Below are 56,952 nucleotides of genomic sequence, written 5' to 3' on the forward strand. Positions count from 1 at the left end.
GCCTATCTTTCACTCGGCCGCTTCTTCCAGATGCCCGTGCGGGGCCGCCTGCATCGCGCTGATCCCCAGCATCGCCAGCAGCGCCGCATCCTTGTCATCGCCGGAATTGGGCGCAGTCAGCAGCTTGTCGCCGGTGAAGATGCTGTTAGCGCCCGCCATGAAGGACAGGGCCTGACCCGACTTGCTCATGCTCTCACGCCCGGCGGACAGGCGCACCATCGCCATCGGCATGGTGATGCGCGCCACGGCGACCGTGCGCACGAACTCGATCTCGTCGATCTCCGCCATCGGCGTGCCGGCCAGCATGTCGCCCAGCACCGTGCCCTTCACCGGGACGAGCTGGTTGATCGGCACGCTCTCCGGGTGCGGCATGCTGGCCAGCGCGTGGAGGAAGCCGACACGGTCCGCCCGCTCCTCACCCATGCCGACGATGCCGCCGCAGCACACGTTGATCCCCGCCGAACGGACATTCTCCAGCGTCTCGATCCGGTCCGCAAAGGTCCGGGTCGTAATGACGTTGGCGTAATTCTCCGGCGATGTGTCGATGTTGTGGTTATAATAGTCGAGGCCCGCGTCGGCCAGTTGCTTCGCCTGCCCCTCGGTCAACATGCCCAGCGTCATGCAGGTCTCCAGACCCATCTGCCGCACGCCCTGCACCATCTCGATGAGGGCGGGCATGTCCCGTTCCTTGGGGTTGCGCCATGCCGCGCCCATGCAAAAACGGCCCGACCCATGGTCCTTCGCCTGCGCCGCCGATTGCAGCACGGCCTGCACGTCCATCAGCTTGGTCGCCTTGACGCCGCTGTCCGCATCCTTGGACTGGCTGCAATAGCCGCAATCCTCCGCGCAACCGCCGGTCTTGATCGACAACAAAGTCGAAAGCTGCACCTCGTTGCGCGGATGGTTGGCGCGGTGGATCGTCTGCGCCTCATAGAGCAAATCCATGAACGGCAGGTCGAACAACGCCGCGATCTCCTCGCGCGTCCAGTCGGTCCGCGGTGTCGTCTGATACTGGCCCATGGTCACTCCGCAGCCTCCGAAAGCTCGCCCGCGGGCGGCATGTTGTGGCCCAGCAGGCGCAGAACGTCCGCCGCGCACTCCACGACGTTGGAGCCGGGACCATAAATGCCCTGAACCCCTGCCTCGCGCAGATAGTCATAGTCCTGCGGCGGGATGACGCCGCCCGCGATCACCTTGATGTCGCTACGCCCCTGTTCGCGCAGCAGGCGGATCAGTTCGGGGATCAGCGTCTTGTGACCGGCGGCGAGGCTCGATGCGCCCACCACGTCCACGCCGCTTTCCAGCGCGACGACCACCGTCTCCTCCGGCGTCTGGAACAGCGGGCCGGACACGATCTCGAAACCCATGTCGCCGAACGCCGACGCGATGATGTTCGCGCCGCGATCATGGCCGTCCTGGCCCATCTTGGCGATCATGATCTTCGGCTTGCGGCCCAGGCGCCGCTCCACGGCGGACACGCCGTCCAGCACCTGCCGCCAGCGGCTGTCGCCTTCATAGGGCGCGCCGTACACGCCCTTCACCGGGGTCGGCGTGGTGCCGTACCGGTCGAAGCTCTCCTCCATCGCGGCGGAAATCTCGCCCAGCGTCGCACGGGCGCGGGCGCACTCAACCGCCAGCGCCAGCAGGTTGTTCTCCAGGCTCGCCGGGGCCGCCGCACCATCGCGCAGGGCCTGCAACGCGGCCTCGCACTTCGCGCTGTCCCGCTCCGCCTTGGTCTTGTTGATCCGCGCGATCTGCCCCTCGCGCACCTTGGCGTTGTCGACTTCGAGGGTTTCGAGGAAATCCTCGGTCGCGAGGCGATATTTGTTCACGCCCACGATCACGTCGTCGGCCCGGTCCACCCGCGCCTGACGCGCCGCCGCCGCCGTTTCGATCATCGCCTTGGGCCATCCCGCCGCCACGGCCTTCGCCATGCCACCTTCGGACTGCACCCGGTCGATGATCTCCTGCGCCTGATCGACCAGTTGCTGGGTCAGCGCCTCGATATAATAGCTGCCGCCCAGCGGATCGACGACCTTCGTCATCCCGGTTTCTTCCTGGATGATGATCTGCGTGTTGCGCGCGATGCGGGCGGAGAAATCCGTCGGCAAAGCAATGGCTTCGTCCAGCGCGTTCGTATGAAGGCTCTGCGTGCCGCCCAGCATGGCGGCCATCGCCTCCACCGTGGTGCGGATGACATTGTTGTACGGATCCTGCTCGGTCAGCGACACGCCGCTGGTCTGGCAATGGGTCCGCAGCATCTTGGACCGCTCGTCCTGCGCGCCCAGCGTCGTCATCGCCCGGTGCCACAGCACGCGCGCGGCGCGCAGCTTGGCGATTTCCATGAAGAAATTCATGCCGATGGCGAAGAAGAAGCTCAGACGGCCTGCAAACTTGTCGATGTCCAGCCCTGAAGCGACACCATATTTCACATATTCCATGCCGTCCGCGATGGTGAAGGCCAGCTCCTGCACCTGCGTCGCGCCGGCCTCCTGCATATGATAGCCGGAGATGGAGATGCTGTTGAACTTGGGCATCTCGCGCGAGGTATAGCCGAAGATGTCGGAGATGATCCGCATACTCGGTTCCGGCGGGTAGATGTAGGTGTTGCGGACCATGAACTCCTTGAGGATGTCGTTCTGAATGGTCCCATCGAGCAATTTGCGATCGACGCCCTGCTCCTCCCCCGTCACGATGAAGAAGGCGAGGATCGGGATGACCGCGCCGTTCATCGTCATGGACACCGACATCTTGTCGAGCGGGATGCCGTCGAACAGGATTTTCATGTCTTCGAGGGTGTCGATGGCCACACCCGCCTTGCCCACGTCGCCGGTGACGCGCGGATGGTCGCTGTCATAGCCGCGATGGGTGGCGAGGTCGAAGGCGACAGACAGGCCCTTCTGCCCCGCGGCAAGGTTACGCTTGTAGAAAGCGTTGGATTCCTCGGCGGTGGAGAAACCGGCGTACTGGCGGATCGTCCAGGGACGGCCCGCATACATGGACGCGCGCACGCCGCGCGTGAACGGCGCAAACCCCGGCAGGCCCGGCTCGACCGTCACGTCCTCGGCTGTGTAGAGCGGCTTGACGGCGATGCCTTCCGGCGTCTGCCAGGTCAGGTCACGGCCCTTCACTTCCTTGTCGGCGGCGGCGGCCCACTGGTCGAGTGTCGGGCCGTTGTTCGTGCTGTCGGTCATAGTCGTATCCCGTTCCCGTTCGGGTGAAGCCGTCAAATCCCGCTGCCCCCCTCCAGAACGGGCGGCAGCGGGCCAAAAATCTGTCAGTGCGCCTCTTTCGGCGTCTCCATGATCTCGGTCAGTTGCCCGCCCATGTCCTTGGGGTGGACGAAGAAGATCAGCGTGCCATGCGCGCCGATGCGCGGTTCGCCCAGCACCCGCTTGCCCTGCCCCTCGAACCACGCCTTGGCCGCCAATATGTCCGGCACCTCATAACAAATATGGTGCTGGCCGCCGAGCGGGTTGTTGGCGATCCACTTGCCCACCGCGCTGTCCGGCGTCGTCGCCTGCAACAGCTCGATCTGCGTGCCCGCGGTGCCATTCTCGCCCGGTGTGTTGACGAAGGCGACGCGCACCTGCTGGCTCTCCAGCACGAACGGCTCGGTAATGTCCGTCGCGCCCATCACATCGCGGTAAAAGGCGATGGAGGCGTCGAGGTCGGGCGTCGCGACGCCGATGTGATTCAAACGGCCGAGTTTCATTGTACAGGTTCCACTGTCACCGGAAAATTGACGGAATTGGCGATATAACACAGGTCATGCGCGTCATGGTGGAGCCGCTCGACCAGCGTCGGGTCGGCGTCGCCCGCAAAGGCGATGCGGGGGTGCAGCACCGCCCGCACCATCGCGACCCGCCCGTCCTCCCGCTTGTCCAGGTGGCCCGACGCGCTGTCCTCATAGGACAGCACATCCAGCCCGTTCTGGGACGCCAGATGGAGGAAGGACATCATATGACAACTGGCGAGAGCCGCGACGAGAGCCTCCTCCGGGTCCACCGCCGCCGCATCGGAATAGGGCAAGGGCACGACCAGAGGCGAGGAGGACGCCGCCACCTCCGCCCCGCCATCGAAGCGCCAGCGGTGCGCGCGGCTGTAACGGCGGGTGGCAAACGCCACATCGCCGCTCGCCCGCCACTCCACCGTCGCTTCGTGGACATGGTGCATCAGACGTTCTCGATCACCAGCGCGATCCCCTGACCGCCGCCGATGCACATCGTAATCAGGGCATATTTGCCGCCGATCCGCTTCAGTTCGTACACCGCCTTGATCGTCATGATGACGCCGGTGGCGCCGACCGGATGGCCCAGCGACACGCCGCTGCCATTGGGGTTCACCTTGTCGGGATCGAAACCCAGCACCTTGGCCACCGCCGCCGCCTGCGCCGCGAACGCCTCATTGCTCTCGATCACGTCGATCTGGTCGAGCGACAGGCCTGCTCGCTCCAGCGCGATCGGCGCGGCCTTGATCGGCCCCTCGCCCATATATTCCGGTTCCACGCCCGCATGACCCCAGGCGACGATCTTCGCCAGCGGCTTCAGGCCGCGCTTCTCCACTTCCGCGCCAGTGGCGAGGAGGACGGAAGCCGCCGCATCGTTGATGCCCGACGCATTGCCCGCCGTGACCGAACCGTCCTTCTTGAAGGCCGGCTTCATCGCGCCCAGCGTCTCCGCCGTGGTCTCGGCGCGGACATGCTCGTCCGTGTCGAAAATCGTCACGCCCTTGCGCGTCTTGATCTCGATGGGGAGGATCTGCTCCTTGAAGCGCCCCTCCGCAATCGCGCGCGCCGCGCGCTGGTGGCTCGTCGCGGCCAGCCCGTCCATGTCGGCGCGGCTGATGCCGTGGCGCTCCGCCACATTCTCCGCCGTGATGCCCATGTGGAAGCCGCCGATGGCGTCCGACAGGCCGTGCGTCAGCGCGTCTTCCTGGCTGTTGTCGCCCATCTTCCGGCCCCAGCGCACGCCATGGTCGTGATAGGGGACGTTGGACATGCTTTCCGCGCCGCCCGCGACGGTGATGCCCGCCTCGCCCAGCCGCATCATCTGCGCGGCGGAGACGATGGCCTGCACGCCCGACCCGCACAGCCGGTTCAGCGTCAGCGCGGGCACCGCCGCCGGAATACCGGACTGGAGCGCGATGACCTTGGACAGCATATTGTCGCGCGCGCTGGTCTGCATGACCTGCCCGATCACGACATGGCCGACATCCTCCGGCGCCACATTGGCGCGCCTGAGCGCCTCCGTCGTCACCAGCGCACCCAGTTCCGAAGGCTTGAACCCCTTCAGCGTGCCACCGAAATCACCGACCGCCGTGCGGACACCGCTGACGATATAGACATCCTGTAGTTCAGACATGGGGGTTCCTTTCGCCTTACAGCGGGATGTTGTCGTGCTTCTTCCACGGATTTTCCAGCGACTTGTTCCGCAGCTTGCGCAGGCCCAACGCGATGCGCTTGCGGGTCGAGTGCGGCTGGATCACCTCGTCGATGAAGCCCTTGCTCGCCGCCACGAAGGGGTTGGCGAAACGGTCTTCATATTCCTTCGTCTTTTCAGCGATTTCTTCCGGGGTCTTGCCACGGAAGATGATCTCGACCGCGCCCTTGGCACCCATCACCGCGATTTCGGCGGTGGGCCATGCGAAGTTCAAATCGCCGCGCAGATGCTTGGAGGACATGACGTCATAGGCGCCGCCATAGGCCTTGCGCGTGATGATCGTAATCTTGGGCACCGTCGCCTCGGCATAGGCGAACAGCAGTTTCGCGCCATGCTTGATGATGCCGCTATGCTCCTGGCCCACGCCGGGCAGGAAGCCGGGCACGTCCACGAACGTCACCAGCGGGATGTCGAACGCATCGCAAAAGCGCACGAACCGGCCCGCCTTCTTGGACGAATTGATGTCCAGCACGCCCGCCATCGCCAGTGGCTGGTTGGCGACGATGCCGACGGTCCTGCCCTCGACCCGGCCGAAACCGACGATGATGTTGGGCGCGTGCGCGGGCTGCACCTCGAAGAAATCGCCTTCGTCCAGCACCTTCTTGATGACTTCATGCATGTCATAGGGCTGGTTGGCGTTGGCCGGGATCACGAAGTCGAGGCTGTTCTCGATCCGGTCCCAGGCGTCCACGGTCGGGCGCGTCGGCACCGGCTCACGGTTGGATGCGGGCAGATAGTCCACGAAGTCGCGGACGGAGAGCAGCGCCTCCAGGTCGTTCTCGAACGCGATGTCGGCCACGCCGGACTTGGTCGTGTGCGTGATCGCGCCGCCCAGTTCCTCCTGCGTGACGATCTCGTTCGTCACCGTCTTCACCACGTCCGGGCCGGTCACGAACATGAAGCTCGAATCCTTCACCATGAAGATGAAGTCGGTCATCGCGGGGGAATAGACCGCGCCGCCCGCGCACGGGCCCATGATGACGCTGATCTGCGGGATCACGCCGGATGCGTTGACGTTGCGCTGGAAAATCTCGGCGTAACCGGCGAGCGATGCGACGCCCTCCTGGATGCGCGCGCCGCCGGAATCGTTCAGGCCGATGAACGGTGCGCCGACCTTCATCGCCATGTCCATGACCTTGCAGATCTTCATCGCGTGCCGCTCCGACACCGCGCCGCCGAACACCGTGAAATCCTGGCTGAACAGGAAGACGAGGCGGCCGTTGATCGTGCCCGATCCGGTGACGACGCCGTCGCCGGGGATGTGATTCTCGTTCATGCCGAAATCGACGCAATTATGCTCGACATACATGTCGACCTCTTCGAAACTGCCCTCGTCGAGCAGGACTTCGATGCGTTCGCGGGCGGTCAGGCGGCCCTTGGCATGTTGGTTGTCGATGCGCCGCTGTCCACCGCCCAAACGGGCAGCGTCGCGCTTGGCTTCGAGCTTTTCGAGAATGGCGAGCTTGGACATGCGGATTATCGTTCCTGTTGTGAATAGCTCCGGATGAGGCGCACTCTCAGGCTTTGGGCTCAAGCGCAACTGTGAATTTGCGGAATTGCAAATTGCAAATTTGCAAACTAGGGGCCACACATATGTTTTGGTTGGTTATGTTGTTAAGGCGGAAGGAAACAGCTTGGCGCGCGGCACCCGCCTCTTCGTCGGTCCGAAGGTCCGGCAACTCCGGCTTGAACAGCGGCTGGATCAGGCCGGCATGGCCCGATTGCTGGGCATTTCGGTCAGCTATCTCTCCCAGCTTGAAAATGACGACCGCCCCCTGACCGCGAAGGTCAAGGCCGCCCTCGCCCGCGCCTTCCCGCTCGACTGGTCCAGCTTCGACGAGCGGCAGGAGGAGCAGTTACTGGGCGCCTTCAACTGGGCAATGGCCAGCCCCGCCGTCGGCTCTCCCCCCGCCGACCCGGAACGGACGGAGCGGCTGCTGCTCCACTATCCCGATTTCGCCGCCCGCTATGTCGACCTCCACCACGCCTGGCGGCAGGCGCAGGACCGCATCGCGATGATGGAGGAGGCGCTGGCCAGCGACGCCGCCCCCGCCGCCCGCATGCCGTGGGAACTGGTGCGCGACTGGTTTCACGAGGCAGGCAATTATATCCACGCCCTCGATTGCCGGGCGGAGGATCTGGCGGAGGAACTGGGCCTCACCGGCCCGGACGCCGAAACCCGCCTGATCGCAGCCCTTGCCGACCGCCACGGCTGCGCGACCGATCTCGTGGAGGCGTCCGGCGACATGCAGCGTGCCTTTGATCCCCACGCCAATCGCCTGCGCATCAACGCCGCCCAGCCACCGCAAACCCGCGCCTTCCTGCTCGCGGTGCAACTCATGCGGCTGGAGGCAGGCGACATGCTCGCCGAACTGGTGGCCGGCGCCCGGACCGGAGACCGGGGCACAGATGCTCTTCTCCATATCGGCCTTGCCAACTATGGCGCGGGCGCGCTCCTCATGCCTTATCGCCGCTTCCGGGATACAGCGCGCGAACTGCGCCATGACATCGATCCGCTGGCCCGCGCCTTCGGGGTCAGCTTCGAACAAGCCTGCCATCGCCTCTCCACCCTGCAACGGCCGGGCGCGCGGGGGATCCCCTTCTTCTTCTGCCGCGTCGACATGGCGGGCAATATCACCAAGCGGCACAGCGCCACCCGCTTGCAATTCGCCCGTTTCGGCGGAGCCTGTCCGCTCTGGGTGGTGCATGAGGCTGTGGCGATCCCCGACCGTATCCAGGTGCAGCTTGGCGAGACACCCGATGGCGTGCGCTATGTTTCCATGGCGCGCGGGCTGGTGAAACCTTCGGGCAGCTATGCCCGCGCCCCGCGTCGCTACGCCGTGGTGCTGGGCTGCGAGATAGAGCATGCGGCCAACTTCATCTATGCCGATGGCCTGCGGCTGGCAGACGAGGCGGCTGCGACTCCCATAGGCACCAGTTGCCGCCTGTGCCCTCGACAGGGCTGCGACCAGCGTGCCTTCCCCCCCATCGACCGCCCGATCCGCGTAGACCCGGACCATCGCCATGTCGTGCCCTATTCGGTGGAATGACCCTAACCTCTTAGAGGGACGAGCCAAGGGTGGGTAGCGGCCCTCCGTACCCCGATGCGCTCACCCCTGCACCTCCCCCACACGTCATCCCGGCAAAAGCTGGGATCTGTCGCAGCGAAGCACCACCTGCTGAGGAATATCCCAGTCTTCGCCGGGATGACGAGAAATGAGGCGAGTTAGCCCCTATTTCATCAACACCAGTTCCTCCGCCATGCTGGGATGCAGCGCGACTGTATCGTCGAAATCCGCCTTGGTCAGGCCCGCCTTCACCGCAATGGCGGCGGCCTGCAAAATTTCCGGCGCATCCGGCCCGATCATGTGGATGCCCACGACCTGCCCCGTCTCGCCATGGCAGACCAGCTTGTAGAGGCTGCGCTCGTTGCGTCCCGCCAGCACATTCTTCATCGCGCGGAAATCGGATGAATAGACCTTGATCGTGCCCAGCTTGTTGCGCGCCTCCGCCTCGGTCAGGCCGACGGAGGCAATCGGCGGCTGCGAGAAGACCGCGCTCGGCACGCAGCTGTAATCGACCGTGCGCGGCGTGTTGCCGAACACCGTATCCGCAAAGGCCTGCCCCTCGCGGATCGCCACCGGGGTCAACTGGATACGGTCGGTCACATCGCCCACCGCATAGACGCTCTCGACATTGGTGCGGTTCTGCTCATCCACCTTGATTGCGCCCTGATCGTTCAACTCGATCCCAGCGTTCTCCAACCCCAGTCCGGCGATATGCGGCTTGCGGCCCATGGCGAACAATATCTGGTCGCAGTCGATGGGGTCGCCCGGCCCCTTCAGATGCGCGCGCAGGCTGCCATCCTCCAGTTTCTCGATCCGCTCGAACGGAGCGTTGAAGCGGAAGATGATGCCCTTACCCATGGAGATTTGCAGGAGCCGATCGCGTAACTGCTCATCATAGCCCCGCAGGATCGTGTCCGAGCGGTTGACGATCGTCACCTGGCTGCCAAACTCATGGAAAATACCTGCAAACTCATTGGCGATATAGCCGCCCCCCGCGATCAGGATGCGGCGCGGCAACTTGTCCAGATGGAACACCTCGTTGGAGGTGATGCCATGCTCCGCCCCCTCAATGTCCGGCAACACCGGCCATGCACCCGTTGCGATCAATATCCTGCCCGCCGTCACCACCTTGCCGCTGGCCAGCCGCACAGCGTTCGGCCCCTCGATGATGGCGCGTTCGTGGAAGATCGTGACCTTATTCTTGTCCAGTGTCTCGGTATAGAGGCCGTTCAGCCGATCGACCTCGCCCAGCACGCTGTCACGCAGGCGCGGCCAGTCGAACGAACATTCCGGCACATTCCAGCCAAACCGGCGGGCATCATGCAGATCCTCCGCGAAATGCGCGCCATAGACGAGCAGTTTCTTGGGCACGCAGCCGCGAATGACGCAGGTGCCACCAACACGATATTCCTCCGCGACCGCCACCCGCGCGCCATAGGCTGCGGATACGCGCGACGCCCTTACGCCACCGGACCCGGCACCGATCACAAACAGGTCGAAATCAAACTCGCTCATCGCCGATCCTCTGGGCCATCATGCTGGTGGCGCATATGGCGTGCGCCCCCCACCCCGCGCAACCGGCTTTTCCCGCTCAGACTGATCGACGGCCTGCGTCATCAGGACAGCATGGGAACCGGACGCCGCCCATTCCCGTTTCAGGCCATCATTCCCCAATCAGGGGATGATCCCGTACGCATCCCATTGTAAACGCCATTCCTGGCAAGGACAGAATCATGTCACTAGGACGACATTTGTGCGACAGGTGCGCGGTAGCGAATATTGTTACATGAAGGCATTGCCATAGCTTGACCGCGACATTCATCCTATCCGTCCCCGCAACTCCCGTAGGCCGCCGTTGTGCGAACCGGCTTTCTTCCCGACAAAAGGCAGGTCATTGAGCGTTTCATCTCTCGCATTGGCGATATTCCTGACGGGCGCTCAGGCGGCACCCAACGCTGTTCCCGCCACCACCCCTGATACGACATCGCCAGCTCCGGTTGCTCCGGCGCTGCCCGCCGATGCCTTTGCCGCAGGCTCCACTACGGTCGGAGGCGATGGGCAACAGCCGCCTGCCGACAGTGCGCAGGCCGCATCGAGCGACAAACCCGACCTGTCCGACAACGACAGCATCGTCGTCACCGCCCGTCGCAAGCGATTGGCCACACCGACCGATCCGCTCGTCGGCGTCAACGCCGCGTCCTTCGAAGCCATCCAGGCCGTGGACAAGCTGGTCGTCGGCCCGACCGCCAAAAGCTATGAAAAGATCGTGCCGAAGCCGGTCCGCAACGGCTTGCGCAACGTCCTCATCAATCTGGCCGAACCGATTGTTTTCGTGAACTTCCTGCTCCAATTCAAACCGGGCAAGGCGTTCGAGACGGTCGGCCGCTTCGCGATCAACAGCACCGTCGGCGTCGCGGGCCTGTTCGATATGGCCAAGCGCAAGCCATTCCACCTACCCTATCGCCAGAACGGCTTTGCCAACACCTTTGGCTATCATGGCATCGGCAACGGACCGTTCCTGTTCGTGCCCATCCTTGGCCCGACGACGGCCCGCGATCTGGTCGGCCGCATCCTCGACCTCAGCCTCATCCCCGCCGTCGCGGGCAAGCCCTTCAACGATCCGCTCTATGGTCTGGGCACCGGCACGGTGAAAGCCATGAACGACCGCGTCGAGTTCGACGAGCAGATCGAGGTCGCACGCGACAGCGACGATCCCTACACGGCGACGCGCGAATTTTATCTCAAGCGCCGCCGCGCCGAAATCAACGCGCTGCATAGCCCCGAATATCGCCGCCGCAAGGGCATCCCCGATCCGGTCCTGCCGCGCATCGCCCCCCATGTCCCCAATGGAGCGGTACCGGGCAGCCCGGCAGCAACGCCTACGACCTCCATACCCAACAGCACAGGGATGGTCCCAGCCGCACCAGCGCCGGAAACCCCGGTGGCAGGCACGCCCGCGCTGGCTCCAGCACAATAGCACGTTCGCCATGTCCCCGACGCGGGAGCATGGCGAAGCCCACCATCGTTCAGGTCAGCGCGCGCTCGATCAGCGCCATGGTGGACGGATCGAAACCCTTTGGTCCTTCGCTCTCGATGGCCTTGGCGATCGACTTGCCCAGTTCCACGCCGAACTGGTCAAAGCTGTTGATGCCCAGCAACACACCATTGGCAAAAGTGCGATGCTCGTAGAAGGCGATCAACGCGCCCAGCGCATTAGGCGTCAGCGCATCCAGCAAAATCGTGGAGGACGGCCGATTGCCGGGATAGGTGCGCGCCGGGTCGTCGCTCTCCTTACCCTGCATCAACGCGGCCCCCTGCGCGAAGCAATTGATCAGTAGCGTATCATGATGCGCCGGATCCTGCCGGTCGCCCGCCTCCGTGACCGCGATGAACTCGACGGGGATGAGGTGCGTGCCCTGATGCAGCAACTGGAACACCGCATGCTGTGCATCCGTGCCGACGCCACCCCATGTCACCGGCGCGGTCGGTCCATCGACGGCCACGCCATCGCGCGTCACCGCCTTGCCATTGCTCTCCATCTCCAGTTGCTGGAGATAGCTTGGCAACAGCCGCAACCGCTCGTCATAGGCAAAGACCGCGCGCGTCTGGCACTCACGCACCCGCGCATAATATTGATCGACAAAGGCCGCGCGCAGCGGTGCATTGTCGCGCGGCGGCGTGGTGCGGAAATGGCGGTCCATCTCCGCCGCACCTTCCAGCAACTCCTCGAACCCGGCCCAGCCCAGCGCCATGGCGACGGGAAAGCCGATGGACGACCAGAGCGAATAACGCCCCCCGATGCTTTCCGGGAAAGGCAGGATACGCGTTTCGTCCACGCCCCATTCCATCGCCTTTTCCGGCGCGGCGGTCAGCGCGATCACCCGGCCATAGGGATCGTCCACCCCCGCATCCATCATCCACTGGAGCGCGCTGGCGGCGTTCAGCATCGTCTCGCCCGTGGTAAAGGTCTTGGACGCGACCGCAATCAACGTCGCATGGGGGTCAAAGCCCTTGATCGCCTCCTCCAGCGCGGCGCCATCGACATTGCTGACCACCGCGACATCGTAACGATCGCTGTTCCGCGCCAGCGCATCGACCAACAGATCCGGTCCCAGCGCCGATCCGCCGATGCCGATGTGCAGCACATGGCGCACTTCGCCCAGCGCTTCCGCCTCAATCGCGTCGATCAAGGTCCGCATGCGTGACCGCAGCATCTTGGCTTCCTTGACCGTCTCTGCCCGGCCCTCTCCGCGCAGCGCGCTATGCTCGACCGCGCGACCCTCGCTGTTATTGATCGCCTCGCCCGCAAACATCGCCGTACGCGCGCCTGCCAGATCGGCGGCATCGGCAAGGTCGACAAAGGCGTCGACCGTCGCGTCCAGCAAATGGGTCTTGGCGAAGTCGAACCGGGTGCCTCCCACTTCGATAACATGCTTGGCCAGCCGGTCCGGGTCGTTGGTGAATATCGTCCTCAGTTCAGGGACATCGGCTGCCTTCAGCGCGCTCCAGATCGCTCCGATGCGTGAATCGTCCGTCATCAACCCTGTCTCCGTCTATGCCTTCGCCACCGTCCTAGCCAATATGCGGCTATATTGCACCCGCACAATGCACTGCCCGCTCCCTCACCTCGGCTTGACGTGGCAACACTCTGCCCGCAAAGACGGCCGATGGCGGGAACCGGAAAAACGTCCGAGACAAAGGACTTCATCAGCTTCACGATCAAGCTCGCGCTGATCGTGTTCGTGGTGCGCAGCTTCATCGCCGCGCCGTTCAACATTCCGTCCGAATCCATGCAGCCTCGCCTGCTGATCGGGGACTATCTGCTCGTCGCAAAATGGCCCTATGGCTATTCGCGCTACAGCCTGCCGTTCAGCCTGCCACTGATCCCCGGCCGCATCCTGCCCAGCGCCCCCACCCCCGGCGACGTCGTGGTGTTCAAGGCACCCGCGAACCTCAGCGAGGACTGGATAAAGCGCGTCGTCGCCCTGCCCGGCGACATGGTGCAGGTGCGCGGCGGCACCCTTTATCTCAACGGAAAGGCCGTGCCGAAGAAGCGCATCGCCGACTTGGTCATTCCCGTCACGCCCAACATGCTGGATGCGACCCGGACCGCCGGCGGCGCGTCCCCCTGCTATCGCGCCAAATATGAAGTGCATAGCGCGGACGATTCGCTCAAATGTCGCTACCCGCAGTTTCACGAGACCCTGCCCAACGGTCGCAGCTATAATGTCCTCGACCTGGAAGACGGGCCAGAGGATAATACCGAAGTTATGATCGTGCCGCAGGATCATGTCTTCGTCATGGGCGACAATCGCGATCGCAGCGCGGACAGCCGCGTGCCGGTCGCCAATGGCGGCGTCGGCTTCCTGCCGCAGAAAAATCTGGTGGGCCGCGCCCTTGTCTCCGTCTTCGCGACGGACGGCTCCGCCAACTGGCTGCTTCCCTGGACCTGGTTCACCGCCGCGCGCACCGACCATATCGGGGACGGGTTCTGAGCGGGCATCCCAACGACCGGGCGCATGAACGCGCCCGCGAAAACGCCGCCACCGACTGGCTGGCCGCCCTGATCGGCCACGCGCCGGGCGACCGCGCCCTCTACACGCGCGCACTGACGCATGGCAGCGCCAGCGCCGACAATTATGAGCGGCTGGAGTTTCTGGGCGACCGCATCCTCGGCCTCGTCGTCGCGGACTGGCTTTACGCCCTGTTCCCGGCGGAGAAGGAGGGGCAATTATCCCGCCGCCTCAACGCGCTCGTCACCGGCTCCGTCTGCGCGGATGTCGCCCGCGACATAGGCCTTCCCGCCCATGTCATGCTGGGCAAGCAGGCACGAGACGACGGCGCGCTGGACAGCGACAATGTGCTGGGCGACGTGATGGAGGCGATCATCGGCGCGCTCTATCTCGACAAGGGTATGGAGGCAGCGCGCACGCTGATCCATCGCCTGTGGAGCGCCCGCATCGACGGCAGCGTCGCCGCGCCCAAGCATCCCAAGTCGGCGCTTCAGGAATGGGCGGCCGCAAACCGCCGCAAAGGCCCCATCTACACGCTGATCGAACGCACCGGGCCGCACCACGCCCTGCGCTTCCGCGTCGGCGTATCCATCCCGAATGTTGGCGAAGCGGAGGCCGAGGGCGGCTCCAAACAGGAAGCCGAAACCGAAGCCGCCGCCCTGCTGCTGGAGCGCCTGTCATGACCGAACCCCTCGCCCCCATCGAGACCCCGGATAACAACGGCAAGCCGGAACGCTGCGGCGTCGTCGCCGTCGTCGGCGCCCCCAATGCGGGCAAGTCCACCATCGTCAACGCCTTGGTCGGGCAGAAGATCGCGATCACCAGTCCCAAGGCGCAAACAACCCGCACCCGCGTCATGGGCGTGGGGATAGAGGAGGAGACGCAGATCGTCCTCGTCGACACCCCCGGCATCTTCTCTCCCGGTCGCCGTCTCGACCGCGCCATGGTGGCTGCGGCATGGGGCGGCGCGCAGGACGCAGACATCATCGCCCTCATCATCGACGGTCGCGGCGGTCTTGGCCCCAAGATGGAGCCGATTATCGAGGGGCTTGCCAAGCGGTCGGAGCCCTTGTGGCTGATCCTCAACAAGGTGGACGTGGCGGACAAGGGCAAGCTACTGATCCTCACGGAAAAGCTGCATGCCCTCATCAAGCCTGAAGAAACCTATTATGTCAGCGCCCTGACCGGCGACGGCCTACCGGAACTCAAGCGCGCGATGGCCAACGCCATGCCGGAGGGGCCATGGCATTTCCCCGCCGATCAGGTATCCAACGCCACCGACCGCCTCTTCACCGCCGAAATCACCCGCGAGCAGCTCTACCACCAGCTCAACGACGAACTGCCCTACAAGAGCGCGGTCGAGACGGAGCAATATAAGGAGCGGCAGGACGGCTCCATCGAGATCCATCAGCAGATCCTTGTCGAGCGCGCCTCGCAACGCGCTATCGTTCTCGGTAAGGGTGGCCAGCGGCTGAAGGAAATCGGCTCTCGCTCACGCGCGGAACTCATCAAGCTGCTGGGCGTGCCCGTCCACCTCTACCTCCACGTCAAGGTGAAGGAGAATTGGGACGACGACCGGGCCGTCTATCGCGACATCGGGCTGGACTGGGTGGAGTAAGCGCGACCTTTTCGCTCTCCCGGCCTTTCCCCTCCCCCCGCCTCTCTCTACATAGGCGCCATGTCAGAACGCAGCGCGCCGGATCGATTCAACGAAGAAAAGGCGACCTACGCGGTTCGCGGATCCGGCACGCCCGACATGGATGCCGGGGTCGCCGCGATCCGCGAGACGGTGCGAAGCCTGCCGACCCGGCCCGGCGTCTATCGCATGCAGGATGCGCGCGGCAATGTGCTCTATGTGGGCAAGGCGCGGGCGCTGAAGAACCGCGTCACCAACTATACCCAGGTCGAACGGCTGCCCGCTCGCCTGAAGCGCATGGTGTCGCAAACCCGCTCCATGACCATCGTGACCACCGACAGCGAGGCCGAGGCGCTGTTGCTGGAGGCGCAACTCATCAAGCGGTTCCGACCGCCCTATAATGTCCTGTTGCGCGACGACAAAAGTTTCCCCTTCATCCTGCTGCGCGAGGATCATGCCTTTCCGCGCATCCAGAAACATCGCGGCGCGCAGAAGATCAAGGGTCGCTATTATGGCCCTTTCGCCAGCGCCGGATCGGTGACTCAGACGATCAACGCGCTCCAGAAACTCTTCCTGCTACGCAGTTGCAGCGACAGTTTCTTCGCCAATCGTTCACGTCCCTGCCTTCTCTATCAGATCAAGCGGTGCTCCGCTCCCTGCGTCGACCGGATCGAAGCCCCCGCCTATGCCGAACTGGTCGGCGACGCACAGGACTTTCTGGGCGGCAAGTCGACCAAGGTGCAGGCCAAGCTGGGCGAGGCGATGCAGGCCGCAGCGGAGGCGATGGATTTCGAGATGGCCGCCGTCTATCGCGACCGGTTGAGGGCGCTGACCTTCATTCAGGGGAGTCAGGCGGTCAATGCAGAGGGGCTGGGCGACGCGGATATTTTCGCGCTGGCGTCCAACAATGGCGGCATGTGCATACAGGCCTTCTTCATCCGTGGCGGCCAGAATTGGGGGCATCGCAGCTTCTTTCCCGTCCATACGGCCGAGGTGGGCGAGGATGAAGTGCTGGAGAGTTTCCTGGCGCAATTCTATGAGGAAGTTCCCCCTGCCCCGCTGATCCTGTGCGATCGCGCCCCGGCGGAATGTGACCTGCTGTCTCTCGCACTCAGCGAGAAACTCGGCCGCAAGGTCCGCATCGAGGTGCCCCAGCGCGGTGACCGCATGAAGCTGATCCGGCAGGCGGAGCGCAATGCCGTGGAATCGCTCGAACGGCGGCAGGCGGAGAGCAGCACGCAAGGCAAGATATTGGCGGAGATGGTCGACCTGTTCGGGCTGGACGGCGTGCCGGACCGGATAGAGGTCTATGACAATAGCCATATCCAGGGCAGCCATGCGCTTGGCGCGATGGTCGTCGCGGGGCCGGAGGGCTTTCGCAAGAATGGCTATCGCAAGTTCAACATCCGGCAGGCGGATACGAACGACGACTTTGCGATGATGCGCGAAGTGTTCGAACGGCGCTTCGCCCGCGCGCAGAATGAAGACCCGGATCGCGACAGCGGCGAATGGCCCGACCTCGTCCTGATCGACGGCGGGCGGGGGCAACTCAATGCGGCCCGGGCGGTGCTGGAAAATCTGGGCATTGAGGATGTGTGCATGATCGGCATCGCCAAGGGACCGCATCATGGACGGGAGGGCCGGGAGGTCTTCCACCTGATGGACGGGCGGGAAATCACCCTTCCGGTCAATCATCCCGTCCTTTTCTATCTGCAACGCCTGCGCGACGAGGTGCATCGCTTCGCCATCGGCGCGCACCGGCAGAAGCGCAGCAAGGCGATCACCGTCAGCTCGCTGGACGAAGTTCCGGGCATCGGTCCCGCTCGCAAACGCGCGCTGCTGATGCATTTCGGCACGGCCAAGGCAGTGCGCAACGCCAGTCTCGACGATCTGGTCCGCGCGCCGGGCGTGTCGCAGGCGGTGGCGCAGACGGTCTATGATTATTTCCACCAATGACGATTATTCGCCAAGGCAGGGGCATGGCTTTTCACATTCTGCTATGCTGCACCGCATCAACGATGGAGGTGATCCATGAAGTCGATGCAGATGGCGGTGTCCCTGGCGCCCAAATATCTCTCCCAGTCCATCCTCCCCTGGACCTTTGATTTCAGCAACGCCCATTTCGGACTGGTCAACATCGACCTAGGCATCACGCCCAAGCCGGAAGTGGAGCAGGAGGTGCTGGACAAGGTCGGCAGCTATGGCCGCCAGATCGGTTGGCTTAGCGAGATCGTCGAAATCCTCCTCGCCCGCGCGGATCGGACGACGTTCAGCCCGCAGGAACTGCGCGCCATCCGCATCTTTGAGGGGCGACAGGCGGAGATTGCCGGGATCAAGGAGCGTCACGACCCGTCCGGCTCTGCGCCGGAAACGGCAGGCGATCCGGCCCGGCTCGATCCACCCGATACGACCGGCTGATCCATTTGACCCTTTTTTCGACCACGGCCATCGTCTGCGCGCTACGCCATCATGGCGAGCATGGCGTCATCGCGCGCCTGCTGACGCCGGATGCAGGATTGGTAGCGGGCTATGTGCGGGGTGGCCGGTCGACGCGCATGCGGCCGATCCTGATCCCCGGCAATCTGGTTCAGGCCGATTTCCGCACGAGGAGCGAGGGGCAGCTTGGCAGCCTGAGTGTCGAACTGGTCCGTAGCCGGGGGCCGCTGCTGGGCGAGCCTCTACCGGCAGCCGCCCTCGAATGGATGTGCGCCCTGACCGCCGCAACCCTGCCGGACGAGCATGGCTATCCGCCGCTGTTCAGCGCTCTATCCGCCGTGCTGGATGCCATCGAAGCCGCCCCCGCCGCCCGTGGCTGGGCCGTGGCGCTGGTGCAATATGAGCGTCTGCTGCTGGCGGAGCTGGGCTTCGGGCTGGATTTCAGCGCCTGCGCAGTGGCCGGGGGCAGCAACGACCTCGCCTATGTCAGCCCATCGACGGGCCGCGCGGTCAGCCGGGTCGGCGCCATCGGCTATGAATCGCGATTGCTCCCGCTGCCGCCCTTCCTGCTCGACGGGGGAGAGGCTGGCTGGGCCGACATCGTCGATGGGCTGGCGCTGACCGGACATTTCCTGCGCCGCGATCTGCTGGGCGACAGGCGGACAGACGTATTGGCGGCTCGCGAGCGTCTGGTCGAGCGCCTGAAACGGGCCATTGCGTAAAGCATCCTTACATCCCGGCTAGGGTTGCATGATGGCCGGGGCGGCCATATGCGTGCAGCCCAACGGAAACAGTGAAGAATGAGAGCGACGGACATGCTGGTTGCGGTGCTTGCCGGGGACGGAATCGGGCCTGAGATCATGGTGGAGGCGCGCCGCGTCCTGGACGTGCTGGCGATACCGGACCTGACCTTCGAGGAAGCGCCCGTCGGCGGTGCAGCCTACAAGGCGGCTGGCCATCCGCTGCCGCCCGCCACGCTGGACCTGGCCAAGCGCGCCGACGCCATCCTATTCGGTGCGGTCGGCGATCCGGACTGCGACGCGCTGGAACGGCATCTGCGCCCCGAACAGGCGATCCTGGGGCTGCGCAAGGAGCTGACCCTCTTCTCCAACCTGCGCCCGGCGAAAGTGTTCGGCGAACTGGCCGACGCATCGACCCTGCGCAAGGATGTGGCGGAAGCCATCGACATCCTGATCGTGCGCGAACTGAACGGCGACGTCTATTTCGGCGAGAAGGGCATGCGGACCACCACCGCAGGCCTGCGCGAAGGCTATGACATCATGTCCTATGACGAGGCCGAGGTGCACCGCATCGCGCACAGCGGTTTCCAGGCGGCGCAGGCGCGCCGGTCGAAGCTGTGCTCGGTCGACAAGGCGAACGTACTGGAAACGTCGCAACTGTGGCGCGACGTGGTGATCGAGGTGTCGAAGGAGTATCCCGACGTCGAACTCAGCCACATGTATGTCGACAATGCCGCCATGCAGTTGGTCAAGAACCCCGGCCAGTTCGACGTGATCGTGACCGGCAACCTGTTCGGCGACATTCTCTCCGACCTCGCCAGCATGTGTGTCGGCTCCATCGGCCTGCTGGCATCGGCATCGCTGGATGCGAACAACAAGGGCCTGTATGAACCGATCCATGGCTCCGCACCCGATATCGCGGGTCAGGGCAAGGCCAACCCGCTGGCCATGATCCTGTCGGTCGCGATGATGCTGCGCTTCTCGCTCGGCCTCTCCGCCGAAGCGGACCGGATCGAGGCGGCGGTCGCGAAGGCCCTGTCCAGCGGCGCGCGGTCGGGCGACATCGGCGGTAGCCTGTCCACCCGCGCCATGGGCGACGCGGTGCTGGCGGCCCTTGCATAATATCCATATTTCCAGGAATTCAGCATGAAGAAGACCACCGGAACCGACCGATCCATCACCAGCAAGTGGCGCCCGGCGACACAGGCGGTGCGCGGCGGCACATGGCGCAGCGAACATGGCGAGACGTCGGAGGCGCTCTTCCTGACCTCCGGCTATTGCTATGACGATGCGGAGACGGTCGCGGCGCGCTTTGCGGGCGAGCAGGAGGGGATGACCTATTCCCGCCTCCAGAACCCGACCGTCGCCATGCTGGAGGAGCGCATCGCCCTGATGGAAGGGGCAGAGGCCTGCCGCGCGCAGGCGACGGGCATGGCCGCAATGACGACGGCGCTGTTGTGCCAGCTCAAGGTCGGCGATCATGTGGTGGCGGCAAAGGCAGCGTTCGGCTCCTGCCGTTGGCTGGTCGACAGTCTCCTGCCCAAATTCGGCATCGAGACGACGACCATCGACGCGCGCATCAACGGCGCATGGGAAGAGGCGATCCGCCCGAATACCAAGGTCTTCTTCTTCGAAACGCCCGCCAATCCGACCATGGACATTGTCGACATGGCCTATGTCTGCGGCCTTGCGCGGGCGCATGGCATCACGACGGTCGTGGACAATGCCTTTGCAACCTCCGCGCTGCAACGCCCGCTGGATTTTGGCGCAGACGTAGTGGCCTATTCGGCGACGAAGCTGATGGACGGGCAGGGCCGTGTGCTGGCGGGGGCCGTGTGCGGCACCCAGCAATGGATCGACGAGGTTCTGTTGCCCTTTCAGCGCAACACCGGCCCGAACATCGCGCCGTTCAACGCCTGGGTGGTGCTGAAGGGGCTGGAGACGCTCGACATGCGCGCCACGCGCCAGTCTGAGAATGCGCTGAAAGTCGGACAGTTCGTGGAGGGCCGTGTGCCCCGCATCCTGCATCCCGGCCTTGCCAGCCATCCACAGCATGAACTGGCGAAGAAGCAGATGAAAGCGTTCGGTCCCATCTTCTCCTTCATCCTCGACGGCGGTCGGGAACAGGCCATGGCGCTGCTCAACGCGCTGGAACTGGTCGATATCTCGAACAATATCGGCGACAGCCGCAGCCTGATGACGCACCCCGCCTCCACCACCCACCATGGCGTCGGGCCGGAAACCCGTGCCGACATGGGCGTGGAAGAGGGCATGCTGCGAATCAACATCGGCTTGGAAGACCCGGACGATGTCATTGCCGATCTGGATCAGGCATTGACCTCCGTCGGGCTTTAGGGGATTCTGCACTCGCCCGGCCCTGCGCCGGGCGGGCCGCTACACCAGCGCCCGCCGCTAGGTCTCCGAACGGCGAGGACGCGACAGAATGGGACGCCATGCTGCTAGCCTTATTCCCCTATGCCGCGACCACCAGCCATGTCACCGTGCGGGTGTCGGTGCAGTTTCTGGCCGAACAATCCGAACCGGAACGGGGGCGCTGGTTTTGGGCTTATCATATCCGCATCGAAAATGGGCAGGAGGCCCCCGTGCAATTGCTAACCCGTCGCTGGAACATCACCGATGGCCGGGGTTCCGTACATACTGTCGAGGGTGAAGGCGTGGTGGGCGAACAGCCCGTGGTGCAACCCGGCGCGTCCTATGATTATGTGTCCGGCTGTCCGCTGGCGACGCCGACCGGTGTGATGGAGGGCAGTTTCCAGATGGTAGGCAGCGATGGCAACCTGTTCGACGTGGCCGTTCCCCGCTTCGGGCTGACCGCACCGGCTGTTTCCGGATGAAGCGTACCCATCTGCCGCTCAATGGCCTGCGCGTGTTCGACGCCGCGGCCCGGCACCTCTCCTTCACCCGCGCCGCCGACGAACTGGCGGTCACCCCGGCAGCGGTCGGACAACAGATCCGCGCGCTGGAGGACATGCTCGGCGTCGTGCTGTTCCGCCGCACGCCCAAGGGATTGGAACTGACGCCGGAGGCGGAGGCTGGCCTGCCCGCCCTGCGATCCGGCTTCCTGGAATTTGAGGAGTCGGTGCGCGCCATGCAGATGGGGCAATCGTCCCAGCATCTGACCATCGCCGCGCCGCGCGACTTCATCCAGAAATGGCTGAGCGGACGGCTGGCAGGCTATATGGCGGCGCATCCCGACCTCTCGGTCGTGCTGATCGCCGCGGATGGCGTACCGGACTTCACCGAATCCAACCTCGACCTCGCCATCGCCCTGACCGATGGATCGGGCGCACAGGAAGGTCTGGCGCTCAGCCCTCCCCGCTTCGTGCGCGTGGCGGCGAGCGGCGGCGCCAAACTGGAGACGCCGATCCTGTGGCCCGGTTCGCCGGATCAGGCCGCGACCGGCGCGATCCGCGTTCCGGATGCCGGGCTGGCGATCGAGGCTGCTGTGTCCGGCCTCGGCACCGCCTTCGTTCCCTCCCTCCTCGTACAGGCCGATCTCGACGCGGGCCATGTAACGGCTGTTGAGGCCGAACAGGAGGGTGTCCTGTCCTACTGGCTGATCGCTCCCCTGCCGCAATGGCGACAGAAGAAGGTCAAGGCACTGGTCGAGGCGCTGACCGGGGTTGAGTGATCCAGAGACCCGACGCGGACTGGAAACCTTGAGCAGGGATAGAAAGCTGGCACCAATTCGACGGCTAGCTCCGAGCCTACAACACAGGCGAATGATCGCCAGCCTGTCCAGCAATCTGCGGCCCTGAAACCGAACGGTGCGTCGATAACCGTCAATCCTATCGAGTAAGTGCCAACGTGACGGAATGGATAGGCCTGTCACCAGCAGTCCTCGCCACGAAGTGAAGGTGAAGGTCCGCTCCCTATTGTGACCATCAACCGACCAGAAGCCAGCCTTCCCGCCCCTTCTATCACTCGATAGCGATCAGCCGCCATCCCGTGTAGCCTGACGACTATGGCCGCCCGCCCACCTCTCTCCGTGATCGACACTTACCAACGCCACGGTGAGACATGGGCGAGGCTGCGTGGTGACAATATGACGGAAGGCTTATGGCTCGATCGCTTTTGCGCCCGGTTGCCAACGGGCGCGGCGGTGCTGGACATTGGCTGCGGTTCGGGCCTGCCCATCGCGCGGGAATTGATCCAGCGGGGACTAGAGGTGGTGGGGGTAGACGGTACACCGACAATGCTGGCGCTGTTCCGGCGCAACCTGCCCGGCGTCGAAGCGCATCTCACCGATATGCGGCTTCTCTCGCTTGGCCGACTCTTTTCGGGACTGCTGGCATGGGACAGTGTCTTCCATCTGTCACCTGCCGACCAACGCGGCATGTTCGCCATCTTCCAGGCGCATATCCGGCCCGGCGGCGCGCTGATGTTCACCAGCGGAAATGCGCTGGGCGAAGCCATCGGTGAACTGGATGGCGACCCGCTCTATCATGGCAGCCTCGATCCCGACGAATATCGAGACTTGCTGAACGCACATGGCTTCGCCGTCGTCAGTCATGTCGTGGAAGACCCGTCCTGTGGCCACCGCACCATCTGGCTGGCCCGCCAGAACGATTGATCGGTGCGCCCCGTCAGGCCCTACCGCTTACAAACGCGGTTCAGCCCAACCAATCACGCTCAGCCTCCTCCCCTACACACAGCAAAAAGGCCGGACTGGTCACCCCAGCCCGGCCTGAAAGCCTGTCGAACGGATCGAAACCTTAGTGGGTCGCGCCGATCTTGCTGATCGCCTGATCCACCATCGCGGCATCCGCCGCTGCGCCATGATTCTGCGCGATCAGCGTTGCCGCTGCCGCCGTGGCCGCCTTGACAGTGCGATCGCGAATGTCCGCAATCGCCGCACGCTCAGCCGCTGCGATCTTGTCTTCCGCCATCTTCTGGCGACGACCGATCAGTTCCGCGGCATGCGCCTTGGCATCTTCAACGGCCTGCGCCGCATCATCCGCCGCACGTGCCCGCAGAGCATCCGCGTCGCGAACGATCGCAGCCATCTTCTCCTGATACTCGGCCTTCAGCGTCTCCGCTTCCTTCCGCAGGGTCGCTGCCTCGTCCAGATGCTTGCGGATATCGGCGATACGCTGGTCGAGCACGCCGGTGATGACCGCCGGAACCTTCTTCCACACCAGGATGATGAGGAAGACGAGCATCGCCAGGCTGACGATCACGGTCGCATCCAGAACACCGGCGATGGACGGGTCTGGTTCATGCGCCGACGGACCGCCATGGGCCTCCGTCACGGCATGCGCCAGATTGCCATCGAGCGCCTGCGCATGCGCGGCATGATCGAGATTATATTCGACGGCGGCGCTGTCGGCCGCCATGCTGTTGGTGTCAGCCATGGGCCAGTGCCGCCTTTGCTGCTTCGATTGCCGCCTGTGGCGAAACCGACGTTCCCGCGATGCGGAGAACCATCTCGGCTGCTGCATCGGCTGCAACGGCCTCGACCTGCGTCAGAGCGCCCGAACGTGCCGCTTCCACCGATGCTTCGGCAGCCGCGACCTTTGCGGAGATGACGGCATCAGCCTCGTGAAGCTGACCCTCGGTGACTTTCGCCGCCTTGGCCTTTGCCTCCGCAAGCACAGCCTGCGCGTCGGCGCGGGCGGCGTTTTCCTTGGCCCGCCATTCTTCTTCCAGCTCGTCCGCACCGGCAAAGCTCGCCTTGGCGGCGGCCAGATCGGCGGCGATCTTGCTGTCCCGTGCTTCCACCGTCGCCTGGATCTTGGGAACCATGCCACGACCGACGACGAAGAATACGAAGCCGAATGTGAGCAGGAGCCAGAAAATCTGGGACGAATAGGTTTCGGCGATTTGCGCTATCTGAGGCATTGCGTTCGTCCGAAATAAGGCAGCGGACCTGAATACATCAGGCCCGCCGCACTAAAACGTAATCTTAGGCCACGAAGACCAGGATCATCGCGATAACGAACGCGAGCAGACCCAGAAGCTCCGCCGCGGCGAAACCGATGAACAGTCGGCCCTGCTGGCCGTCGGCAGCGCCGGGGTTACGCAGCGCGCCTTCGAGGAAAGCGGCGAACACGTTGCCCACGCCGAGAGCGGCAATACCGGCACCGATAGCGGCCAGGCCAGCGCCCAGGACCTTTGCGGCTTCTGCGTCCATATTGATAACTCCTTTTCTTGAACCGTTACGTAGTTTGGATGGAAATCAGTGAAGGTTTTCAGCGTCGTTGATGTAGACCGAGGTCAACAGCGCGAACACATAGGCCTGAATGACGGCAACGAGCATTTCGAGCGCGCTGATTCCGATCATCAGGATGAAGCTGGCCGTGCCGACGGTCAGGCCATAGCCGACACCCGCATTGGAGCTGTTGATGACGAAGCCTGCCAGCACCTTCAGCAGCACGTGACCGGCGGTCATGGCAACGAACAGTCGCAGGCCGAGGCTGAAGGGACGCACCATGAACGAGATCAGCTCGATCGGGAAAATGACCGGGATCATCGGCAGGGGCGTGCCATGGGGGATAAACAGCGAGAAGAAGTGGAAACCATGCTTCCAGAAGCCGACGATCAGGACGATCGAGAAGCTGAGGATGGCAAGGACGCCCGTCGCCGTGAAATGGCTGGTGAAAGTGAAGGGATGCAGGCCAACCACGCCGAGCGGCAACATGCCAAGGAAGTTGGCGAGAAGGATGAACATGAACAGCGAGAAGACATAGGGAATATACTTCTTGCCGCCCTCACCCACGTTCGCCAGCAGCAGGCTGCTGATGAAGGTGGTGAAATATTCCACCGCCGCCTGCCAGCGACCCGGAACCAGTTCGCGCTTCGATCCGCCGATCACGAAGATCCACAGGACCACTGCAGCGGCGACCATGTACAGCGCGCTGTTGGTGAAGGCGATGTTGAACCCGCCGAGCGCCAGATGGTCGGTGCCGAACAGCGGTTCGATCGCGAACTGGTGCATCGGGTCAATTTTGCCGGACATGTGCGACGCTCACCCCTGAAAACCTGAAACTATAACAAAAGCGCCCTATTTCTCATCAGGACGCTTCGTCGAAATCCGTATGATATTCCTGAAGCCGACTACGAACCCCAAGCAGAGGAACAGCAACAGGAGCCAAGGGGATGTGTGAAACAGCAGGTCCAAGACCCATCCGATCACCGCACCACCGACAGGCGCCCCGATCAGTTCAGCCAACACCCGATTGCCCAGTCGCGAACCATCGTCCGCCTGTTGCACCGGCTTGCCTGCCCTGACCTGCTCGGCCTGTTCGGCGCGGGCCAATCGCTCTTGCAGCGATGTAATCCGCGCGTCCTCGCCGAGAGGCTCCTGTCCGGGTTCGCTTTCCGCCATGCTATCAGCTCGCTTTCTGCCGTCCGTTCGCCGGGCGGCGTGCAGGCTGGTTCATGAAACGGCAAGGCCGCACCCGTCAAGGCGCGGCCCGTTTAGAAAGGGTATACCCCTAAGTCAACCCGCCCGGCGAACCAGTCGCAAGAGCAGGCCCGACAGATATCAGTTGGCCGTCGCGCAATATCCCGGAAGGTCTATCGCACCGCCACCCTTCACCTGCCACGAACCTGCGCCGATACGGTACGCCTGCCCGCTCTTCACGCGGGACGCCAGCGTCTGGCACCCGGTCGCGGCCGCCATGTCGGCCACCGTCACGCCGCGCTTGGCGGCCAGATCGGTATAGGCGGCGCGGCGCTTGATATTGATCGCCTCCACGCCCGATCGCACATCGGCGGAAACGCTGCCGTTGATGCCGAGATAGCCGTCGGACTGCTCGCCCACCGATCCATCGGCGATGGCGGCACTGACCGCCGGGGTCTGAGCCGAAGCGCGCGAGGACAAAAGCCCCCCGGCGAGGAGAGCGGCGCCTGCCACCAGCGCGACGCCGAACAGCATATGGGTTCTGGTCATTGTGGAAACAGCTCCGGATTGTTCTGGATGAGATCCTTGGCGTCCTGTTGCAGACGCACGACCACTTCCTGTTGAACCTTGACGTTCAGGTTGATCTCGATCGGCTTGTCGGGCGCCCGCACCTGGATGCAGCCACCCAGCGGCAGGACCATCAGCCCGCCGATCATCGCCGGTGCGATGGATGGAAGCCTTCGTCTCCCGTTGCGTTGCGCTGTCGAGATTGTTTCGATCGTCATTCACCCTCCCTGGATGCGCCCTTCTCGCTGTCGGCAGGCTGAACGGCAAGCCTGTTTTCCAGCACCGTCTTATATTGCGGGCCGAGGCTTCCCCGGATCAGCGCGCTCGGATCGACGAAGGATTGATAGGTGTTGAGCAACCCGCGAAAGGGCGCTTCGATTCGCACGTTGAAGATAAAGGGCAGGCCGAGGAACGAGCGCGTAATCACGGACTTTCGCGCCTCATCCGTGCCCTGGTTGACGCCGTTGATCGCCAGACGGGTCAGAAACTCTCCGTCGATGGCTCCGTCCAGCAGGATGGTCAGGCACTTATACCGCAGCTTCTTGAGCGCATCGAAGGCCATCTTGCCATAGGCGCCCATCTCCGCATTGGAGACGTCGCCTACATATGACAGCGTGCCCGCCTGCCGCGTGGGGTCGCATGTCACGGTCAGTTTCTGCGCGCTTTCCACGACCAGCGGCGGCAGCCCTTCCTGCCGCGCCACCAATATGCCGCCCTCTATCCGCCCCCCGCTAGCATCGAAGACCATCGGCAGCAGGCCGTCATAGGTGCCGGTTGCCGAGAGATTCTTCAGTTCCATCGTGTTGATGAAGGCGCCCGCGTCGAGGCCGGTGACACGAAAGATCAGGTGGCGCGCGCCCTTGGCGTCGAAATCCAGCGTGGAGGGCAGCAACGCGAGTCGCCCGCCCGCAAACGGCCATTCGCCGCCTTCCACCCGCGCGCGATTGCCCGCCAGAAGCTGGTAGCGGACCCGTCCGTCCGTCACCAATACGCCGGGATTGATCGACCGGATCGTCGCCACCTGCCCCGGCGCGGTCTCCATCGCCAGCAGGTCGGTGAAATCGACCGTGGTGGACAGGCCCTCGACCGGACCAAAGGCCGCCGCGAGGTTCATATTGTCGGTCGCGAATCGCCCTGCGCTCGTCACCTTCGAGCCGGTCCAGTCGATCCGCCCCGCGCCCGTCACCTCCCCCGCGACATTCGCGACCACGCCCAGCGCCGACGGCGTGAGATCGTCCGGCTGCAGGGCATCGCCAAAGCGCAGCCCCTCCAGAGCGAACCGCGCCTCGCCCATGCCGGACGACAGGCCATGCGCAATATCGACACGCGCGAAGGGCGCCCCCCGCGTCGGATGACGGACATGCCCGCTCGCGGTGATTCGCCCGTCCACCAGCGCCAACCGCGCATCCGGCACCAGAACAGGATGGAATCGCGCCTGCGCGGCTGTATCCGACACCCGCAAGCCCCCATCGACCTCCAGCCGCCCACCCGCGAATCGCCAGCGCCCGGCCATGTCCGTCAGGTCCAGCGGCACGGTGCCAATCCGGCCATGCCCCGCCGCAAAGTCGCCCGTCAGGCCGGATTTATCGAACCGGCCGTTCAGGTCGCCTGCCCCCAGCAATACGGGCGCTTCCTCGCCACCGATGCGCGCCTCCACGCCCGTCGCGCGAAAGGTGGAGCGGGCGAGACCCAGCGCCAGCATATCCGCGCGCACCGCAAGCGGGTTCGATCCCAGCCGCCCCGACAGGGCGATGGAGCGCGCCTTGATACCGCCCGTCACCCCGCCGCCACCCCATCGCACCATTGCCCCGCCATCCGGACAAAGGGTGAGCGCGGCCGGGTTCAGCGTCAGGGTCGAGAGGCGGACCGATTGCCAGCGGAGCGGAACACAGGCCGGATTAAGCGATAGCCTCCCATCGGACGCCAACGCACCGATCAGGGGAATCGACACCCCCCTGACACCGCCATCGGCCAGTGGTCCGTCGAGCGTCATATGCGTCGCGAACTGCGCGCCACCGTCCCCGCCGACCCGAAAACGCACAGGCGTCAGCGCCAGCCTTGCCGATCCGGCGGCATAGGGTTGCAGGGCCAGAGTGCCGGACAACCCTCCCCCCCCTCCCTGCGCGAGCGCCAGACTGCCCTGCGGCAGTCCGCCCCCTGCCATCGCCAGTTGCCCGGTCAGGCCCCAGCGCCGATCCGGCCAGCCAAGCGCGGCACGGCTACCTTCCGGCAAATCTATCCGCGCACCGCTGGCCGCTGCGAAATGCAGGTCGGACAGCGCGGCCTCTCCCCGATTCCCGGCGGCTCGCACGGCAAGGCGGGTGGTCAGGCTGTTATTCCCACCCGCATCGCGAACCGCCTTTGCGAGCCTGGCGACGAGAGGAGCCAAGGGTGTGCCCGCCGTGGACCCGGCCAGCCCGGCGAGCGGATCGCGCCGTCGTGCCGCCAGATTGCGCAACGACAGGTCGCCAGTCAACGCGACCCGCATCCCCTGCCCCTTCACCCTCTCACCCGTGACGCGCGCGGTGAGCGCCGATGGCCCTGCGGCCATGCCCTCGCCCGATATTGCCTTGCCGCCGATCCGCCCCTCACCCCGGAAAGAATCGCCATTCCCTCGCAGGCTGACCGTCCCATCCAGAGCCGCCAACGTCATTCCCGCCGCCCGCAGCGCCCCCGCGTTCAGCCGGGCGGAGCCATCCACACAGGCCAGACGGCTATCGAGCCGGGCGTCCACGTCCAGTCGCGGCGCGGCCAGCGCGATGCCATCCGCCGGACAGCCCAGCGCCCGTGCCGTCACCGGCCCGGTAAAGCGCGGCGCGCCATCCTTCATCCTGATACGCAGGTCGGCCACCAGTCGCTCAGCCGCACAGCCTGCCATCCGGGCGGCAGGCATCGCGGCCACGCCGCGCCCGTCGAACCCGTCCCGCATATTGCCATTGCCGCCCAGCACCAGACCCAGCGGGCCATAGTCGGTCAGGATGGACGCGCGCGCATCGACCAGTTGCACGTCCATGTCGGGCAGGATCGTCTCCGTCGAACCACCCTGCCCCAGAAATTTGTCCAGTTCGCCAAAGGCCATCCGGCCGCCGCGCAACGATCCCTTCAGCCGGACGCCCCCCGCCCGGACCGCCGCCACGCCCGGAATGAAGCCGCTCAGCGCGATATCCACCTCCACCCATCGGGCGATCAGGTCGGGGTTTCGGGGATCGCCCAGCACGATATTCTCGATCCGCTGCGTGCGCGGGCCGATGGAGGCGATTCGATAGCGCATCTGCACGTTGCGCTGCGCCAGTTCCCGACCGATCAGATTTTCCGCCAGCGGCGCACGGGCGATCCACACACCGCCCAGCGCCAGCGCCCCGATGCCGACCGTGACCAGCATCGGCATGACGGTGGCACGGCGCAGCGTCCGCCGGGGTCGCGGCGGCGGCGAGGCTTCAGCCTCTTCTTCCTCGTCCATGACACTGCTCACCCGGCCCGCAACCTCTTCATTCCGAGATCATAACGACCGAAGCGGCCATTCTATCCTTCTCAACGCCCCTCTCGCCATTCGATGCGGCAAGGCTGTTCCCAATGCGGGCTTGTGCGCTATGCCGGGATGATGAGCGATCCAGAAGCCAGGAGCAAGAAGAACGGCAGCGCCGGGGGCACGGAAACGCCGCACAGCGGCCACCGTGCGCGCCTGCGCCAGCGGCTAGCGGACGGCGGACCCGACGCCCTGCTGGATCATGAGATACTCGAATATCTCCTCGCCCTCGCCATTCCACGCCGCGATACAAAGCCACTGGCCAAGACGCTGATCGGCCGGTTCGGTACCTTGGGCGACGTGCTAACCGCTGACTGGAGCGCGCTCAATCGGGTGGACGGGATGGGCGACACCAGCATCGCCGCGGTGAAGATCGTGCAGGCCGCGACGTTGCGCATGTTGAAACAACAGGTGCAGGACCGTCCCGTCCTGTCGAGCTGGCAATCCCTGCTCGACTATCTTCAGGCGGACATGGCCTATCTCGACGTGGAGCGGGTCCGCGTCCTGCATATGAACAACCGCAACATGCTGATCCGCGACGATCATATGGGCGACGGCTCGATCGATTCGGCCGCCATCTATGTGCGGGAGATCATCAAGCGGGCAATGGAACTCTCCTCCGCCAGCCTGATCGTGGTCCATAATCATCCCAGCGGCGCGCCAGACCCCAGCAAGCAGGACATCGCCATTACCCGCGATCTGGTCAACGCCGCCCGCCCGCTGGGCATCAACGTCCTCGACCATATCATCATCGGCCGGGGCGCGCACAAAAGCCTGCGCTCGCTCGGCCTGCTCTAGCCAGCTATTATATATTATAGACGCAGAAAAAGCCGGGCGATCCTCGTTGAGGCAGGCCGCCCGGCTTTCTGTCGATGGGGTGGACGGTGTTTAGCCGCCGAGGAAGGTGGTCAGATCCTGCTTCGTCACCACGCCATCCTTGTCGCGGTCAGCGGCGGCGAGGGCCGCGCTGGCATATTGCGCCACGGCTGCGGGGTCGGCGGGCTTGCCGGTTGCGGCCAGTTCCTGCGTCTTCAGGTCCGAAATCCACTGCTTGAACTCGGCTTCGGACAGCTTGCCATCCTTGTCCGCGTCATATTTCGGGAAACCGGCCTCCACCACCGCAGCGACCTGCGCATTGGTTGCGCTCGCGGCCGGAGCGGCCTGTGCCGTGGGAGCAGCCGACGTGGGCTGGGCTGGCTGTGCCGCAGCGGGCGCGCTTCCGGTGGCCGTGGATTCGACCGGAGCCGAAGCGGCATCGGGCGTCTGGGCATAGGCCGTCGAGGCGGCAAGGGCGGCAATCGAAAAGGCTGCGATTTTCAACATGGACTTTCTTCTCCATTCATCGGCGCGGGCGTTCCGTTGAGGCGGCCCTGCGAACCGTTTGATGACAAGAGGCTAACGGCCCGGCGCTTCGCATGGTTTCGACAACCGAACCGCCCGCGTCACGGCTCGTCGCGCGACCGGCCCCGTTCGCGCCGTTCCTGCGCCGATGATCCGACAAAGCGTTTGCGCGCCTCCGCTCGCCCATGGGGCAAGGCGAAGCTGGCAATGATGGCAGAATTCGTTAAAGGGCAGCGCCAAAGCCCATATTGACAGGAGCCAGACCTATGGTCCCCCGCTACGCCCGCCCCGCCATGACCGCTATCTGGGAACCCGAAAACCGTTTCCGCATCTGGTTCGAGATCGAGGCGCACGCCACCGACAAGCTCGCCGATCTGGGCGTCGTGCCAAAGTCCGCCGCAGAGGCGCTGTGGGCCTGGTGGGCGACCAACCCCGCCATCGACGTCGCCGCGATCGACGCGATCGAGGCCGTGACCAAGCATGACGTCATCGCCTTCCTGACCTGGGTCGCGGAACAGGTGGACGCCGCAGGCTATGTGGGCGAGGCCCGCTTCATGCATCAGGGCATGACCAGTTCCGACGTGCTGGACACCGCGCTGGCCGTGCAACTGACGCAGGCGAGCGATATCCTTCTCGCCGACCTCGACGCTCTGCTGGAGGCGATCAAGCGCCGTGCCTATGAGCATAAGATGACGCCGACCATCGGCCGCAGCCATGGCATCCATGCCGAACCTGTGACCTTCGGCCTCAAGCTGGCGGAAGCCTATGCCGAGTTCAGCCGCGCCAGGAAGCGCCTGATCGCCGCGCGGGAGGAAATCGCGACCTGCGCCATTTCCGGCGCGGTCGGCACCTTCGCCAACATCAACCCGCTGGTCGAGGAGCATGTCGCAGCCAAGCTGGGCCTGGCCGTCGAGCCGGTTTCGACGCAGGTCATTCCGCGCGATCGCCATGCCATGTTCTTTGCCACGCTGGGCGTCATCGCCTCCTCCATCGAGCGTCTCGCCGTCGAAGTCCGCCATCTCCAGCGCACCGAAGTCCTGGAGGCGGAGGAATATTTCTCGCCGGGTCAGAAGGGTTCGTCGGCCATGCCGCACAAGCGCAACCCCGTGCTGACCGAAAACCTCACCGGCCTCGCCCGCGTCGTGCGCGCCGCCGCCGTGCCCGCGATGGAGAATGTCGCGCTCTGGCATGAACGCGACATCAGCCATTCGTCGGTCGAGCGTTTCTTCGGTCCCGACGCCACCATCACGCTGGACTTTGCGCTGGGCCGCCTGACCGGCGTGATCGACAAACTGCTGATCTACCCTGAGCGGATGCTCAAGAACCTCAACCGCATGGGCGGGCTGGTCCATTCGCAGCGCGTGCTGCTCGCCCTGACGCAGGCGGGCATGAGCCGCGAGGACAGCTATAAGGTCGTGCAGCGTAACGCGATGAAGGTGTGGGAGTCCGACGGCGCCCTTTCCCTCCTCGACCTGCTGAAAGCCGACGCCGATGTCTCGGTCCATATCGGCGCGCAGGAACTGGAGGAGAAATTCGACCTCGACTATCACCTCGCCCATGTGGACACGATCTTCACGCGCGTGTTCGGCGCCGCCTGATCGCACTATTCGGTGACTGGCCCCGGCGCGCACCATCGCGCCGGGGCCAGTCATTCATTGCCTCACCGAAATGATGGTGAAGGCGCGACTAACCATATCTCTCAAAACTCGGCACGTACTTTCCCCACTATAGGGTTGCCATGCGCTCGGCCAACGAAGCGCAACCATAGTTGAGAGGGGTAAGTCCGATGTTCAAACTCGCATCCGGGATCTTGTCTGCGACCGCCGCCGCGATGATCCTCGCCACGCCTGTCATGGCGCAGTCGACCGACTGGTCCAAACAGGTCGCCCGCATGATCGCCGCCAAGCAGACCTATCCGCGCATGGCGCAGGAGCGCGGCGAGCAGGGCACGGCCCGCGTCAAGGTCTATGTCAGCGCCACCGGCAATGTGGACCGCACCGAACTGATCGCGACGTCCGGCTCCGCCCCGCTGGACCGGGAGGCGATGATCCTGCCCACCCGCGTCGGCACGCTGCCCGCTCCCACCGGCGGGGCGACGACGATCGTTCTGCCCTTCACCTGGAAGCTGTTGTAAGGCCCACGCCTTTCCCGGCGGACGACAGGGCGTCCTCCCCATCGTCCGCCAAAGGGCCGATGCCGCGCGCATCGGCCCTTTTCCATGCGGTACACCGATGCTAGGCAACGGCCCGTCGACGGGCTATGCTCCGCCGACCGAAGCCAGGAGGTCGGCGTTGATATGCAGTTTCTGAAGACCGCGATCTGGGTCATACTTGCCGTCGCCATCGCGCTGTTCTCCAAGGCCAACTGGGATATTCAGCCGAGCTATACCGGGCGGGTGCCCATCAAGCTGTGGGAGGACTGGATATTGCTGGTCCGCCTGCCGGTCCTGATCGTATCCGCCTTCCTGCTGGGCCTGTTGCCCATGTGGATATTCTCGCGCGTCGCCCGCTGGCGCATCCGCCGTCGCCTCCAGAATGCCGAACTGGCGCTGGCCGCAACAACATCCCCCTGCCCCGCGCCCGTTCCGCCTTTGGAACCCGTTCTCTCCCCGTCCGGCGAGAGTGACGAGGATGCGGCCGCCAACGCGGGTTTTCGTCCATGAGCAGTTCCGTCTACGTCGCCATCGACACGCCCAGCCTCGACAAGGCAACCGCGCTGGTCGCCCAGGTGAAGGGCCATGTCGGCGGCATCAAGCTGGGCCTCGAATTCTTCTGCGCCAATGGCCATCATGGCGTGCGGGAGATCATGAAGTTCGGCCTGCCCATCTTCCTCGACCTGAAACTGCACGACATTCCCAACACCGTCGCCAAGGCGGTGCAGGCGATCAACCCGCTCGAACCCGCCATCCTGACCATCCACGCCGCCGGTGGCCGCGCGATGATGGAGGATGCGAAGGCGGCGGCGGGCCTGAATACCAAGGTCGTGGCCGTTTCCGTGCTGACCAGCCTCGACGCCAGCGACCTGTCGGACATCGGCGTACGGGGCGACGCGCATGAGCAGGTCGACCGGCTGGCGATCCTCGCGCGTGAAGCCGGGCTGGACGGCCTGGTCTGCTCCGGCGCGGAAGTCGCGCAGATCCGCAAGATCTGGCCCGAAGCCTTCCTCGTCGTGCCGGGCGTGCGTCCTGTCGGCGGTACGCTGGGCGACCAGAAGCGCGCCGTGACCCCGCGTGAGGCGCTGGACGCGGGCGCATCCATCCTCGTCATCGGCCGCCCGATCACGCAGGCGGAAAACCCAGACCTCGCCGCGCGGGAAATAGAGGCGACCCTCTAAACCCGAAACTCGACGACGAGACATGTCTCGCAACATATCATCATGGGAGATGACCTATGGCCTTTTCGCTCTATCATGCGTCTGTTCCCCAATATCTCCAGATCCTGCCCGCCGTCGTCGGCACGCTCGACAAGGCGGAAGCCTGGGCGACTGAAAACGGCCTGAGCGGCGAGGAGATACTCGGCAAGCAACTCGCCCCCGACATGTGGCCCCTCACCAACCAGTTTCGCCAGGTGGCGGGACACAGCGCCCGAGCGATTGAGGCCATATCGAGCGGCATCTTCACACCGCTGACCACACCGTCGCCACTCGACTTTGCGGAACTCCGCACGATCCTGACCGACGCGCTGGCAACGTTGCAGAACATCGACGCGGACACGCTCGACGCACAGGCGGATAAGGAGGTCGCCTTCGAAATCGGTGGCCAGGTGCGGATGCGCTTCGTCGCGTCGGATTTCATCCTGACCTTCTCACAGCCCAATTTCTTCTTCCACACCACCGCCGCCTATTCGATCCTGCGCCATCTGGGCGTGCCGATCGGCAAGCGCGACTATCTCGGCACGCCGAAAATCATTCAACCCGCCTGAAACGGCCATCGACAAGGCACGGCCCGCCGGCACTGCGCCGATGGGCCGCCGCCTTCCCTCCATTTCCCACCGTTGTCTGAGCTACAGATGATGCCATCCGGCGCGAAAATGCTCTAGACAGCCGCCATGTCCCGACTCGGTATCAAAATTTGCGGTCTCAGCACGACCGACACGCTGCACGCCGCGCTCAAGCATGGCGCCAGCCATGTCGGCCTGATGCATTTCCCCAAAAGCCCCCGCCATCTGGAACTGGAGGCCCTGCACGGGCTGGCCACGCAAATTCCCGCCCATGTCGGCCGGGTCGTGGTGATGGTCGACCCCGACGATACGCTGGTTTCCGCCATTACCGCGCCCGGCGTGGTCAGCGCCCTGCAACTGCATGGCAAGGAAAGTCCGCAGCGCGTGGCGGAGATTGCGGCGCGCACCGGCCTTGAAATCTGGAAGGTGATTTCGGTGAAGCGCGCCGATGACATCGCCAGCGCCGCCGCCTACACGGGCGCCGCCCACCGCATCCTGTTCGACGCCAAGACACCGGAAGGCTCCGCCCTGCCCGGCGGCATGGGCGTGCGCTTCGACTGGGGGTTGCTCGCGGGCTATCACGGCGCCCTGCCATGGGCGCTGTCCGGCGGCCTCGATGCCGCCAATGTCGCCGCCGCGATTGCGCAGACTGGCGTTCCGCTGGTCGATGTGTCGTCGGGCGTCGAAAGCGCGCCGGGCATCAAGGATGTGGACAAGATCGCCGCCTTCTGCAAAGCGGTGAACGCATCATGACTGCCACCACAACCCTGCCCAACAGCCTGCGCTCCCAGCCGGATGCGCGCGGCCATTTCGGTGAATTCGGCGGACGCTATGTCGCCGAAACACTGATGCCCCTCATCCTCGACCTGGAGCGTGAATATCGCGCGGCGAAACAGGACCCGGCGTTCAAGGCGGAGTTCGACGAACTGCTGCGCCAATATGTCGGCCGTCCGAACCCGCTCTATTTCGCGGAACGCCTGACCGAAAATCTGGGCGGTGCGAAAATCTATCTGAAGCGCGAGGAACTGAACCACACCGGCGCGCACAAGATCAACAATTGCATCGGCCAGATCCTGCTGGCCAAGCGGATGGGCAAGACACGCATCATCGCGGAAACAGGCGCGGGCCAGCATGGCGTGGCCACCGCCACCGTGGCGGCGCTGTTCAACATCCCCTGCACCATCTTCATGGGCGCGGTGGATGTGGAGCGTCAAAAACCGAACGTCTTCCGCATGAAACTGTTGGGGGCGGAGGTTCGCGCGGTCGAATCCGGCACCCGCACGCTCAAGGATGCGATGAACGAGGCGCTGAGAGATTGGGTCGCCAACGTCCATGACACTTTCTACATCATCGGCACGGCGGCGGGTCCGCACCCCTATCCCGAATTGGTCCGCGACTTCCAGTCGGTGATCGGCAAGGAAGCGCGCGAGCAGATTCTCGAAGCCGAGGGACGCCTGCCGGACATGCTGGTCGCCTGCGTCGGCGGCGGTTCCAACGCCATCGGCCTGTTCCACCCCTTCCTGGACGACACTGACGTGCAGATGGTCGGTGTGGAGGCGGCGGGCCATGGACTCGACGATCTGCATGCCGCGTCGCTGGCGGGCGGCTCTCCCGGCATCCTGCACGGCAATAAGACCTATTTGCTACAGGATGAGGACGGCCAGATCGCCGACGCGCACAGCATCTCGGCAGGCCTCGATTATCCCGGCATCGGGCCGGAGCATAGCTGGCTGCACAGCATCGGCCGTGTCCGCTACGAACCCGTGACGGATGACGAGGCGCTGGCCGCCTTCCAGAAGCTGTGCAAGCTGGAGGGCATCATCCCCGCCCTCGAATCCAGCCACGCGCTCGCCGTGCTGGAACGCATCGCGCCCGCGCTGGGCAAGGACAAGATCATCGTCGTCAGCCTGTCCGGCCGGGGCGACAAGGACATATTCTCCGTCGCGCAGGCACTGGGGGTGGAACTGTGAGCCGTCCCGGAACCCGTATCGCCGCCGCTTTCGCCCGGTGCCGCGCGGAGGGCCGCGCCGCCCTCGTCACCTTTGTCACCGGGGGCGATCCGACCCCTGCCGATACCGGCGCGATCCTGGACGCGCTGGTCGAGGGCGGGGCCGATGTCATCGAACTGGGCATGCCCTTCACCGATCCCATGGCGGACGGCAAGGCGATCCAGCTCGCCAATATCCGCAGTCTTGGCTCGGGCACGAAGACGCCGGACCTGTTCGCCATCGCCACCGCCTTTCGCGCGCGCCATCCCGCCACGCCGCTGGTGCTGATGGGCTATGCCAACCCCATGGTCCGGCGCGGGCCGCAATGGTTCGCCGATGCCTGCACGGCAGCGGGTGTGGACGGCGTGATCTGCGTCGACCTGCCGCCCGAAGAGGATGCGGAACTCGGCCCCGTGCTGCGCGCGGCGGGCATCGACATCATCTCGCTGGCCACCCCCACCACGGATGCGGCGCGCCTGCCCGCCGTGCTGGATCATGCCAGCGGCTTTCTTTACTATGTGTCCGTCGCGGGCATCACCGGCCAGCAACAGGCCGCCGTCGATGACATCGCCGCCGCCGTCGCGCGCCTGAAAGCCGGGACCGACCTGCCCGTCGCCGTCGGCTTTGGCGTCCGCACGCCGGAACAGGCCGCCGCCATCGCCACCCATGCCGATGGCGTGGTGGTCGGCAGCGCCATCGTGGACATCATTGGCGAGCATGGCGCAAACGCCGCGCCGCTCGTCCGGGATAAGGTCGCCAGCCTGCGCGCTGCGATCGACAAAAGTATAAAGGCAGTCGCATGAGCTGGATCACGCGGGTACGCAACGCCCTCCCCTTCATCGCCCCCAAGTCGGAGGTGCCGGAAAATCTCTGGCACAAATGCCCCAGCTGCACGCAGATGGTCTTTGGCCGCGAGTGGGAGGATAATCTCTCCGTCTGCCCGAAATGCGGTCATCATGGTCGCATCGGCCCGCGCGAACGCTTCGCCCAGATTTTCGACGAAGGCAGCTTTCGCACGCTGGCGACGCCGACCGTGCGCGAAGACCCTCTGAAATTCCGCGACTCCAAGAAATACACCGACCGTATCAAGGCGGCGCGCACCTCCACCAGCGAACGGGACGCGCTCATCAACGCGGCGGGTACGATCGAGGGTCATAAGGCCGTCGTCGGCGTGCAGGATTTCGCTTTCATGGGCGGTTCCATGGGCCTGGCGGTCGGCGCGGCCTTCGTGCAGGGCGCGGACGAGGCGTTGCAGCGCAACTGCCCCTATATCATCTTCACCGCCGCCGGCGGCGCGCGTATGCAGGAGGGTATTCTCTCCCTGATGCAGATGCCCCGTTCGACCGTCGCGATCCAGCGGCTGCGCGCGGCGGGCCTGCCCTATATCGTCGTGCTGACCGACCCGACCACGGGCGGCGTCACCGCCAGCTACGCCATGCTGGGCGACATCCAGATCAGCGAGCCGAACGCCCTGATCGGCTTTGCGGGTCAGCGCGTGATCGAGAATACGATCCGCGAGAAACTGCCCGAAGGATTCCAGCGCGCCGAATATCTGCTCGCCCATGGCATGATCGACATGGTGGTGGAACGCGGCAATCTGCGCTCCACCCTCGCGCAGGTCATCGGCTATCTGGCGCCGCAGGCGTCGACCGCCGCCTGACGCCGCCGCCCGGCAACCCCTCTTGGCCGATTTCGCCCTCTCCTCCGACCGCGCGGTTCAGGACCAGCTCGACCGGCTGACCGCGCTGTCGCCGGGCGCGGACATATTGGGGCTGGAGCGGATCACGCGGTTGCTGGAGCGGCTGGGCAATCCCCATCACCGCCTTCCGCCGGTGTTCCATGTCGCGGGCACCAACGGCAAGGGTTCGACCTGCGCCTTCCTGCGCGCCGCGCTGGAGGCGGACGGCTATAAGGTCCACGTCTATACCTCCCCCCACCTCGTCCGCTTCAACGAGCGGATCAGGATCGCCGGGCAACTGATCGACGACGCCACGCTGGCGGAGGGGCTGAGCGACATCCTCGATCAGGCGGAGGATCTGGGCGCCAGCTTCTTCGAGATCACCACCGCGCTGGCGTTCCGCCTGTTCGCGGACACGCCCGCCGACGCCTGCGTGATAGAGGTCGGGCTGGGCGGACGGCTCGACGCGACCAATGTGCTCACCGCCCCCGCCGCCTGCGGTGTCGCGCAACTGGGGCTGGACCATCAGGCTTTTCTGGGCGACCATCTGACCGACATCGCGCGGGAAAAGGCCTCGATCGCCAAACCGGGCGCGCCGATCCTGACCCAGCGGTATCCGGTCGCGATCGCCCGCATCGTCGCCGCCGAAGCCCAGGCGCGCGGCGCCATCCCCCATGCTCAGGGTGAAAGCTGGGACGTCGCCGCCTATCAGGGCAAGGTGCATTATCGCGATGCCGCCGGGCGGCTGGACCTCCCCACGCCGGTGCTGGCCGGGCTGCACCAACTCTCCAACATGGGCCTTGCCATCGCCATGCTGCGCCACCAGAGCGCGCTGCCCATATCCGACGCCGCGCTCAAGGCCGCGCCGCACTGGGCGCAATGGCCCGCCCGGCTTCAGCGGCTGGAGCATGGCCCCCTGCTCGCGGCCTTCGACCCCGAACGGCCGGTGTGGCTGGACGGCGGGCATAATCCGGCGGCGGGCACCGCGCTCGCCAGCCATTTCGACAAGGCTCTGGCCCCCGGCGAGCGGATGACCCTTGTGGTCGGCATGCTGGCGAACAAGGATGTGGCCGGTTTCCTCGAACCGCTGTGGAGCCGGATCGCAGAACTGCACAGCCTGCCGGTGCAGGGCCATGCCCATCATGACGGGACCGTCTTTGCGGAACTCGCCGCCAGTCATGGCGTGCCGCACTACAACCATGCGACGCTGGCGGACGCCATCGCCGCCGTCGCCGCGCAGGACAGGCCCCTGCTGATTACCGGCACCCTCTACCTCGCGGGGGAAGTGCTCGACGCCAATGGGCAGGCCCCCGTCTGAACTTTTGGAGTCAGGCGGCACCGATTCCCACGGAACCGACAGCCCCTATTCCTCGACCCCCGCACTTCCCACACTCGCCTCGATCAGGCCCGCACGCATCATCCACCAGAAGAGCAAGATGCCCGGCAGCGCCAGCAATGTGGTCAGCAGATAGAAATCCACATAGCCCAGCCCCTCGATCAGCGCGCCCGCCGTGGTGCCGGTGATGAACCGGCCCAATATCGCCGCCCCCGCCGACAGCAGCGCAAACTGCGTGGCCGTGAAGCGCAGGTCGCACAGGGCGGAGAGATAGGCGACCACCGTCACGCCGCCGATACCGCTTGCGAAATTCTCGAACCCGATGGTGAAGGCCAGCATGGGCATGGAATGGCCCGTCGCGGCCAGCCCGGCAAAGCTGAGGTTCGACACCGCCATCAGGATCAGGCTGACCAGCACCGACCGCTGCATCCCCAGCCGCGCGTAGAGGATGCCGCCCACGAATATCCCGACCAGCAGCGCGAAAAAGCCGACCCACACGTCGCCCGCCAATATCTCCGGCTTGGTGAAGCCCAATGTCACCAGCAGGTCGCGAATCATCAGGTTCGCGATGGTGTCCCCGATCTTGTGGATCAGCACGAAGAGCAGGACGAGAAACGCCCCTTGCCGCTGGAAAAAATCCTTGAGCGGAGCGATCACCGCGCCCAGTGCCTCCCCGAAACCGCGCGTCGGCGGCGGGACATGGTGGCGTTCCGGTTCACCCGCGAACAGCGAGGCGACAGGACCGGCAAAGGCAAAGGGCATGCAGGCGATATAGCCCAGCGTCCAACTCGACACATTGGCGACCGCCAGCGCGATCGACGCCGCGAAGAAAGCGCCCAATCGCCAGCCATATTGCGACATGCCCGACCCGATGCCCAGTTGCTCCGGCTTCAGCAGTTCGATGCGATAGGCGTCGATCACAATGTCGAAGGTCGCGCCCGCAAAGCCCAGCAGCAGCGCGCCGATCACCACGCTGCGCATGTCCGCCGCCGGATCGGCGAGGCCCAGCACCATCACCGCCAGCGCCGTCGCCACACCGCACACCCACAGCCAGGACCGCCGCTGCCCCAGCATGTCCGCCAGCACCGGCAACCGCGCCCGGTCGATCACCGGCGCCCATATCCATTTGAAGCTATAGACCAGCAACGCCAGCGCAAAGGCGGAGATCGACTTCTTCTCGATGCCCGCATCCGCCAGCCGGTTGGTCAGCGTCGCGGCCAGCAGCGCAAAAGGAAAGCCCGACGATATGCCGAGGCACAGGGCCGTCAGCGGCGCGCGCTGCATATAGGGGCGCACGCCATCCAGCCAACTCTGCCCTGTTTCGCTCATATGGCCGCTTGCCCCCTGTCGCCCGTTATCTGTCATCTGTCGCTTGCCGGAGGGACTGTAGCGGCTTTGCCGCCGCTGCCAAGGCTCTCAGGGATCGGATCGCGCGGGGAAGAGGGTCATCGCGTCCGGCACATGGCGCGGGGCCTTACCCGCCAGCACCGTGTCCACCACCCTGATGGCGCGCACCAGATCGCGCGGGGCATAGGGTTTGGCCAGCCAGCCGACCGCCCATTGGCCCGCCCGCAACGGGCAGGCCGCAGTCGAGAACAGCACTGCGACCTCCCGTTCGACGGCGTAGCGCGCGACGTCGATGCCGTCATGGTCGCCGGGCAGGCGGATGTCCGCAATGACCAGGTCGATCCCGCGGTCCGCCATCGCCGCCACCGCATGGTCATATCGGTCCACCGTCCCCGCCACCCGATAGCCCGCCTGCGCGAGGGCATATTCATTGTCGAAGGCCATCAGCGGCTCATCCTCGACGATCAGGACGGTGCGCGTCGGGGCGCGCGTGGATCGGGTACGGGACGGTCGTGCAAGATGTGAGAACAGCCCCATAATTTCCCAACAGCCCTCGCTCGATTTGCTTTCGGATTCGGAACCCCCTATCGGGCTGCAAGTTGCATGGCGGCCTTGCGCTACGGGTAAATGACATATTGTCCCGCCGGCACCGCCCGGACATTCGCACACCCACTTTCGACGCTTGAGGATATGCCGATGGCCCCGCCTGCAAAACCGCCCTCCTCCCGCCGCCCCGCTTCCGGGTCGGGCGGCCGTTCCGGCTCTGGCTCCGGCCCCCGTGCGGGCGCGGGCGGCGGTGGCCAGCGTCCGCCCCGTGGCGACGCCCCCCGATCCACGCGCGACGACCGGCCCTCCGATGGCCGACGCACCGCGAGCGCCGACCGTCCCGCGCGCGGAGAACGCCCTGCCCGTGGCGAGCGCGCGCCCACCGGCGAACGGGGCGTTCCCGCCCAACGGTCCGCACCCGGCCAACGCACCACCACCGATCAGCGCGCGGCTACAGGTCCGGGCCGGTCCGCTGCGACGGGCAATGCCGGAACGGGCAGGCCCCGCAGCGACGCACCCCGCGGCGCGCCCCGTGCCGCGCCATCGGGCGGCAAGCCCCCGCGCAAGATCGTCTATGCCAACCGCCCGCGTTCGGCGACCCCCGCTGCGCCCACGCCCCGCGCCGCCGACCGGCCGGAGGGCGACCGCATCGCCAAGCTGCTGGCCCGCGCCGGCGTCGCCTCCCGCCGGGAGATAGAACGAATGATCGAGGATGGCCGCATCGCGCTGGACGGCGTGGTGCTGGACACGCCCGCCACCATCCTCACCTCGCTGCAAGGCGTGACGGTCGACGGCAACCCCGTGCAAAAGGCGGAGGCCGCCCGCCTCTTCATGTTCCACAAACCACCCGGCTGCCTGACGGCGGAGCGCGATGCAAAGGGTCGCCCGACCATCTACGACCGTATGCCGGAGGGGCTTCCCCGCCTCGTCCCCGTGGGCAGGCTGGACTATAATACGGAGGGGTTGCTGCTCCTCACCAACGACGGCGGCCTCAAACGGCAACTCGAACTGCCCGCCACCGGGGTCGAGCGCACCTATCGCGCCCGCGCCTTTGGCGAAATCAGTCAGGAACAGCTCGAAGACCTCATAATGGGGATAGAGATAGACGGCGTGCGCTATGGCCGGATCGAGGCCAATCTGGAACGGCGCACCGGCCGCAACACCTGGATCGAGATGACCCTGACGGAGGGCAAGAACCGCGAAGTGCGCCGCGTCCTCGAACATTTCGGGCTGGAGGTCAGCCGCCTTATCCGCACCCGCTACGGTCCCTTCGTGCTGGGCGACAGCGCAATGGGAGAGGTGGCGGAGGTCGGCACGGAAGACCTCAACATCTTCCTGAAAACCCTGAAGCAAGAAGCCAGATAAGCAACGCGAAATGAGAATCGGCCAATGAGAATCATCTCCGGCAAATGGCGCGGGCGTCCGCTCGTCGCCCCCAAGGGGCTGGAAACCCGCCCCACCGCCGACCGCACGCGCGAGACCTTGTTCTCCATGCTCTACAGCCGCCTCGGTACATTCGAGGGGCTGACCGTGGCGGACCTGTTCGCCGGATCGGGCGCGCTGGGCCTCGAAGCCCTGTCGCGCGGGGCGGAGCATTGCCTGTTCGTGGATCAGGAAGCGACCGCCATCGACGCGATCAACGCCAACATCCGCACGCTGGGCGCGACGAGGGCGGAGACGGAAGTCCGCCGCGCCAGTGTCCTGTCGCTGGGCCACACGCCAAAGCCGTTCGACCTCGTCCTCCTCGACCCGCCCTATGCCACCGGCGCGGGCAATGTGGCGCTGGACAAGCTCAGTCGCCTCGGCCTGATCGGGCCTGGCAGTTGGACCAGCGTCGAAACCGGCCGCGCCGAAACGGTGGACGCCGCCGGTTTCGAGATTGACGCGGAACGGATCGTCGGCAAGGCGAAGCTCACCTTGCTCCGCCGCACCTGATCCCCCGCGCCTTTACCGCTTGCGCGCCTTGCCCGCTTCGCTGCGGTTCACGCAGCTATCGGTGATGGTCTTGGTGCACACAGGATAGTCCTTCGGCGCGGCGGGCGGCGCGGTCAGGTTACCGCCCACCACCACCGGATTGGCCGCTGAACCAACGGGCGCCGTCGGATTGGGCGGGACCGAAGGGTCGGCGGGCGTCATCGCCCCTGCGGAGGGCGGCACCGCACCGTCCGGCGCGCCGCCATTGGGGCCAGCACCGGGGCCACCATGGGAGTCATCTGCGGGCGGCTGGCTGAGCGGCGGCTGGCCGACGGGTTGCGTGCTGGCGGGCGGCTGGCTCACGGGCGGTTGCGGCGCGGGCGGCGCATCCTGCGCCATGCCCGGCGCGGTGGCCAGTCCGGCCATCAGCAATGCCGTTGCGATCATCCGGCTGTTCATGGGGTCATCCTCTTTTCTGTTTCACCCGCATCGCTGACCCCCGGCACCCCATGTTTGTTCCGGGATGGGGACGATCCGCCGACGAACCGGGGCTTTCGCGCCACCAGTCGTCCCCACGGCACGGCAATGTCTGCCTACAGCCCCCCCCCCCGCATCGGGACTTGCCCGAAGCGTCTCTGTTCCCTACTTGTTCGTGCATGTCCCTCCCTGTCTCCCATGCACCCGAACCCGCCTATCTCAACGGCCTGAATCTGCCCCAGCGTGAGGCGGTGCTGACCACCGACGGTCCCGTTCTGGTGCTGGCGGGCGCGGGCACGGGCAAGACGGCGGCGCTCACCGCGCGGCTGGCGCATCTGGTCGGCACGCGCCGCGCATGGCCGTCGGAGATTCTCTGCGTCACCTTCACCAACAAGGCCGCGCGCGAAATGCGCGATCGCGTCGGGCGGATGATCGGCGACGCGGTGGAGGGCATGCCGTGGCTCGGTACCTTCCACTCCGTTGCGGCTAAGATGCTGCGCCGCCATGCCGAACTGGTCGGCCTGCAAAGCAATTTCACCATCCTCGACACCGACGACCAGTTGCGCCTGCTCAAGCAGTTGATCGCCGCCTCCGACCTGGACGAGAAACGCTGGACCGCCCGCGCCCTCGCCGGACTGATCGACCGCTGGAAGAATCGCGGATGGACACCGAAGGACATTGACGCGGGCGAGGCGGAAGCCTTTGCCAACGGGCGCGGCGCGGAACTTTATGCCGCCTATCAGGCGCGTCTCATCGCCCTCAACGCCTGCGATTTCGGTGATCTGCTCCTCCATGTCCTGACCCTGTTCCGCACGGATCATGAAGTGCTGCGCCACTATCAGCAGCGGTTCAAATATATCATGGTGGACGAATATCAGGACACTAACAGCAGCCAGTATCTGTGGCTTCGCCTGCTCGCACAGGAACGGCGCAACATCTGCTGCGTCGGCGACGACGACCAGTCTATCTATAGCTGGCGCGGGGCAGAGGTCGCCAACATCCTGCGGTTCGAGCGGGATTTTCCCGGCGCGGCGATCATCCGGCTGGAACAGAATTACCGCTCCACCTCCCATATCCTCGCCGCCGCATCGGGCGTGATCGCGGAGAATGGCGGGCGGCTGGGCAAGACGCTCTGGACGGAGGCTGGCGAGGGCGAGAAGGTGCGCGTGCTGGGCATCTGGGACGGGCCGGAAGAGGCCCGTACCGTCAGCGACGAGATTGAGACCGGTCGCCGCGCCGGCACACCCTATAACGACATGGCCATCCTCGTCCGCGCCCAGTTCCAGACCCGCGAGCTGGAGGACCGCTTCATCCACATCGGCCTTCCCTATCGCATCATCGGCGGCTTCCGCTTCTACGAACGCGCCGAAATCCGCGACGCCCTCGCCTATCTGCGCCTCGTCCACCAGCCGTCGGACGATCTCGCCTTCGAACGTATCGTCAACGTGCCCAAGCGCGGTCTGGGCGACAAGGCGGTGGAGAAGCTGCACCGCCTCGCCCGCGCAGAGGGCATACCGCTGGCGCTGGCCGCCGCGCGCATTCTCGACAGCGACGAACTGACCCCGCAGGCCCGCCGCGCGCTCGGCGGCTTCATCGGCAATCTCGCCCGCTGGCGCGACCTGTCCGCCGCCATGCCCCATGCGGAACTGGCCCGGCAGATCCTCGACGAAAGCGGCTATACCGCCGCGCTTCAGGCCGAAAAGACGGCGGAGGCCAGCGGACGGCTGGAAAATCTCACCGAACTCGCCCGCGCGATGGAGGATTATGAGACGCTCGGTGCCTTTCTGGAGCATGTCAGCCTCGTCATGGACAATGACGCGCTGGCCAGCGACGAGAAGGTCACGATCATGACCATCCACGCCGCCAAGGGGCTGGAGTTCGACACCGTCTTCCTCGTCGGGTGGGAGGAAGGCGTCTTCCCCTCGCAACGCTCGCTGGACGAAGGCGGCAACGCCAGCCTGGAGGAGGAACGCCGCCTCGCCTATGTCGCCATCACCCGCGCCCGGCGGCGCTGCACCATCCTCCATGCCGCCAACCGGCGCATCTATGGCCAATGGACCAGCAGCATCCCGTCGCGTTTCGTGAACGAGCTTCCGGCGGAGCATATCGAGAGCGAGAGCAGCATGTCCGGCGGGGCCAGCCTGTGGCGGGCCAACTGGTCGGAGACAGGCGACCCCTTCGCCCATGTCGCGCGCGGCGAGGGGCGCGGTCCCGGCTGGCAGCGCGCCGCCTCCGGCGGGCAGTTCGTGCGCGAACCCAAACGCATCGTGGAGGTCCGGCAAAGCGCGGTGAGTCTGGGCAACAAGGGGCGCGACGACCTGTCGCTGGGCCAGCGCGTCTTCCACCAGAAATTCGGCTATGGTGACATCGCCGTCATCGAAGGCAACAAGCTGGAGATTGATTTCGAACAGGCCGGGCGCAAGCGGGTGCTGGACAGTTTCATCAGCATCGCCTGAAACGCCAATATTGTCCGCCCCACTCTGGTCAGACCCATTTGTATCTTTTTATTGAGCGCATACGATCAGCGACTTACATGTTTTTCCCGTTTTCGTCGCACGGTTTGTAAAATCTTAAGTCGTTCCACCCTAGGAATATCCCGCGACCCGAGGGTGCTGTATCCACAGTATCCATACTGACCCGGCAGTTTCCACTGCCGGGTCTTTTTTGTGTGCGCCCCTGATTTTTCCGGTCATTCTTTTTTTGCGGATGCGGTGCAATCGCGCACTCACCGATTTGTCTGGCCTGTAAATTGCGTTATGCGCGATCCTATCATGACCGACATTTCTCCCCTCGCCCTGCCCTTCCCCGCCATGCCCGCTATCGCCGGCGCACAGCCCCGCATCGCGCGGGCGCAGTATAAGACGTGGGACCGTTGCGACCTGACCTTCATCACGCTCGACGAGGGCACGACGGTCGCGGGCGTCACGACGCAGAGCCGCTGCCCTTCGCCGGAAGTGGAATGGTGCCGCGCCGCCCTGCCGCAGGGACAGGCGCGGGCGCTGGTCGTCAATGCCGGCAATTCGAACGCCTTCACCGGCCACCGGGGTCGCGCCGCCGTGGAGGCAATGGCGCGCCAGACCGCCGCCCATCTTGGCTGTCCGCAGGATCAGGTCTTCCTCTCTTCCACCGGCGTCATCGGCGTCCCCCTGCCCATCGACAAGGCGGAGGCCGGGCTTACCGCCGCCTTCACCGCCGCGCCGTGCAGTTGGGAGGAGGCCGCCGCCACCATCATGACCACCGACACCTTTGCCAAGGGTGCTGTCGCGACCGCCGTGGTGGATGGCCGGACCGTCACCCTCATCGGCATCGTCAAGGGTTCGGGCATGATCGCGCCCGACATGGCCACCATGCTCGGCTATGTCTTCACCGACGCCGCCGTGGCCGCGCCCTTCCTGCAACAGGCGCTGTCCGACGCCAATCGCCGGACCTTCTCCTGCATCACCGTGGACAGCGACACGTCCACCTCCGACACCGTGCTGGCCTTCGCCACCGGCAAGGCGGGCAATGCACCCATCGTCACGACGGACAGCGACGGCGCGGACGCCTTCGCCGCCGCACTCCATCAGGTCTGCCGCGACCTCTCCCACCTCGTGGTGCGCGATGGCGAGGGGGCGAGCAAGTTCATCGAGGTCCATGTGACCGGCGCGGACAGCGACGACAGCGCGCACCGCATCGCCCTGTCCATCGCCAATTCGCCGCTGGTGAAAACCGCCATCGCGGGCGAGGACGCCAATTGGGGCCGCGTCGTCATGGCGGTGGGCAAAGCGGGCGAACCGGCGGAGCGCGACCTGCTCTCCATCCGCTTTGGTGAGACAATTGTCGCACAGGGCGGGCTGGCCGTCGCGGACTATGACGAAACCCCGGTTACCCGCCATTTGCAGGGCAAGGAGATCAGCGTCGGCGCCGACCTCGGCCTCGGCTCCGGGCGGGCTACGGTGTGGACCTGCGACCTGACCCATGGTTATATCTCGATCAACGCGGATTATCGCAGCTAGGGGAGTCCTGCGGGGATGACGAGCGATACCCTCCACCTGCTCCTGCTCTATGCCTTTACCGACCTGATCGCCTGCCTCACGCCGGGTCCGGCGGTGCTGACCGTGGCCAGCCATGCGCTTGCCGGGTCGCGGCGCGGGGCGGCGGGCGCGATCACCGGGATCAACGCGGGCAACCTTATCTGGTTCGTGCTGGCGGGCGCGGGCCTCTCCGCCGTCGTCATGGCCCTGCCGAACCTGTTCGCCGCGCTGCGCTGGATCGGCATCGGCTATCTGATCTGGATCGGCGTGCAGGCATGGCGCCAGTCGGACGAGAAGCTCGCCCTGAAGGCCGCCCCCGAAAAGGCGGGCTTTCGGCGCGGGCTGCTGTCGGCGGCGGCGGTGCAACTGTCCAATCCCAAGGCGCTGCTGTTCTTCACCGTCATCCTGCCGCCCTTCATCAGCCCGACCCAGCCCATCGTGCCGCAGATCGCGGCCCTCGCCCTGATCGCCGTGACGATCGAGGCGGCGGTGCTGGTCGTCTATGCGACACTGGCGTGGCGGCTGGGGCGCTATACGGCGAACCGCGCCACCAATCGCCTCGTCAACCGCACCAGCGGCACCCTCCTCATCGTCGCGGCGCTCGGCATAGCGGCCACCGGAAAGGTAAAGCCATGACACTGCTGTCCCCGACACAGCTCGACGCCGTCGACCGGCTGCTCCGCGACGTCGCGCGCGACATCGTGATGCCCCGGTTCCAGAATCTGGCGGATCATGAGGTGGTTGAGAAGGCGGTGGACGATCTCGTCACCATTGCCGACCGGGAAAGCGAGGAACGTCTGGCCGAGGCGCTGCTCGACATCCTGCCGCAATCGACGGTGGTAGGGGAGGAAGCCTGCGCCGCCAACCCGTCCGTGCAGGACCGGATCGGCGACGGCGCGGTCTGGATCATCGACCCCATCGACGGCACGGGCAATTTCGCGGCGGGCCGTGCGCCCTTCGGCCTGATGGTGGCGCTGGCCGTCGAGGGGGAGGTCCGTGCCGGCTGGATGTTCGACCCGCTGGGCGACCGCATGTCCCATGCCCGGCTGGGCGAGGGCGCGTTCATCGACGGCGCGCGGGTCCAGTCGCGCGGCAGCGGCGCGGCGGCGCCCGTCGCGGGCATCTCCCTCCTCTTCATGGACCAGGACAAGCGCAAGCGCACTTTGGAACGGGCCGGCGACAGGTTGACCATGGTCGACATTCCCCGCTGCGCCGCGGAGCAATATCCGCGTGTGGTGCTGGGCCAGAACGACCTTGCCCTGTTCGAGCGGACCCTGCCATGGGACCATGCGCCCGGCGTCCTGTTCCTGACGGAAGCGGGCGGCACCGCCCTGCGCGCCGACGGATCGCCCTATCGCGTCACCGACCGGCGCACCGGCCTGCTCGCCGCCGCCACGCCCGCACTGTGGGACATGGGCGCGCGCATCCTGTTCTGAACGGAGACTGATCGCCCATGCTGACCATCTGGGGTCGCCTCAACAGCCATAATGTGAAGAAGGTCGTCTGGCTCGCGGAGGAACTGGGCCTGCCCTTCGTCCGCCATGACGTCGGCGGGTCGTTCGGCATGGATGCGGCCTATTGCGCGCGCAATCCCAACGCGCTCATCCCCACCATCGACGATGGCGATCTGACCCTGTGGGAATCCAACGCCATATTGCGCTATCTTGCGGCACGGCATGGCGGGGCCGACTGGTGGCCCGCCGATCCGGCGGTGCGCGCGCAGGGTGACAAATGGATGGACTGGCAGTTCGGGCTTGCCGATGCGCAGCGCGACGCCTTTCTGCATCTGGTCCGCAAATCCGCCAGCGACCGCGACCCGGCAAAGATCGCCGAGAGCGCCCGCAACACCGCCACCCTCATGACCATTGCGGACGACTGCCTGTCGCGACAGCCATGGCTGTCGGGCGCGGCGCTGGGCATCGGGGACATCCCCGTCGGCGCCTATGCCCACACGTTCTTCACGCTGGACATGGAGCGGCCCGAACTGCCGCACCTGCGCGCATGGTATGAACGCCTGACCCGGCGGGAGGCCTATGCCCGGATCGTCATGATCCCCCTCACCTGACGGCGCGCGCCCTGACCGGCCTCGTGCTCAGCCGATACCGCGCCCCAAAACGCACCATGCCCCCGATCCATAGGGACCGGAGGCATGGCATCACATCCTGTCCCGGCTCCTGAGAACCGGGTGGAACCTCTGCTTAAAGTTCGCCTTCCAGCCAACCCTTGAGCTGACTCTTGGGTGCAGCGCCCACCTTGGTCGCGGCAGGCTCACCATTCTTGAACAGGATCATCGTCGGGATGCCGCGCACGCCATATTTGGCGGGGGCGTCAGGATGTTCGTCGATGTTCAGCTTGGCGATCGTGACCTTGCCTTCCAGTTCATCGCTGATTTCTTCGAGAGCGGGGCCGATCATCTTGCACGGACCGCACCATTCCGCCCAGAAATCGACCAGCACCGGCGTCTCCGATGCAAGTACGTCGTCGTGGAAGCTGGTATCACTGATCGCCTTCGTTCCCATCGGGAAATTCCTTATTCCATTGTGAAAATCAACTTAGGGGGCAGCTCCGCCTATCTCAATGCCCCACCGTCACAAAATGTCCTTCGCCTCCTCCAAGCCCGGCTTCAGCGTCGCAAGAAGCAAGGGGTCGAGCAGGATGAAGCGCGGCCCCGTGGTGTAGAGCAGCGCCGCCTCGATCCGCCGTCCCGGAAAGATCACCTCCAGAGCGGCGGCATAGGCCGCCATCTGCCGCACATGCCCCGGCGGCACGGCGTTCGCATCGGCGGGCACCCGCATGCCCGTCTTGAAATCGACCAGCAGCACCCTGTCCTTCTCGACCAGCAACCGGTCGATGGTGCCCGCGATGACGACCCCGTTCACCGTCGCCGCGACCGGGGCCTCCGCCAGCGCCCGCCCCCCGAACAGGTCGGCAAAGGCCGGATCGTCTATCACCGCCGACACCTGATCGATCATCATCGCCCGTTCGGCGGGGTCGGGGAAACCGCCCTGCCGCTCCAGCCAGCGATCCGCCACCGCGCGCCGTTGCAGGGGCAGTACGGCGGGCAGCCGCTCGAACAGGGCATGGAGCGCCGTACCCCGCTTCACCGCCTGCAATTGCCCCTGCGTCGGCGGCGCATAGGGCAGCACGTCCTCCACCTGCGCGGACGGGGCCAGCGGACGCGGCGGACGCGCCTCAGCCGGGGCCGCGCGGTGCAGCCAGTCGGGAAGCTCCACCGGCTCCACGGGCGCGTGCAGGATTGTCTCCGCGGCCAGGGCGGGCTTGTCCGCGCGCCGCCCGGTCCACAACCGCCGCTCGCCCCAGTGGCGGCAGGGTTCCGGCTGCGCGCCAAGTCCCTCCAGCGACCGTTCGATGCGCGCGTGCCAGCTACTCTCCGGCGCCACGCCCTTGGCGCGCGGCGACAGCGCACCGCCGACCGCCAATATCTCCTCCGCCCGCGTCATCGCGACATAGAGGAGGCGCCAATGCTCCTGCATCTCCCGCACCGTCCACGCCTCGACCGACTCCCCGACCGTGCCGAAACGCTCGGCCTTGCGCGGCATGATGATCGGCAGTTCGGGACCGAACTCCTCCTCCCGCCAGTTCACCGCCAGGTCGCGCTGCTGCTGTTCCGGCTTGAAGGTCGCATCGGCCAGGATGACGATGGGGGCCTGCAATCCCTTGGCGCCATGCACGGTCAGCACGCGCACCGCGTCGCCGCCCTCACCCAGGTCGCGCTTGATCTCACCCTCGCCCCGGTCGAACCAGTCGATGAAATGCTGGAGCGAGGGATTCTCGTCCTTCTCGAACGCCATGGCGGCGTTGAGCAGTTCGTCGATGGCGTCGCCCGCCTCCCGCCCCATCCGCGCCAGCAAGGCATGGCGGCCCCGCATCGGCCCGGACAGGATACGCTCCAGAAACGCATAGGGCGTCACGAAATCCGCCGCCGCCAGCAGCGCGCGCAGCGGGGCCAGCGCCTCCTCCGACTGGTGCGCGCGCAGATGCTCCCACAATCCGACCTTCTCCGGCCGGATCGCCCCCTGCATCAGCCGCTCCTGATCCCAGCCGATCAACGGCGAGACGAGCAGGTTGGCGAGGTTGAGGTCGTCGTTCGGCTGCACCGCAAAGCGCAGCGCCGCCAGCAAATCCCGCACCGCCAGCGGCGCCTGCAACCGCAACCGGTCGATGCCCGCGACGGCCACGCTTTCCTCGAACAGGCGCGCGACGATCAGCCGGGCGAGGTCCGACCGGCTGCGCACCAATATCATCACGTCGCCCGGCGTCGCGGGCCGCCCCTGCGACTCCAGCATCAGGCCGCCGTTCATCCACGCCTTGATCTGCTTCGCGATGGCGGTGGCATGGGCGCGGACATGGTCGCCGAACCATTCCTCCTCCCCGCCGATGTCGGAATCGACGGGCTGGTCGCCCTCGCCCTCTGCCATCAGGCCGCCGGTCGGCTTCCACACCAGCACCTGCCCCGGAAAGCGCCGCGCGCTCAGATGCGCGGGCGGCGGCTCGGCCAGCCCGATGGCGTCGGGGCCAAGGTCGGCCAGCACCGCGTCCACCGCCTCCAGCACCGGCGGCGTGGATCGGAAACTCTCCGACAGCGGCAGCACGGAAAACGCATGATCCGCGATCAGCGCACGAGCGAGGAAACCGTCCTTCGCCATGCGGAACGCATCCGGGCTGGTGCCCTGAAAGCCGAATATCGCCTGCTTGTCGTCGCCCACCACGAACAGGGTGCGCGGCTTCTCCCCCGGCTCCAGCCCGCCCTGTTCGGACGGGGCGAAATATTCCTCCACCAGCGCATCCACGATCCGCCACTGGTCGCGGTTGGTGTCCTGCGCCTCGTCCACCAAAATATGGTCGATGCCCTGATCCAGCTTGTAGCGGATCCATTCCGCCATCTGCCCTTCGCGCAGCAGGCCGATGGTCCAGGCGATCAGGTCGTTGAAATCCACCGCCCCCTTGCGCCGCTTCGCATCGGCATAGGCACGGGCAAAGGCGCGCCCGGCATGGAGGCCCTGCGCCACGATCCCGGCATAGGCGACGCGCACGCGCAAACCGTCGATCTCCTCGCACGCCTCCGCCACGCGGATGGCATAGCCTTCATAGGCGGGATCGCTGGCGGCGATCTTCTTGGGCACTGCCTTGGGCTTGCCTTCCTTGGTCAGCACCACGGACCGGATGGAACCGATGGACGCGGCACGCGCGGCAGGGCTGGCGGCCAGCCATGCGGCAATCGCATCGGCATTGTTTAGCCCCGTCGCCGTCCCCCATGCCGCGTTCGCAGAGGCCAGATAACGCAGCGATTCGCAGTCGAACTGCTCGTCAGTACAGGCTTCCTCGATGATCGCGTCCACATCGCCATCCGGCAGGCCGAAACGCTTCAGGATATGCCCCGCCACATCCTCGTCCAGCCCGTCCAGTGCCTCCACCGCCTGCGCGCAACGCATCAGATAGCGTTCGGCGTCACCCTCCCCCAGCCGCAGCGACAGCGCGGCCAGCGCGTCGAGCAGCGCATCGTCCGCCACCTCTTCCGCGCGCAGGATCAGGTCGACCAGCGTGGACCGCGCCAGTTCCGCCTGACCCCGGTCGTCCAGCGGCCGGAACCCCGGCACCAGCCCCGCCTCCAGCGGAAAGGCGCCCAGCAACGTCTGGCAGAAGCTATGGATCGTCTGGATGCGCAGGCCCCCGCCCGTCGCCTCCAGCACACCCGCGAACAGCAGCCGCGCAGCCTCCCGCGCCTCCGGCCCGGATGGCTCGCCCAGCGCCTCCAGGTCGTTGAACAGCGCCACATCGTCCATCCGCACCCACGCGGCCAGCCGCTCATGGACGCGGTTCGCCATCTCCGCCGCGCCCGCCTTGGTAAAGGTCAGGCAGAGGATGCGTTCGGGCGGCACGTCGTTCAGCAACAGGCGAAACACGCGGGCGGTCAGCACATGGGTCTTGCCCGTGCCCGCCGACGCGCTCAGCCACACATGCGCTGCGGGCGCGGAGGCCGCAGCCTGTTCCGCGCGCAATGGTTTCAGGCCGCTCATGCGCCGCTCCCCCGGCCGAACCATTCGTCGAGCCGCATCAGATGGTCATAATCGGTGAAGACCGGCGCATCCGGGTGCGGGCGCGCGGCAAAAGGGGCCATGCCGGTCAGATAGGTTTGCGCCACCTCGATGAACTGGCTGGCGACCAGATCGACGAACTGATCCGTCGGGATGCGCCCGCGCGTGCCATTGGGGTCGACGGGGCTGGCGACCTTGCCGAAACCGCCATCGGTGTTGCGACCCAGCGACCAATATTCAAAGCCGCTCGCCCGCGCATCCTTCTCCACCTTCTTGAAGCCCCCTTCGCGCGCCAGCAGGCCCAGCAGGCCGAGTTGCAGCGAATAGCCCGCCTTGACCTGCGCCGCGCTGGGCGCCTTGCCCGTCTTGTAATCCACCACGATGATGGAGCCATCGGGCGCCCGGTCCACCCGGTCCGCCTTGCCATACAGCTTCACGCCCGCGATGCTCGCCTCGCCCCATTCCTCGCCAAAGAGGATGGCGCGGCCTTCGTCACGCTGGGCCGCGACCGTCTGCGCAATCCACTCGATGGCCAGCATCAGGCGCGGCTGCCACAGGATACGCATCACCGGATGCTGGGTCGCGCTGGCCAGCAGGTCGCGCGCCCGCTGCATCAGCGCGGCGGGACGGGCGTCATCCTCCTTCAGCCATTGCTCCAGCACATCATGCACCGCCGTGCCGCGCCACGCCGCGCTGGGATCGGCGTCCACCACGTCCAGCGGCGACAGGCGCAGGATGCGCCGGGCGTAGAAGCCATAGGGGTCCGCCTTCAGCCGGTCCACGTCGGTCACGGCAATGTCCAGCGGACGCGCGCCCTGCGGCGGGCAGGGTTCGGGCGTCGCGACCGGTGTGACGGCGGCGGGCGCGTCGATGGCGCGGGCCAGCGCGAGGGATCGCCGCTCCTCCTCCCACTTCGGTCCCGCCAGCGCGCGCAGCCGCAACCAGAAGCGGGACGCCACCGTCGGCGCGCTCGCATCGCGCAGCGCCCGGCTGATAATCACCTCCGGCGCGCCCAGCCCGTTGGCCAGGTCATGCCCGGACAGGCCGATCCGCCGCTCCAACCCCGGCAGGCCCAGCGCATAGCGCACGCGCGGAGCCAGCCACGGGTCGGGCGACGGCAATGCGGGCCACACCCCCTCGTTCAGCCCGGCCAATATCATCAGGTCCGACTGTTGCAACCGCGCCTCGATCAGGCCCAGTATCGCGATGCGCGGATGCCCGCCCTGCGGTGGCCGCACGGATTCGCCCGCCAGCAATTGCCCCAGCAGCGCGACGAACTCCTGCCCGTCGCAACGCGGCGGCCCATCCGGCGCGGCCGCCTCTATCGCAGCGATCAGGTCGGACGCGCTGCGCCCCTGATAGCCCGCCCAAATCTGCTCGCCACTCAGGCTCCCCGCCGCCTCGCGCACGCAGGCGATCAACGCCGACAGCGCATGGTCGCCGCCGAAACTTTCCTCCAGCGGGGTCAGCAGCGCCGCCACCTCCGCCCACCACGGCCCCAGCCGCCGCGCCAGATCGCGCTGGCGCGCTGGCGGATCGGCCAGCCGCGCGCCGATCCCCGCCAGCCCCGGCCCCGGTCGCGGCCCGCGCAGCATCAGGTCGAGCAGGCGGACATTGTCCAGCCACGCCAGCCGCTCGTCCCCCGCCCGCACCAGCGGATGTTTCAGCAGCGCCAGCAGCGGCACCGGCGAAAACCGTTCGGCGGCGGCCGACGCGATGGCGGTCAGGAGCATACCCGACGGCAATTGCGCCAGCGGACGCCCGGCACTGTCGTCGGCGGCGATGCCCCAGCGGCGCAGATGGGCGGACACGCGGGTGGCGAGGTCGCGGTCGGGCGTCACCAGCGCGGCGGTCTTCTCCGGCGTCTCCAGCACCTCACGCAAGGCGATGGCGATCGCCTGCGCCTCCTCCGCCGGGTTGACCGCCTCCAGCGCGGTGACGCCCTTCAGCACCCGCTCGCTGTCCGGCACCGTCCGCCACACGCCGGTCAGCCGCGCGGGCAGCATCGCGTTGGTGATCGCCTTG

The 56,952-nt window shown here is 65.7% G+C and carries 54 protein-coding genes (1 of these 54 running past the window's edge); 31 read left to right on the forward strand and 23 right to left on the reverse strand.

Annotated elements, in window-relative coordinates:
• Positions 1–9 precede the first annotated feature (9 nt).
• From bioB to LWE61_RS10550, 6 genes are all read right to left on the reverse strand, one after another.
• Entirely contained in the window at positions 10–1,020 is a 1,011-nt protein-coding gene (gene bioB, locus LWE61_RS10525; protein WP_234150018.1) for a biotin synthase BioB, read from the reverse strand.
• Positions 1,021–1,022: 2 nt separating this feature from the next.
• Positions 1,023–3,194 (reverse strand): methylmalonyl-CoA mutase, encoded by a 2,172-nt coding sequence (scpA, locus tag LWE61_RS10530; RefSeq protein ID WP_234150019.1) that lies wholly within the window; start codon positions 3,192–3,194, stop codon positions 1,023–1,025.
• 83 nt (positions 3,195–3,277) lie between these two features.
• Entirely contained in the window at positions 3,278–3,715 is a 438-nt protein-coding gene (gene mce, locus LWE61_RS10535; RefSeq protein WP_234150020.1) for a methylmalonyl-CoA epimerase, read from the reverse strand.
• On the reverse strand, positions 3,712–4,176 hold the full coding sequence (locus tag LWE61_RS10540) for an OsmC family protein (protein ID WP_234150021.1): 465 nt from the start codon (positions 4,174–4,176) through the stop codon (positions 3,712–3,714). Before LWE61_RS10540 ends, mce begins: the two co-directional genes overlap by 4 nt.
• Positions 4,176–5,363: a beta-ketothiolase BktB gene (gene bktB / locus LWE61_RS10545; protein WP_234150022.1), complete on the reverse strand. Its 1,188-nt coding sequence runs from the start codon at positions 5,361–5,363 to the stop codon at positions 4,176–4,178. Before bktB ends, LWE61_RS10540 begins: the two co-directional genes overlap by 1 nt.
• A 16-nt stretch (positions 5,364–5,379) precedes the next feature.
• On the reverse strand, positions 5,380–6,912 hold the full coding sequence (locus LWE61_RS10550; RefSeq protein WP_234150023.1) for an acyl-CoA carboxylase subunit beta: 1,533 nt from the start codon (positions 6,910–6,912) through the stop codon (positions 5,380–5,382).
• A gap of 163 nt (positions 6,913–7,075) precedes the next feature.
• On the opposite strand from LWE61_RS10550, the gene LWE61_RS10555 reads away from it, so the two are divergent.
• Positions 7,076–8,491, forward strand: a complete 1,416-nt coding sequence (locus tag LWE61_RS10555; protein WP_234150024.1) for a helix-turn-helix domain-containing protein — start codon at positions 7,076–7,078, stop codon at positions 8,489–8,491.
• Positions 8,492–8,674: 183 nt separating this feature from the next.
• On the opposite strand, the gene gorA is transcribed toward LWE61_RS10555, so the two are convergent.
• The gene (gorA, locus tag LWE61_RS10560; protein WP_234150025.1) at positions 8,675–10,024 is read right to left on the reverse strand and encodes a glutathione-disulfide reductase; all 1,350 of its coding nucleotides are present in this window, start codon (positions 10,022–10,024) and stop codon (positions 8,675–8,677) included.
• A gap of 379 nt (positions 10,025–10,403) precedes the next feature.
• On the opposite strand from gorA, the gene LWE61_RS10565 reads away from it, so the two are divergent.
• Entirely contained in the window at positions 10,404–11,486 is a 1,083-nt protein-coding gene (locus LWE61_RS10565; protein ID WP_234150026.1) for an MlaA family lipoprotein, read from the forward strand.
• Between the two features lie 49 nt (positions 11,487–11,535).
• On the opposite strand, the gene pgi is transcribed toward LWE61_RS10565, so the two are convergent.
• Positions 11,536–13,047 (reverse strand): glucose-6-phosphate isomerase, encoded by a 1,512-nt coding sequence (gene pgi / locus LWE61_RS10570; RefSeq protein WP_234150027.1) that lies wholly within the window; start codon positions 13,045–13,047, stop codon positions 11,536–11,538.
• Between the two features lie 129 nt (positions 13,048–13,176).
• On the opposite strand from pgi, the gene lepB reads away from it, so the two are divergent.
• From lepB to LWE61_RS10625, 11 genes are all read left to right on the forward strand, one after another.
• A complete protein-coding gene (lepB, locus tag LWE61_RS10575) occupies positions 13,177–14,004 on the forward strand; it encodes a signal peptidase I (RefSeq protein ID WP_234150028.1) in 828 nt (275 codons plus the stop codon).
• Positions 14,001–14,705: a ribonuclease III gene (rnc, locus tag LWE61_RS10580; protein WP_234150171.1), complete on the forward strand. Its 705-nt coding sequence runs from the start codon at positions 14,001–14,003 to the stop codon at positions 14,703–14,705. The genes lepB and rnc overlap by 4 nt, the downstream gene beginning before the upstream one ends.
• On the forward strand, positions 14,702–15,640 hold the full coding sequence (gene era, locus LWE61_RS10585) for a GTPase Era (RefSeq protein WP_234150029.1): 939 nt from the start codon (positions 14,702–14,704) through the stop codon (positions 15,638–15,640). Before rnc ends, era begins: the two co-directional genes overlap by 4 nt.
• Positions 15,641–15,700: 60 nt before the next feature.
• On the forward strand, positions 15,701–17,614 hold the full coding sequence (gene uvrC, locus LWE61_RS10590) for an excinuclease ABC subunit UvrC (RefSeq protein WP_234150030.1): 1,914 nt from the start codon (positions 15,701–15,703) through the stop codon (positions 17,612–17,614).
• 75 nt (positions 17,615–17,689) lie between these two features.
• Positions 17,690–18,076 carry a hypothetical protein gene (locus tag LWE61_RS10595; protein ID WP_234150031.1) on the forward strand — a complete coding sequence of 129 codons (387 nt, stop codon included), beginning with the start codon at positions 17,690–17,692 and terminating at the stop codon, positions 18,074–18,076.
• Positions 18,077–18,081: 5 nt separating this feature from the next.
• Positions 18,082–18,816 (forward strand): DNA repair protein RecO, encoded by a 735-nt coding sequence (gene recO, locus LWE61_RS10600; protein WP_234150032.1) that lies wholly within the window; start codon positions 18,082–18,084, stop codon positions 18,814–18,816.
• Between the two features lie 93 nt (positions 18,817–18,909).
• Positions 18,910–19,956 (forward strand): 3-isopropylmalate dehydrogenase, encoded by a 1,047-nt coding sequence (gene leuB, locus LWE61_RS10605; protein WP_234150033.1) that lies wholly within the window; start codon positions 18,910–18,912, stop codon positions 19,954–19,956.
• A gap of 24 nt (positions 19,957–19,980) precedes the next feature.
• On the forward strand, positions 19,981–21,189 hold the full coding sequence (locus LWE61_RS10610) for a trans-sulfuration enzyme family protein (protein ID WP_234150034.1): 1,209 nt from the start codon (positions 19,981–19,983) through the stop codon (positions 21,187–21,189).
• Between the two features lie 98 nt (positions 21,190–21,287).
• On the forward strand, positions 21,288–21,689 hold the full coding sequence (gene apaG, locus LWE61_RS10615; protein WP_407696222.1) for a Co2+/Mg2+ efflux protein ApaG: 402 nt from the start codon (positions 21,288–21,290) through the stop codon (positions 21,687–21,689).
• Entirely contained in the window at positions 21,686–22,486 is an 801-nt protein-coding gene (locus tag LWE61_RS10620; protein ID WP_234150035.1) for a LysR family transcriptional regulator, read from the forward strand. Before apaG ends, LWE61_RS10620 begins: the two co-directional genes overlap by 4 nt.
• Before the next feature lie 414 nt (positions 22,487–22,900).
• Positions 22,901–23,428 (forward strand): class I SAM-dependent DNA methyltransferase, encoded by a 528-nt coding sequence (locus LWE61_RS10625; protein ID WP_234150036.1) that lies wholly within the window; start codon positions 22,901–22,903, stop codon positions 23,426–23,428.
• A 142-nt stretch (positions 23,429–23,570) separates the two neighbouring features.
• Here the strand turns inward: LWE61_RS10625 and LWE61_RS10630 are convergent, their stop codons facing one another.
• The 8 genes from LWE61_RS10630 to LWE61_RS10665 form a co-directional block, all read right to left on the reverse strand.
• The gene (locus LWE61_RS10630) at positions 23,571–24,209 is read right to left on the reverse strand and encodes a F0F1 ATP synthase subunit B family protein (RefSeq protein WP_234150037.1); all 639 of its coding nucleotides are present in this window, start codon (positions 24,207–24,209) and stop codon (positions 23,571–23,573) included.
• Positions 24,202–24,696 carry a F0F1 ATP synthase subunit B family protein gene (locus LWE61_RS10635; RefSeq protein ID WP_234150038.1) on the reverse strand — a complete coding sequence of 165 codons (495 nt, stop codon included), beginning with the start codon at positions 24,694–24,696 and terminating at the stop codon, positions 24,202–24,204. The genes LWE61_RS10630 and LWE61_RS10635 overlap by 8 nt, the downstream gene beginning before the upstream one ends.
• A gap of 64 nt (positions 24,697–24,760) precedes the next feature.
• On the reverse strand, positions 24,761–24,988 hold the full coding sequence (locus tag LWE61_RS10640) for a F0F1 ATP synthase subunit C (protein ID WP_234150039.1): 228 nt from the start codon (positions 24,986–24,988) through the stop codon (positions 24,761–24,763).
• Between the two features lie 45 nt (positions 24,989–25,033).
• Complete coding sequence (locus LWE61_RS10645; RefSeq protein WP_234150040.1) at positions 25,034–25,813, reverse strand: F0F1 ATP synthase subunit A; 780 nt, start codon at positions 25,811–25,813, stop codon at positions 25,034–25,036.
• 45 nt (positions 25,814–25,858) lie between these two features.
• Positions 25,859–26,182, reverse strand: coding sequence for an AtpZ/AtpI family protein (locus LWE61_RS10650; RefSeq protein WP_234150041.1), 324 nt, complete (start codon positions 26,180–26,182; stop codon positions 25,859–25,861).
• Between the two features lie 159 nt (positions 26,183–26,341).
• Positions 26,342–26,749, reverse strand: a complete 408-nt coding sequence (locus tag LWE61_RS10655) for a YdbL family protein (protein ID WP_234150042.1) — start codon at positions 26,747–26,749, stop codon at positions 26,342–26,344.
• Positions 26,746–26,916 carry a YnbE family lipoprotein gene (locus LWE61_RS10660; RefSeq protein ID WP_234150173.1) on the reverse strand — a complete coding sequence of 57 codons (171 nt, stop codon included), beginning with the start codon at positions 26,914–26,916 and terminating at the stop codon, positions 26,746–26,748. Before LWE61_RS10660 ends, LWE61_RS10655 begins: the two co-directional genes overlap by 4 nt.
• Positions 26,917–26,981: 65 nt before the next feature.
• Positions 26,982–30,227: an intermembrane phospholipid transport protein YdbH family protein gene (locus LWE61_RS10665; protein ID WP_234150043.1), complete on the reverse strand. Its 3,246-nt coding sequence runs from the start codon at positions 30,225–30,227 to the stop codon at positions 26,982–26,984.
• A 141-nt stretch (positions 30,228–30,368) separates the two neighbouring features.
• On the opposite strand from LWE61_RS10665, the gene radC reads away from it, so the two are divergent.
• Positions 30,369–31,091: a RadC family protein gene (gene radC / locus LWE61_RS10670; protein WP_234150044.1), complete on the forward strand. Its 723-nt coding sequence runs from the start codon at positions 30,369–30,371 to the stop codon at positions 31,089–31,091.
• 90 nt (positions 31,092–31,181) lie between these two features.
• Here radC and LWE61_RS10675 read toward each other — a convergent pair whose 3' ends face one another.
• Positions 31,182–31,616 (reverse strand): EF-hand domain-containing protein, encoded by a 435-nt coding sequence (locus tag LWE61_RS10675; RefSeq protein WP_234150045.1) that lies wholly within the window; start codon positions 31,614–31,616, stop codon positions 31,182–31,184.
• A 284-nt stretch (positions 31,617–31,900) separates the two neighbouring features.
• Here LWE61_RS10675 and purB point away from each other — a divergent pair, with 284 nt between their 5' ends.
• The 10 genes from purB (at position 31,901) to LWE61_RS10725 (ending at position 40,556) form a co-directional block, all read left to right on the forward strand.
• On the forward strand, positions 31,901–33,232 hold the full coding sequence (gene purB, locus LWE61_RS10680; protein ID WP_234150046.1) for an adenylosuccinate lyase: 1,332 nt from the start codon (positions 31,901–31,903) through the stop codon (positions 33,230–33,232).
• A gap of 188 nt (positions 33,233–33,420) precedes the next feature.
• Positions 33,421–33,768 (forward strand): energy transducer TonB, encoded by a 348-nt coding sequence (locus LWE61_RS10685; protein ID WP_234150047.1) that lies wholly within the window; start codon positions 33,421–33,423, stop codon positions 33,766–33,768.
• A gap of 162 nt (positions 33,769–33,930) precedes the next feature.
• Entirely contained in the window at positions 33,931–34,296 is a 366-nt protein-coding gene (locus tag LWE61_RS10690; protein WP_234150048.1) for a lipopolysaccharide assembly protein LapA domain-containing protein, read from the forward strand.
• Complete coding sequence (gene pyrF, locus LWE61_RS10695; RefSeq protein WP_234150049.1) at positions 34,293–34,967, forward strand: orotidine-5'-phosphate decarboxylase; 675 nt, start codon at positions 34,293–34,295, stop codon at positions 34,965–34,967. Before LWE61_RS10690 ends, pyrF begins: the two co-directional genes overlap by 4 nt.
• 56 nt (positions 34,968–35,023) lie before the next feature.
• The gene (locus LWE61_RS10700; protein WP_234150050.1) at positions 35,024–35,554 is read left to right on the forward strand and encodes a DUF1993 domain-containing protein; all 531 of its coding nucleotides are present in this window, start codon (positions 35,024–35,026) and stop codon (positions 35,552–35,554) included.
• Positions 35,555–35,680: 126 nt separating this feature from the next.
• Positions 35,681–36,325, forward strand: coding sequence for a phosphoribosylanthranilate isomerase (locus LWE61_RS10705; RefSeq protein ID WP_234150051.1), 645 nt, complete (start codon positions 35,681–35,683; stop codon positions 36,323–36,325).
• Positions 36,322–37,542, forward strand: a complete 1,221-nt coding sequence (gene trpB / locus LWE61_RS10710; protein ID WP_234150052.1) for a tryptophan synthase subunit beta — start codon at positions 36,322–36,324, stop codon at positions 37,540–37,542. The genes LWE61_RS10705 and trpB overlap by 4 nt, the downstream gene beginning before the upstream one ends.
• Positions 37,539–38,363 (forward strand): tryptophan synthase subunit alpha, encoded by an 825-nt coding sequence (trpA, locus tag LWE61_RS10715; protein ID WP_234150053.1) that lies wholly within the window; start codon positions 37,539–37,541, stop codon positions 38,361–38,363. Before trpB ends, trpA begins: the two co-directional genes overlap by 4 nt.
• Positions 38,360–39,220, forward strand: coding sequence for an acetyl-CoA carboxylase, carboxyltransferase subunit beta (accD, locus tag LWE61_RS10720; RefSeq protein ID WP_234150054.1), 861 nt, complete (start codon positions 38,360–38,362; stop codon positions 39,218–39,220). Before trpA ends, accD begins: the two co-directional genes overlap by 4 nt.
• 22 nt (positions 39,221–39,242) lie before the next feature.
• Complete coding sequence (locus tag LWE61_RS10725; RefSeq protein WP_234150055.1) at positions 39,243–40,556, forward strand: bifunctional folylpolyglutamate synthase/dihydrofolate synthase; 1,314 nt, start codon at positions 39,243–39,245, stop codon at positions 40,554–40,556.
• A gap of 45 nt (positions 40,557–40,601) precedes the next feature.
• On the opposite strand, the gene LWE61_RS10730 is transcribed toward LWE61_RS10725, so the two are convergent.
• Both LWE61_RS10730 and LWE61_RS10735 read right to left on the reverse strand, forming a co-directional pair.
• Positions 40,602–41,903 (reverse strand): AmpG family muropeptide MFS transporter, encoded by a 1,302-nt coding sequence (locus LWE61_RS10730; protein ID WP_234150056.1) that lies wholly within the window; start codon positions 41,901–41,903, stop codon positions 40,602–40,604.
• An 87-nt stretch (positions 41,904–41,990) separates the two neighbouring features.
• A complete protein-coding gene (locus LWE61_RS10735; RefSeq protein WP_234150057.1) occupies positions 41,991–42,458 on the reverse strand; it encodes a response regulator in 468 nt (155 codons plus the stop codon).
• 159 nt (positions 42,459–42,617) lie between these two features.
• Between LWE61_RS10735 and LWE61_RS10740 the strand changes: the two genes are divergently transcribed.
• Entirely contained in the window at positions 42,618–43,832 is a 1,215-nt protein-coding gene (locus LWE61_RS10740; protein ID WP_234150058.1) for a pseudouridine synthase, read from the forward strand.
• A 24-nt stretch (positions 43,833–43,856) separates the two neighbouring features.
• Positions 43,857–44,402, forward strand: coding sequence for a 16S rRNA (guanine(966)-N(2))-methyltransferase RsmD (gene rsmD, locus LWE61_RS10745; protein WP_234150059.1), 546 nt, complete (start codon positions 43,857–43,859; stop codon positions 44,400–44,402).
• 12 nt (positions 44,403–44,414) lie between these two features.
• Here rsmD and LWE61_RS10750 read toward each other — a convergent pair whose 3' ends face one another.
• Positions 44,415–44,840 (reverse strand): Fe-S oxidoreductase, encoded by a 426-nt coding sequence (locus LWE61_RS10750; RefSeq protein WP_234150060.1) that lies wholly within the window; start codon positions 44,838–44,840, stop codon positions 44,415–44,417.
• 197 nt (positions 44,841–45,037) lie between these two features.
• Here LWE61_RS10750 and LWE61_RS10755 point away from each other — a divergent pair, with 197 nt between their 5' ends.
• The 5 genes from LWE61_RS10755 (at position 45,038) to LWE61_RS10775 (ending at position 50,936) form a co-directional block, all read left to right on the forward strand.
• A complete protein-coding gene (locus tag LWE61_RS10755; RefSeq protein WP_234150061.1) occupies positions 45,038–47,314 on the forward strand; it encodes an ATP-dependent helicase in 2,277 nt (758 codons plus the stop codon).
• 315 nt (positions 47,315–47,629) lie between these two features.
• Complete coding sequence (argJ, locus tag LWE61_RS10760; protein WP_234150062.1) at positions 47,630–48,853, forward strand: bifunctional glutamate N-acetyltransferase/amino-acid acetyltransferase ArgJ; 1,224 nt, start codon at positions 47,630–47,632, stop codon at positions 48,851–48,853.
• A 15-nt stretch (positions 48,854–48,868) separates the two neighbouring features.
• Positions 48,869–49,507, forward strand: coding sequence for a LysE family translocator (locus LWE61_RS10765; protein ID WP_234150063.1), 639 nt, complete (start codon positions 48,869–48,871; stop codon positions 49,505–49,507).
• A complete protein-coding gene (locus tag LWE61_RS10770) occupies positions 49,504–50,307 on the forward strand; it encodes an inositol monophosphatase family protein (RefSeq protein ID WP_234150064.1) in 804 nt (267 codons plus the stop codon). The genes LWE61_RS10765 and LWE61_RS10770 overlap by 4 nt, the downstream gene beginning before the upstream one ends.
• A 17-nt stretch (positions 50,308–50,324) precedes the next feature.
• On the forward strand, positions 50,325–50,936 hold the full coding sequence (locus LWE61_RS10775; protein WP_234150065.1) for a glutathione S-transferase family protein: 612 nt from the start codon (positions 50,325–50,327) through the stop codon (positions 50,934–50,936).
• A gap of 133 nt (positions 50,937–51,069) precedes the next feature.
• Here the strand turns inward: LWE61_RS10775 and trxA are convergent, their stop codons facing one another.
• From trxA to addB, 3 genes are all read right to left on the reverse strand, one after another.
• Positions 51,070–51,390: a thioredoxin TrxA gene (gene trxA, locus LWE61_RS10780; protein WP_234150066.1), complete on the reverse strand. Its 321-nt coding sequence runs from the start codon at positions 51,388–51,390 to the stop codon at positions 51,070–51,072.
• 69 nt (positions 51,391–51,459) lie between these two features.
• Positions 51,460–54,933, reverse strand: coding sequence for a double-strand break repair helicase AddA (addA, locus tag LWE61_RS10785; protein ID WP_407696223.1), 3,474 nt, complete (start codon positions 54,931–54,933; stop codon positions 51,460–51,462).
• A protein-coding gene (gene addB / locus LWE61_RS10790) for a double-strand break repair protein AddB (protein ID WP_234150068.1) crosses the window boundary here: on the reverse strand, positions 54,906–56,952 show its 3' portion. The gene runs 977 nt beyond the window's last position; the window shows 2,047 of its 3,024 coding nt (coding positions 978–3,024); its start codon lies beyond the right edge, outside the window — the gene reads right to left on this strand; it ends in the stop codon at positions 54,906–54,908. The genes addA and addB overlap by 28 nt, the downstream gene beginning before the upstream one ends.

Source organism: Sphingobium sufflavum (genome assembly GCF_021403115.1).
In the GTDB taxonomy this organism is placed as follows: Bacteria; Pseudomonadota; Alphaproteobacteria; order Sphingomonadales; family Sphingomonadaceae; genus Sphingobium; species Sphingobium sufflavum.

Coding starts and splice junctions, on each gene's coding strand:
- uvrC (WP_234150030.1), top strand. CDS start 15,701: ATGTCAGAACGCAGCGCGCCGGATCGATTCAACGAAGAAAAGGCGACC.
- LWE61_RS10770 (WP_234150064.1), top strand. CDS start 49,504: ATGACACTGCTGTCCCCGACACAGCTCGACGCCGTCGACCGGCTGCTC.
- LWE61_RS10750 (WP_234150060.1), bottom strand. CDS start 44,840: ATGAACAGCCGGATGATCGCAACGGCATTGCTGATGGCCGGACTGGCC.
- LWE61_RS10655 (WP_234150042.1), bottom strand. CDS start 26,749: ATGACCAGAACCCATATGCTGTTCGGCGTCGCGCTGGTGGCAGGCGCC.
- argJ (WP_234150062.1), top strand. CDS start 47,630: ATGACCGACATTTCTCCCCTCGCCCTGCCCTTCCCCGCCATGCCCGCT.
- LWE61_RS10660 (WP_234150173.1), bottom strand. CDS start 26,916: ATGATCGGCGGGCTGATGGTCCTGCCGCTGGGTGGCTGCATCCAGGTG.
- LWE61_RS10765 (WP_234150063.1), top strand. CDS start 48,869: ATGACGAGCGATACCCTCCACCTGCTCCTGCTCTATGCCTTTACCGAC.
- LWE61_RS10690 (WP_234150048.1), top strand. CDS start 33,931: ATGCAGTTTCTGAAGACCGCGATCTGGGTCATACTTGCCGTCGCCATC.
- pyrF (WP_234150049.1), top strand. CDS start 34,293: ATGAGCAGTTCCGTCTACGTCGCCATCGACACGCCCAGCCTCGACAAG.
- LWE61_RS10675 (WP_234150045.1), bottom strand. CDS start 31,616: ATGTTGAAAATCGCAGCCTTTTCGATTGCCGCCCTTGCCGCCTCGACG.
- era (WP_234150029.1), top strand. CDS start 14,702: ATGACCGAACCCCTCGCCCCCATCGAGACCCCGGATAACAACGGCAAG.
- pgi (WP_234150027.1), bottom strand. CDS start 13,047: ATGACGGACGATTCACGCATCGGAGCGATCTGGAGCGCGCTGAAGGCA.
- LWE61_RS10635 (WP_234150038.1), bottom strand. CDS start 24,696: ATGCCTCAGATAGCGCAAATCGCCGAAACCTATTCGTCCCAGATTTTC.
- LWE61_RS10630 (WP_234150037.1), bottom strand. CDS start 24,209: ATGGCTGACACCAACAGCATGGCGGCCGACAGCGCCGCCGTCGAATAT.
- accD (WP_234150054.1), top strand. CDS start 38,360: ATGAGCTGGATCACGCGGGTACGCAACGCCCTCCCCTTCATCGCCCCC.
- LWE61_RS10620 (WP_234150035.1), top strand. CDS start 21,686: ATGAAGCGTACCCATCTGCCGCTCAATGGCCTGCGCGTGTTCGACGCC.
- gorA (WP_234150025.1), bottom strand. CDS start 10,024: ATGAGCGAGTTTGATTTCGACCTGTTTGTGATCGGTGCCGGGTCCGGT.
- LWE61_RS10610 (WP_234150034.1), top strand. CDS start 19,981: ATGAAGAAGACCACCGGAACCGACCGATCCATCACCAGCAAGTGGCGC.
- radC (WP_234150044.1), top strand. CDS start 30,369: ATGAGCGATCCAGAAGCCAGGAGCAAGAAGAACGGCAGCGCCGGGGGC.
- scpA (WP_234150019.1), bottom strand. CDS start 3,194: ATGACCGACAGCACGAACAACGGCCCGACACTCGACCAGTGGGCCGCC.
- trxA (WP_234150066.1), bottom strand. CDS start 51,390: ATGGGAACGAAGGCGATCAGTGATACCAGCTTCCACGACGACGTACTT.
- LWE61_RS10685 (WP_234150047.1), top strand. CDS start 33,421: ATGTTCAAACTCGCATCCGGGATCTTGTCTGCGACCGCCGCCGCGATG.
- rsmD (WP_234150059.1), top strand. CDS start 43,857: ATGAGAATCATCTCCGGCAAATGGCGCGGGCGTCCGCTCGTCGCCCCC.
- LWE61_RS10740 (WP_234150058.1), top strand. CDS start 42,618: ATGGCCCCGCCTGCAAAACCGCCCTCCTCCCGCCGCCCCGCTTCCGGG.
- LWE61_RS10665 (WP_234150043.1), bottom strand. CDS start 30,227: ATGGACGAGGAAGAAGAGGCTGAAGCCTCGCCGCCGCCGCGACCCCGG.
- LWE61_RS10625 (WP_234150036.1), top strand. CDS start 22,901: ATGACGGAAGGCTTATGGCTCGATCGCTTTTGCGCCCGGTTGCCAACG.
- LWE61_RS10755 (WP_234150061.1), top strand. CDS start 45,038: ATGTCCCTCCCTGTCTCCCATGCACCCGAACCCGCCTATCTCAACGGC.
- LWE61_RS10735 (WP_234150057.1), bottom strand. CDS start 42,458: ATGGGGCTGTTCTCACATCTTGCACGACCGTCCCGTACCCGATCCACG.
- addA (WP_407696223.1), bottom strand. CDS start 54,933: ATGGTTCGGCCGGGGGAGCGGCGCATGAGCGGCCTGAAACCATTGCGC.
- LWE61_RS10640 (WP_234150039.1), bottom strand. CDS start 24,988: ATGGACGCAGAAGCCGCAAAGGTCCTGGGCGCTGGCCTGGCCGCTATC.
- purB (WP_234150046.1), top strand. CDS start 31,901: ATGGTCCCCCGCTACGCCCGCCCCGCCATGACCGCTATCTGGGAACCC.
- bktB (WP_234150022.1), bottom strand. CDS start 5,363: ATGTCTGAACTACAGGATGTCTATATCGTCAGCGGTGTCCGCACGGCG.
- LWE61_RS10730 (WP_234150056.1), bottom strand. CDS start 41,903: ATGAGCGAAACAGGGCAGAGTTGGCTGGATGGCGTGCGCCCCTATATG.
- LWE61_RS10700 (WP_234150050.1), top strand. CDS start 35,024: ATGGCCTTTTCGCTCTATCATGCGTCTGTTCCCCAATATCTCCAGATC.
- LWE61_RS10550 (WP_234150023.1), bottom strand. CDS start 6,912: ATGTCCAAGCTCGCCATTCTCGAAAAGCTCGAAGCCAAGCGCGACGCT.
- mce (WP_234150020.1), bottom strand. CDS start 3,715: ATGAAACTCGGCCGTTTGAATCACATCGGCGTCGCGACGCCCGACCTC.
- apaG (WP_407696222.1), top strand. CDS start 21,288: ATGCTGCTAGCCTTATTCCCCTATGCCGCGACCACCAGCCATGTCACC.
- LWE61_RS10645 (WP_234150040.1), bottom strand. CDS start 25,813: ATGTCCGGCAAAATTGACCCGATGCACCAGTTCGCGATCGAACCGCTG.
- LWE61_RS10540 (WP_234150021.1), bottom strand. CDS start 4,176: ATGCACCATGTCCACGAAGCGACGGTGGAGTGGCGGGCGAGCGGCGAT.
- bioB (WP_234150018.1), bottom strand. CDS start 1,020: ATGGGCCAGTATCAGACGACACCGCGGACCGACTGGACGCGCGAGGAG.
- LWE61_RS10650 (WP_234150041.1), bottom strand. CDS start 26,182: ATGGCGGAAAGCGAACCCGGACAGGAGCCTCTCGGCGAGGACGCGCGG.
- trpB (WP_234150052.1), top strand. CDS start 36,322: ATGACTGCCACCACAACCCTGCCCAACAGCCTGCGCTCCCAGCCGGAT.
- lepB (WP_234150028.1), top strand. CDS start 13,177: ATGGCGGGAACCGGAAAAACGTCCGAGACAAAGGACTTCATCAGCTTC.
- LWE61_RS10775 (WP_234150065.1), top strand. CDS start 50,325: ATGCTGACCATCTGGGGTCGCCTCAACAGCCATAATGTGAAGAAGGTC.
- LWE61_RS10595 (WP_234150031.1), top strand. CDS start 17,690: ATGAAGTCGATGCAGATGGCGGTGTCCCTGGCGCCCAAATATCTCTCC.
- LWE61_RS10705 (WP_234150051.1), top strand. CDS start 35,681: ATGTCCCGACTCGGTATCAAAATTTGCGGTCTCAGCACGACCGACACG.
- leuB (WP_234150033.1), top strand. CDS start 18,910: ATGCTGGTTGCGGTGCTTGCCGGGGACGGAATCGGGCCTGAGATCATG.